Raw genomic sequence first — 57,671 nt, 5'->3', positions numbered from 1 at the left:
TGAAGGGAGATGACACTTACGTATTACCAGGCGGCTTGTCTCGTGTTGCATTAAAAGAAGGATCCCTCGTCGTCAACTCTTCACAAGGTGGAGGCGCAAAAGATACATGGATACTAAAGGAGGAATCGCAGCATGCTAAGCAGAGTAGCGGATGGACTGTACTGGATGGCACGGTATAGTGAACGAACAGAAAACAATGCACATATATTACAAGTACAGCTTTTAAATATGCTAGAACAATCAGGCAAAGATAATGAGTATATTGATCACTGGGAGGCAGTTTTAGATATTTGTGCTTCCAAGGAAGAATATGCTTCGTATAATGATCATATTCGGGTAAATCCGTTAATTGATTACTTATTATTCTCTGAAACAAATAGCAATGCATTACTCACTACTCTATATGCCGTTCGTGAAAATGCACGTATTTCAAGAGATAGCATCCCTATTGAGTTATGGGAACTACAAAATGCCTTTTATTTATATTTACAGCAGGAAATCACAGATCGAGAAAAACCGTTTCCGCTAATGTCTCTGAATTATTTTTTACAAAATGTACGAAAAACTTCAATGACCGTTACAGGATTAATAGAAGGCTCGATGGACCGAGATTTACCCTTTTATTTAATTCAAGTTGGGAAATGGCTAGAGCGTGCGGAAAAAACGATTCGAATTGCGCTCATTACGCTAGAGCATCAACAGCAATTGAATGTTTCTTTACAGGAAGCGGACGGGGCATTTTTACTTGACTTGTCGAGAGCAACTGAATCGTACCTACGGAAACATCGACAAACAAACTTGACTGGTGTTACTCATTATTTATTGCATGATGAACACTTCCCTCGTTCTGTTGCCTTTTGCTTAAAAAAAATAGAGGAGGCTTTAATGAATATCGAAAAAGATCACTTATCCATTCGTTTTCTAGAACTAAATAATCCCTTAAAAGCTTTATTATTTGCTATCATGAAATTTGATTTATTGACGATAACAATAGAAGAAGCTATTTTGTCAATGGAGGAAAGATTGTTCCAATGCGTTGATCTCAGTCGTGCATTTGAAACAATTTATCATTTATATGAACCTATCGAACAGCACTGAAAGGAACAATGAACAGGTCCCTTTCAACACGCTAGTCAATAGCCGGAAGGAAGCGGACACGATGAAATTCGAGATTCAACATACGAATATTTTCAACTATGAATCTGAAGTCGATCAAAGTTTAAATACAATTCGTTTAAAGCCTCGTGGAGATGAACGTCAGCGATTATTATCATATCGTATTGCGATTACGCCTTCCTCACTCACTCGTGAACATCTAGATATTTGGGGCAATACAGTCGGAACTTTTTACATCCCAGAGCAGCACAAGGAGCTTGAAATTCAATCGACATCCATTGTTAGTATTCAGAGGGCGCCATTCATTCATCGCATTCATTATTCCCCTGAAATGCAGACAATTTTCCACTCGCAATTATTTTATGAGCACTATTTACCATATATAAAGAAAACAAGCTTTACGTATGTGACAGATAACCAGTTAAATGAGATCTACCATGCTATTGGCCATGCAGAAAATCCAGTGCTTTTTTCGCTTAATTTAATGCAGTATTTATATTCGTCTTTTGAGTATGATCCAGGAGCAACGGACATTTCAACGACAGCAACCCAGGCCTTTGCATTGAAACGAGGAGTCTGCCAGGATTTCTCTCATGTCATGATTGCTGTATTACGAGCTAAGGGTATCCCGGCTCGCTATGTAAGTGGCTATTTATACGTCGATGAAAACTCATCCTTAATTGGAGATATTGCAACACACGCTTGGGTAGAAGTTATGATTCCTGGTATCGGTTGGGTTGGGTTGGATCCAACGAATAATGTTGAAGTACTAGAGAACCACATTATTTTATGCATTGGCCGTGATTTTGCAGATGTTAGTCCCGTCGAGGGTGTTTACACAGGTGGAAAACATGATTTAACAGTCAAAGTAAGTGTCAAAGCATTAAATTATCTGTAATAAAAAAGTGCAGGCATAGGCGTAATAAAGGCCAATACTGCACTTTTTTCATTCGAAACGCTTTCCTCTTTCTGTAAGTACCCATTTTCGTACATAACCCATTTGCTGCTGGATATTTTCGAGTGCATTCTCGCTTTGTAACGCCTTTTGCATTACTGTGTAGCGTATATCCGTCGCACGTACAGTCTCTCCAACTTCTTTTGAAATCGTTTGGAAAATACGTTCTACTGTTTTTGTCGTAATTGGTTTCACTTGGCTTGCCTCACTCACCCAAAGCCACTCCCCAATAGGTTCTTGATGTATTTCCTCTGTTGCTTCCCGATAATAAAGTAGCATTTCCAATAAAATAGTTGATATCTTCAACGCACGTCTTCCATTATGATTCGATAGTCTAATTTGACTCACCGGTTCGTCGATATGCGCCCATTTCATATGAACAAGCTCAGCTGGTTTGCACCCGGTTTCCAATAACATCTGTACAATACAGCCGTTACGTCTTGCCAGCCATAAATGATCCTCAGTTTTCGCATATTGAAAATATGTTGGCCACACATCAGAAATCTTTACTAATTGTTCCTTCGTCAGTACTTTTAAGGGTGCTTTCACTCTTTTTTTAGGTTGTAAAATTGCCTCATAATCAAACGGTTCCACCCACTCGCGTAATAACAAAAAGTCCACAAAACTTCGAATTGTGGCAACTTTATGATTGTATGTATTAACATTTTCATACGTCTCTTGCAAGTATTTAGTATATAAAAATATCAATTCTTTAAATTGCTCATCTAACTGGAAGATGTTTTTATTATGAGCAAACTCCAAAAACTGCTGTCCAACTAAATAATATTGCTTTTTTGTAGCAGCACTCTTTTTCAATGATGTTAGCAATAACAAATAACTATCCAATGCATTTTGTATCGATACCATTAATATACCCTCCTTATTTACTGTGCGTGGTTTATTATTATTTTATATTAAACTGGATGCGTGTATAGTCTATATTTTTATTAAGTTTAATGTCGGTTAATCTGTAATTAATCTACATCAACCGCTTCTTGCATCAAAATGCCCTTATGACATCCGAAGAACAAAAGTTCCGTATGTAGTTTCTCACACATTTCCCTTTAGTACAATAGTAATTTGCCGAGTATCTTTCGTATTACAATTTCTTAAAACAACCATTTTTTCCGTAAACCACGCCGGATTTACATGAAGATTCGCTTAATTTAATGTTTATTTACTTTTGTATTATATAATATGTTTATCAATTTAATGTGGGAGGTATATCAATTATGCAAGTAAGAACGACAAGACTTGAAGCGGAAGATGCAAAGATTATTTATCAAGAAACAGCTGGGCTTGCCATTATAACGATTCACCGTCCGCAAGCAAAAAACGCTTTAACAGCGAATATGTGGGATCAATTAGCACAAATTGCGCTGCAAGTTCTAGAAAACCCTAAGAATAAAGTGTTGATTTTACGAGGCTCTGGTGAAAACTTTTCAGCTGGTTCAGACATTAAAGAGTTCAACTCGATATCGTTGGAAAAAGCTGAAGAAGCTTTTGTACATATGGAAAAAACGATTTCGACGATTGAACGCTTACCAATTCCAACTATCGGTGTAATAAATGGTCCAGCGATGGGTGCTGGCTTAGAACTCGCGTTAGCATGTGATATCCGTATCGGCTCTGAAAAGACGAAATTAGGTATACCAGTTGGTAAATTAGGCATTACGTTAAATAACAAGTTTGCTCAGCGCTTAGTTCAGCTCGTTGGCCCTTCTACAACTAAGGATTTGGTGTTTACAGGCCGTATGTTTAAAGCAGAAGAAGCATTTAAACTAGGCATGCTCAACTATTTAGTCGCTGAAAAAGACTTAAATAAATACATGATTCGTATGGGGAAGCTTGTTGCTGGCATGTCACCAGACTCTTTACTAGCAGTAAAACAATCCGTACAAGAATGTGTCGATAGCGTGCCGAAGCTTTGGGAAGGCTCTTCACCATTCGTTGGTAGCGATTTTACAGAAGGATGCCAAGCCTTTGTTGAAAAGCGTCAACCTATTTTCAAGCGTCAACCATAATAAAAAACATGTGCTCTATTCGTTTCTTAGCGAGCAGAGTACATGTTTTTTATTATTTTCGTTTCTTTTCAACTGATTTTATCTGAATATTAATGGCATCTAACTCAAAACCAAAATGCTGATAAAATGATTGTTGCACCGCTTCTTGCATACTTTTTAGTCGATCTACTAGTATATAGTCTATCGGCATTTTTAGCTGCACGATAATGTTGGTCTGCACATGTTCCTCCATTAAAAACTGTACATGCTCTACCTTATTAACGATCGCTTCTTGTGCACAACAATATGTAATCAGCTGAACATATACTTGCTTTTCAATATCTATATATTCTTGTTGAAAATCCGGACGAACAATTGTCGTTTCTCCAATTTTCTCGCGTTTTGGTGAGAAAATCTCTTTCCCTCTCTGAATAAGTCTTTTAAAAAAGTTTTGTTCCACTTGTCGGTACGGTATCGGCATGACATGTTTCCCTTGTGTCCCTCGCACAAACCGAGCCTTTTGTATTTCTTTCTGTGAACGTATATCCTCTACATAATAAAACGTATCGATTGGACCGAGATCTAATCGTTGTGCAATATTTTTTGTCATTTTATCAGATGTACCAATAAGTAATATAGATTGTACCTTATATGTATCAAGTGCCTTTTTGACTTCCTCACAATGCTTATTATCTGAAAAAATAGCACGACGAACTGCGGTAATAGTGTTTTTTTCAAATTTCGCTGAAATACCAGCGACTTTGACGCCATTTACAATAAGTAAACCATCGTCAATAATCGCATCAAGCTCTACCTTATGTGCAAACACCAAAGCGCTCGTACTTTTCCCTGTCCCACTTGCACCACTTAATGAACATACTTTCATTTGTCACCTCTCCTTCCCTTAACTTTATGATAGCAGAATTTCTTACTATTTTTCCGTCACATTTTCGGTAATTTACAGGCTTTCGTTAATTCTTAGCTGTATTTCCTCACATTTTAAAATATTTACACTGTTTTTCCTATTAAAAATTGTATATTCTTTTTTTATTATTACTTTCCCTTTCTTTGCTTTAGTATGATAGAATATTTACTATTATTCTGTTATGTACTAGTAAGGAGTGTACTATTTTGAAAATCGTACCATCGAAAAAAATGTCTTTATTTACACCAGCAATTTTTGGGGATTTAAAAAATTCTGCCAAACAACAACAAGCTAAAGGTATGTCTATGATTGATTTAAGCTTAGGTAGCCCTGATCTTCCACCTCATGACAAAATTCGCGAGCATCTATCACAAAGAGCTAATCTTGCTGAGTCATATGGCTACACATTAACAGGCACACAGCGTTTTTATGATGCCGTTAGCCGTTATTACAAACGTCGTAGTAATGTCGATTTAGACCCCGCTTCAGAAATTATTCAAACAATGGGCTCTCAAGAAGGCTTAGTGCATTTACCAATGGCTTTTTGTGACCCCGGTGATATCGTTCTTTCGACAAACCCAGCCTACGTTGCCTATGATGCAGGTATCCATTTAGCTGGCGCAACACCCTACTATATGCCACAGACAGCTGCTAACGACTTCTTACCAGATTTAGACGCTGTCCCTGAGGAAATTGCACATAAAGCAAAACTACTTATTTTGAACTTGCCAGGGAATCCTGTACCGGCTATGCCTTCTTTAGACTATTTTGCAAAAGTAATTGCCTTTGCAAAAAAATATAATGTGATCGTTTTACATGATGCGGCGTACTCTGAGTTTTACTTTACAGGTGAAGGTCCAATTAGTTTCTTAGCTGTACCAGGTGCAAAAGAAGTCGGTATGGAAATTAACTCATTATCGAAAAGCTTTAGCTTAGCTGGCACACGTATCGCCTATATTGCAGGGAATGCAGAAATGATTGCTATCTTAAAGCAATTAAAATCAAATTTAGACTTTGGTATATTTGAACCAATTCAAGACGCCGCTGTTATGGCTTTAGACAACGCGGAAGAAATTACTGCTAGCTTACGCACAACGTTCTCAGAGCGCCATAAAACACTTATGAGCGGCTTAAGTGACATCGGTTGGGAAGTAGCGCCATCTGATGGTGGGATGTTTGTGTGGGCAAAGTACCCGTATGATGTAGACTGCACAGATTTCGCTTTCAAGCTCATCGAACAAGTTGGTATTGTAACCGTACCAGGAACAGCCTTTGGTACCGCTGGACAAGGTTATCTTCGTCTAGCACTTGTACAACCAAAAGATGTATTACAAGAAGCTGTAGATCGCTTAAAAAACGTTACGCTCTAATATATAAAGAAAACAGCTACTGCTTTGCGCGGTAGCTGTTTTCTTTTACTTAATATCGTACTTTTGTACCTCTGCGTCCTCATAGCGGTTGTAACGCTGTTTAAAGAGCTTAAATAGATGTGTAACCAGTACCTTCAATATCGCATAGCCCGGTATCCCTAGAATTACACCCGGAACACCGAATAGCGAACCTGACGTTAGAAGTACAAAGATAATTGAAATCGGGTGAATACTCAGTGATTTCCCCATAATTTGTGGCGAAATGAACTTTCCTTCAATCAGTTGCACAACTGTCCAGACTATCGCTAATTTAATCAACATGAACGGGGATGTTACAAGTGCAATAATAGCAGCAGGTGTAATCGCAATAACTGGTCCTAAGTACGGCACAACGCTTGTAATCATCGCAAGAAACCCTAATAATAGCGCATATTTCATACCGATAATTAAGAAACCAATCGTAACCATTGCTCCAATACACATGGATACTAAAATCTGTCCTTGAATATATGAACTAATTTGCTTATCCATATCGTGCATTACTTCTTGTAAGCCTGAACGCATACGTGGCGGGCAAATTTTCAATACAAACTTCGGTAATTTTTCCCCGTCTTTTAATAAATAGAATAAAATAAACGGCACAGTAATAAGTGATAGCACAATACCTGTTAACGTTGACACAAGACCTGTAACTCCAGTAGCGACACCTTGCGCTAAATTCGCCACAGTATCTTTTACGGTATCCACCATACCATTTGTAAAATCTTCGATTACACGATCATAATCGCTTCCATATTTATCTAAATACTCCGTGATACGAGAGTTGTTAATGAAGTTGACAATGTTTTGCGTTAAATCCTTAAAGTACACTGGGAACTCTTGCACTAAGTTCATAAATTGATCGCGTAAAAATGGATAAACGAGTAACACTAATAATGTCACTAAACCAATAACAGCAATATACAAAATGAGAATGCCCCAAATTCGCGGTATTCGCCATTTTTCTAACACTCCTAGTAATGGCCGTAGCAAGTAGTACGCTATAGTAGCCAGTACCCCTGGTAAAATAACAACTTCAAATAATACTTTAAGCGGGGTGAATATGAATGACACCTTATCATACATGTAAATAACACATGCAAGTAGTACTAAAACAATAAGTGTAAATAATAAATTTTTCCCGCCTAAAAAACGAATAAATTTAGTAGAGAAAAGCTTCGTCTCTTCTCTAGGTCTTTTTTCTTGCTCCATACTCTCACCCCAATACAATTGCTCTAAACAACACTACCTTTATATTACAGGATAAACTTGACTTTTGCGAAGCATCAATCCAAGGAAATCCCTAAAAATTCACGCAAGAAAGTTTTATTCTCCTCTATATCAATCACAATGGCAGAACCAGCGTGGCTAAAGTTTTGGAAATTATAGCTACCCTCTATCGGCACAGTTGCTTTTTCAATCGTTATTTTCCCTTTCGACAACATCTTTAACACTTGTAGAATTTCGCCTGCAGATGAATAATCGGTTGTTACATAACCTTGTGCAGCACCGACGAATTTTGGTAAATGCAAGATGTTTTGAGGGGCTAATATTTCATCCTTTAACGCTTCAATCACTTTTTGCTGACGAGCTACTCGTCCGAAATCACCTTCAGCATCTTGACGGAAACGTGCATAGCCAAGTAATTCCTGACCGTTTAATCTGTGCACACCTTGTGTCAACGTCACACCGATTTTCTCAGACATATCCTTTTCGACCTCAATCTCTACACCATTTGGCGCCAAAATATCAACGAGGGACTCAAAGTTTTGAAAATCAATAAGTGCGTAATGATGAATCGGTAAACCGAACATATTACCAAGCGTATCCTTTAGTAATTGGACGCCTCCTAAATAGTAGGCTGTATTAAGCTTATACGATTGATAGCCAGGTATGTCTGCATAAATATCACGCATAAATGAGACAAGTTTTATATCATTCGTATCCTTATTCCATGATAGTAGCATCATCGTATCCGTTCGCGATTGCTCTTCCCCACGTGTATCGATACCAAGTAATAAATAGTTTTCAATACTGCCTTCAATTGCATCTCCGGTAAAGTCCTCTTGTGCTACCTTCGTGCCACTAGCCAGTTCAAAGCCGTTTCTATATTGTACCACCGAATATACAGCTACTGTAATGACGCACAGTAATAAAAATATGAAAAATGTACGTCCTTTTCGCAATCGACGTTTTTTGGGACGTTCTGAGCGTCTTGTATATTCTTGCTCTTCCATAGCTACAAACACCTCTATTTTTTTATAGTTATATAACGCTTCATAGCAAGTTAAGTTTCAAGTTCGCTGACAAAATGAGTCTTTATGAAATTCTACTACAACGTAATATATACCTATCTGATATTTTACACCCAAATGCCATAAATTTAGTGAAAAAAGTGCTATAATATTTTCACGATAGAGAGGATGAATCGAATGATTGAAAAAGCTGCGTTTGCAGGTGGTTGTTTTTGGTGTATGGTGAAGCCGTTTGTTGAATGGGACGGTATACATAAGGTAACATCCGGCTATATGGGCGGCCATATAATAAACCCTACATATGAGGATGTCAAAAAAGGTACTTCTGGACATTTAGAAGTTGTAGAAATTGAATTTGATTCAGCAATTTTCAGCTATGAAAAATTGCTTGATATTTACTGGATGCAAATAGACCCGACCGATGCATTTGGCCAATTCCAAGATCGAGGTGATTCCTATACAACTGCGATTTTCACTTATACAGAGGAGCAAAAACGCATTGCTGAGGCATCGAAAGAAAAACTCGCTGAAAGTGGCCGCTTCGATAAGCCTATTGTAACCATAATTCGCGATGCTCAAAACTTTTACCCTGCGGAAAATTATCATCAAGACTACTATAAAAAAGAGCCTGATCATTATAAAGAAGACCGTGCGACTTCCGGTCGTGACGAGTTTATTACAACACACTGGGAAAAATAAAATTAAAAAAACCTTCGTAAAATGTTATCCATACTTTACGAAGGTTTAATTTTTATTCTTTTTACTGAAAAATCGAGATAAACATTAACTTACAATACAACGCCTTGGCTGTGAAAAGTAATCTTTAAGTAGCTTATTCCGTAAAAGCATGTATCGCTTCAAAGAAACGTTTTCCATATTTTTCGAACTTCACTTCCCCAATACCACTAATTAAACGCATACCTTCTAGTTCTGCTGGTTTTTTTTCACATAATTCTCGTAGCGTCTTATCCGAGAAAATAACAAATGGAGGCACTCGTTCTTCGTCAGCAATTTCTTTACGTAGCAATCGTAAATGCTCAAACAACGGATCATTTTCTGCCAGCTTTCGTACGGTTACAGCTTGTTTTCTTAGTACCGTCCGTTCGCCCATTAGCACAGTTTTTCCTTCCTCAGACACATAAATTGTTGGGAACGTACCATGCTTAACGGCAAGCAAGCCTTCTGCAATTAAAAATTCAATAAAATTCGATACATCTTTTACTGATTGGCCCTTTAAAATGCCGTATGTCGATAGCTTAGTAAAGCCAAAATCAAGCACCTTTTGATTTTTCGAGCCGACTAACACTTGTGCAATCATCGTTTTCCCAAATTTTTGGCCCATTCGAACGACACACGCTAAAACCTTTTGTGCATCAGTTGTTACATCATTTACCTCACGTCCGTCATTACAATTACTACAACGACCACATGGCTCCTCAGGAACTTCACCGAAATACGTTAAAATGGCATTTTGAAGACACCCTTCTGTATGACAGTAATCTACCATCGTTTGTAATTTAGCTAATTCTTGTGAAATCCGTGTTTCATCCTGCGTTTGCTCGATTAAAAAACGCTGTGTCTGCACATCTCCAGATGCATACAGCAACAGACACGCGCTTGGTAAGCCATCTCGCCCAGCACGGCCCGCTTCCTGATAGTAACTCTCCATATTACGTGGCATTTGATAATGAATAATGAAGCGTACGTTACTCGCATCTATACCCATTCCAAACGCATTTGTTGCTACCATAATTCGTGCTTCGTTCTTCAAAAAGCGGTCTTGCTCAGACATACGCATTTCTTCCGATAATCCAGCATGATATTTAGCAACAGACACGCCAAAACGAGTTAGTAGTTCATATAGCGCGTCCACCGCTTTTCGAGTTGCAGCGTAAATGATACCGACCTCATTTTTGTTCTTTTCCACATAATTTTTAATAAAACGCTCTTTATTTTCTCCTATTAGTACTGAAAATGCTAAATTTTCACGTGCAAATCCAGTTATAACTGCTGAATCCTCGGCAATACTTAACAATTGACGAATGTCATCACAGACGGCTGGCGTCGCTGTTGCGGTCAATGCGAGAACAGTTGGTTTTTGCGGCCATAATGTAAAGAGCTTTTGAATCGAACGATAGCTCGGTCGAAAATCATGCCCCCACTGCGAAATACAATGGGCCTCGTCCACGGCAATAAGTGGCACATGTAAATAAGAGAGCGCCTGTAAAAATTGCGTGCTCTCCAGCCGTTCTGGCGCAATATATAAGAGCTTCAAATAACCAGCACTTGCTAGCTGCATCGTTTCATTCACTTCTTGTGCCGTCAATGTACTATTAATGTAGGCTGCCGGTATATTAGCCGCACGTAATGACTCTACCTGATCCTGCATAAGTGAAATCAGCGGCGAGACGACGATCGTTAAACCATCTAACATTAATGCAGGAATTTGATAGCAAATAGATTTCCCACCACCAGTCGGCATAACACAAAGACTAGACTGACCCGTTAGCGTCTGCTCGATTATTTGCGCTTGCCCCGTACGGAATTCATCGTAACCGAAGTGATGCTGTAGCATTTGTCTTGCTTGTTCCATCATTTTTCTCACTCCTCAGTCGTTAAACGAATCATTTTGTATTCACCTTCAGCATTTTTGAAGATTTCATAAATAATCGTCGAATTGGCCAGTGCTTCTTGGCCAGCTGCATTCGTTAAAACATACTCAGTCTTTGCTCGAACTGCAATGTTTTGTCCTACAATATCAATGCTCTTCACCTTTGTATTCGAAAATTGGATTTTTGCATTTTTAGACGCATAATAAGCCACCATGGCATCCAATGTATGTTGTAAATCTTCTGCTCCCGTGATACTCTCCATAACAGTCGCATCATTTTCAATCACCGCACCCCTTAGATGCTCTTGGAACAAGTCAATAAATATTTTCACTTCATCTGCGTTATAAGCAAAAACATCCTTACCGAATTTTTCGACTGCTTGCTTCACTGCCTCCTTGTCCCCTTTTTCAATATATGGATACAAGTTTTTCGATTGTGCTAGACGTTCCTTAGCATTCATACCCTCAGTAATCCATTCATCAAGTAACGTCACAATATCCTTCAATGGTAATATGTATGGCTCTGCTACACCTTGCTGCTGACGATTAAAATAAACCCCAACGATTTCTCCGCTTGATTCCTCCATCACTGGGCTGCCAAGTGGTAACACTTCTTCCGCATCAACATAGTATGCTGCCACTTTATCTGCATACTTTTCAACCGTATATGGTAGTCCGTCTACATATACAGCTAAATTTTGTAGGTCCCCATTGTAAACAGTCGGCACTTTAACCACAGACTTATATTTCACCTGCAAAACCGCAATGTTATGTGCGGTCGACATAAAATGTACATCTGCCTGTACTAACTTATCATTGCTAAATTGTATAAGCGCTGTCGGTTTAGAAGCAACTAGAGCACCATTTGTGACGATATAGAGCGTTGAATCGTCTTTTTTTACGATAATCCCAGCCCCTACACCATTTTCCCCGATGATCTTCACTTCAGGTACAATTGTTTCTTCCTGCTTGCTGACCTGTTCTGTTTTTACTTCTTTTTTTTGATTTTTTAGCATCTCAGCGACTGTTTGATCGCCACAACCTGCTAAAAAGACTGCTGTAGCGCCAATCATTAAAACTTTCTTTCGCATACGTTCACCAAAACTTTCTTTTAAACTTCTTTTCTTACTCCTTATAATATACAAGGACTTCATCTGTTTCAAGTTTACATAATATTATTATTTGTAATTAAATATTCCCATTCATTCACTACGAATCTTTCCACCCATAAATTCATTCAATATCTCATCCTTTTACATGACAAAATACTCAAATTAATAATGTTTTGCATATTTTTTACGTCAAAAAAAACATGCTACTATTTTGTAGCATGCTTCACATTTTTATTTTTTCTTAGGAGTAGTGTAATGCCAATGATACCTATCATGAAGATGATAAAAATGGCGTACGTAATATTATGATTTGCTGTTTTATCATACAAGACGCCAATAAGCAGTGGAAGTATAGCACTTATCATAAAGCCACCTGACAGCACCATCGATGACCAGCTATTCGCTTCCATATTATTCGTCGCTTCATCAAGCGGTAATAACAAGCCAATTGGAAACAAGCCACTAAGTACTATGCCAATAATGAATACTGCAAACCACACCATATAACCAGTGCCTATCCATAATAATACAAAGCCAACAATGCCGAGTGCACTTAAAGACAGAAGCCAAGCAATTCGATTTGACCATTTTTCCATCAACATAGTAATGGTGATATTACCGACCAATTGCACAATAGACATAAACGTTAGCACCGCACTTGCTACTACCAGTGTAAATCCTTTGTCTTGTAGCATTGCTGGTAACCATGACATCAACGCAAAAAACAATGCCGTCTGTAACCCGAAAAATATAAGCATCATCCATGCATGCCCGTTCTTCCACGGATTTCGTACTTTGTCATGTTTGGTTATTGTCGCTTCTTTCTTCCCTACTTGCTCTTTTGGTACCCATAGTAGCCAAATAACTAATGCCATTATGGCTAGTACGACCCAACCACCAAGTGCAATCGTCCAACTTTTATCAAATGCATTATAGATTGAGACGGTCAAACCGGCGCTTAATGTTGCCCCTGCACCAATACCAAATGAATAGACACCAACAACAGTCGTAAATCGACTAGGAAATTTATCCTTAATATAAGCATTTAAAATAGGGCCAATAATCGCTATTGCAAAGCCAGCCGCAAAGCTTGTCACGACCAGTAAAGAATAGCTTTCTTCAACAAAACGTAATCCGTTTGCAATTGCAATAATGATAAGTAGAAGTTCAATCGACCCTTTTGTACCTAGCCTTTTTTGCAACGGTACTGCTAACGGAGCAAATAGCCCCATACAAAACACTGGAATCGATGTGAGTAAACTTATATGCGTATTGGATACTTGAAGTGACTCCATTAATACATTGAAAAGTGGCCCAATAGCTGTTACAGCTGGTCGCGTATTTAGGGCGACAAAGAAAATACTTACGACAATCAGTATCATTGAAACTGTCCATTGTTTGTTTCTCATAGGATCTAAAACCTTTCCAAGCCCAAATTTCCTTATTAAACTAAATCACATTTTGCTAACGTAAACAATCGACAGACCTCTGATTTTCATAAAACCGCTTCCACATCATTATCTGCTCTAACTACTATTCTTAATCCCTGTGCACAAAATTCCCCGTTTATTGCTTTCTCAGCTATTTCAAGTTTACATATTTTATTCTTGTGAAGATTCAATTTTGCTTGCATTAACTCCCTTCAACTAGTATGACCTTACTCTGCTATACTAATCATTTAATAAAAATGAAAAATCCCCCTTTAACGTTGAGTTTTAAAAAGGTTGGATCAATATATTCGAGATAGTCTATTTGGTTAAAAGTAGTAGTGTACTCTAAGTAGATACTAGTTTATGGACATTAATAATGTCAAAGACTAAAAACCTTGATGTAGTAATGTTAATAGACTATGCAACGTAATTCATGCTATACTAGAAGCATTGTGAAAAAAAGGAGGAACTTACATGATCCAAGTAAGTAATGTAGGTCTTCGCTATGGCGACCGTAAATTATTTGACGACGTAAATATTAAATTCACACCAGGAAACTGTTACGGCCTGATCGGGGCAAACGGTGCTGGTAAATCGACATTCTTAAAAATTTTAGCTGGTGATATCGAGGCACAAGAAGGCCATGTATCAATGGGCAAAGATGAACGCCTTTCTGTCTTAAGACAGAATCACTTCGAATACGATGAATTCAACGTATTAGATACAGTAGTTATGGGGAATAAACGTCTTTGGGAAGTAAAAGCTGAAAAAGACGCTATCTACGCTAAAGAAGATTTTTCTGACGAAGACGGCATGCGTGCTGCTGAATTAGAAGGTGAATTCGCTGACCTAAATGGTTGGGAAGCTGAATCAGAAGCAGCAACATTATTAAGTGGTTTAGGGATTGGCGACGAGCTTCACTACATGCTAATGGCTGACCTAGAAGGTTCTGACAAAGTCAAAGTCTTATTAGCACAAGCTCTATTTGGTAAGCCGGACGTTCTATTACTGGATGAGCCTACCAACCACCTTGACTTAAAAGCAATTCAATGGTTAGAAGAATTCTTAATTAACTTTGAAAATACAGTTATTGTCGTATCCCATGACCGTCACTTCTTAAACAAAGTATGTACGCATATCGCGGACCTTGATTTCGGTAAAATCCAACTATACGTTGGTAACTATGACTTCTGGTATGAGTCTAGCCAATTAGCACAAAAAATGATGGCAGACCAAAACAAGAAGAAAGAAGAGAAAATTAAAGAGCTACAAGCATTCGTTGCTCGTTTCTCTGCGAACGCTTCTAAATCAAGCCAAGCTACATCTCGTAAAAAAATGTTGGATAAAATCGAACTTGATGACATTAAACCATCTAGCCGTAAATATCCATTCATCAACTTCCAAACTGGTCGTGAAATCGGTAATGACGTGTTAACAGTTGAAGATTTAACAGCAACTAACGAAGGCGAAACACTATTTAAAGATATTCGCTTCTCGATGAACAAAGATGATAAAATCATTTTACTTGGTAACCCAATGGCAAAAACGGCTCTTCTTGATATCCTAATGGAAAAAAGAACACCAGATGCTGGTACATTCAAATGGGGCGTGACAACAACTCAAAGTTACTTTGAAAATGATCACGATAAATACTTCCAAGGTTCAGAGAAATCATTAGTAGAATGGTTACGCCAATATTCACCTGATGATGAAACTGAAAGCTTCTTACGTGGTTTCTTAGGACGTATGCTATTCTCAGGTGAAGAAGTGAAAAAATCACCTTCTGTATTATCAGGGGGCGAAAAAGTTCGTTGTATGCTTTCAAAAATGATGCTTGCTACTGCAAACGTTATTTTACTAGATGAGCCTACGAACCACCTTGACCTAGAGTCAATTCAAGCACTAAACGAAGGCTTAATCCGCTTCAAGGGCGCTATGATCTTCACATCTCATGACCATCAGTTCATCCAAACAATTGCAAACCGTGTCATCGAAATCCGTGAAGACGGTTCAATTTTAGATAAACAATTGACTTACGATGAGTTCCTTGATTGGAAAGATAAACAAGGTTTAAAATAAGTCGTTCTTTCAATAAAACGTAATTTAAAAATTGATAAATCAACATTTAAAGAAGCTACTCATCTCGAGTAGCTTCTTATTTTTAGTTTATTAAATTCTCAACTACTGGAATTTTTCGTTTTCTTAAACCTCACAATAATATACATCCCTTCACTGAAGCAATTGATACATATAATGCCTTTCATCATTGAGTAACTTTTTAAAATTGTAAAGGCTGTTTACTAAAAGATTAAATAGATATCTCGCAAATCGAATATATAACAAAAGCTATCCGTAAGTTAAATAGAATCATACATTCTTATATATAAAAAAATTATTCTTCTGTAAAAAATTTCGGATCTATTTTATCAATAACTGAAGTAGTAGTAAAAAAGGATCCCATTTTTATTTTGTCTTCATATGTTAGTTCCGTTTGACTATTTTTAATAAAAATTACCCAATCATTTTCGATTTCACTAACATTTTTTTCGTATACTCCCTCAATTTTTTTAGCCAAGTCCTCTTCGTTGTATATCTGTTCAAACTTTTCTAATCCATAAGTGTCAATTAAATAAGTAATAAAAGAAGCTGAATGAATATAGCTCATCCATTGAAGGGTGTACTCTTCTTGGTTTGTAAGTGCTGGGCGAAAATAGGCATCGTCTTGATTTAAATCAATCAGCTTGCTAATTGGTATTAATTTGTTTGAATCGATAAAATACTTCATAAGCTTATGGGTATTTGATTTTGATTTTTCATACTTTTCTCCCATATACGTAGCAAAACCCTCTTGCGTTAAATAGCCACTGCTTGAATCAAAATTATTGCCATAACCAAGTAAAGAATGTGTAAGCTCATGGACAAGTGGATATTGATTTTCCTTAATGCCATAAAGAATGATTTTTGATTTCAATCCCCATGATACTTGATTTCCTTCATTGAGAAATACATTTATTGTCTCAGATGGAACATATGCCGTATGAATTGAATGTTGAATTTCATCATAGGCATCAAGAAGTTCTTCTTTTATTGATTCTACTTTTTCTTGTGGAACCTTTATTGAATTAATAATCTTAAAGGTCATTTTCCCATCTGCTGTAACCACAATGCTATCATCAAGTTTTTCTTTTTGTACTTTTTCTTTTGGAACAACTGTATCCTGCGTACAGGATGTTAATAAGAATAATAATATAAGGAAGAAGCCTCTAAACTTAAACATATTACCTCCTGAAAAATAAGTATTTTCCAATTAATACGAACTTTAAATCCAAAAGTTTTATTTTTAGATATTAAAATATAAATAACAATTATTTAATCATACAAATAAAAGCAGAGGTTGGTTTGTATACCAATTCTCCTACTTGTTTATTATTGTACTTTAATCAATCTAATGTTGTTTTACTCGATTAAAACAACAAATTAACTATTTATATTATTTTGCTGTAACGTATTTATTCACGCAATCGAGTTTTATCTAGAATTAAGAACTATTATATGTATTAAGTAGTGTATAAAATGGAGTTCTACCAATTTAATACAGATAGCGGGAAAAAATATCAAAATTCAATTCAGATTTTGTCTTGTCCCGAATAATGCAAACAGATAAAACTGTTAACATAGGTGAGTGTTATAGAACTAAAAGGAACTCCTGATAATTTGGAGTTCCCTTATTTATGATACTGCTTGTATTTGATTTATCTTTATTGGATAATCAACATATCATTTTGATCAAAGTTCCAGTCCGCTGAGTATGCGACTTCCCAATAGTAACCGTCTGGATCAGAAAAATATCCGCTGTACCCTCCCCAGAAAACTTTTTCTGGTGCTTTAACAATTGTGCCTCCAGCTTTTTCAGCCTTCATCATGATCTCATCAACTTCTTCTGCTGACTTAGCATTGTACGCTAAAGTAATACCTGAAAATCCTTGTTTGCTTGGCGATTCTTTTTCATTAATATCTTTTGTTAACGCCTCTAAAGGATACAAGGAGAGTTTTGTACCTGCATTATTAAAGAAAACAATACCTGGGCTTTCCTCGGTCATTGATGTTTGAAAACCTAAGCCATCTCTATAAAAAGTTAAAGATAAGTTAATATCTCTTACACCTAGCGTAATAAGATTTATTCTATTCATTTTTATACCACCTTTCTATTATTATTGTAATAATTCTGTATTTTTCAAGAATTACCTCTTACTATAATATAACTTAAATTACTAATATCCAGAGAGAAAAAGTCAACTTCCTCTATTCATCAGTTATGTTATTATATAATTCCTAACTTTTTTACTAATATCATTGGAATTTTACGCTTCGAGAAGGAAGAAAAGCTTTAGTTTTTGGGCAACAGAAAGTAAATCGACATGAGGTAGGAAAAGAGTTTGAACTGAATGCTGCAAATGCAACGTCAGGAAGTGCTGTTTTGTGTTTGATTACTGAGGATGTATTATCAGATGTAGTAGAATATTTTAATCAATTAGGTGTTTCAATTGAAGAAGGACCGATTTAAAGATCAGACACAATGGGTCCAATTATGTCAGTTTACATTCGAGATTCGGATGTAAACTTGATTGAGATTTCGAATTAATAATGTGCTGTAATATTAATATTACATAACATCTCTTTCTTTACTGACGATTGGAGATATGGCTAGAACATTATCGATAATAAAAGTACGTTTGGCACGTCTTGTAAAGCAGTACGCTTGAAAAGAATCACAAGCAATCTTGATAATTTTCACACACCTTTTTGATATTGTTCCCTCCTTAGACAGGTATATCATGTTTATCGGCTGATTACGTTGTATTGCTTTTATTAACTGTTCTTTCAACAACTGTCCCCCTTTTCGAACAATTATAGAACAAACGTTCTTGTCCGTGCAATAGAAAAGACATTCCTTCGCCATTAAATTATCAAGGCTCAAAAAACAACGGGGGCGACGATAAATCCATCAGTCACTTGACAGCCATTACGTACATATTTATTTGTAATATTAAAAGTCCTGACTTTTCTAAACGATAAGTCAGGACTTTCTCATTTAAATGGCTCTCTGCACTAAATAGTAGCTCATGTTGTTTTAGGATCTACTAAAGAATATATATTCGTGTCATAGGCTACACCATCCTGATACATATATTTTTTTAATACGCCCTCTTTTTCAAAGCCTATTTTTTCTAACAATTTAATAGATGATTCATTTTCAGTAAAAACCATTGCGCCAATACGAGTTAAGTTAAGCTCTTGAAAGCCATATGAGATTACTTTATTGACCGCTTCAATTGCATACCCCTTCCCCCACATTTCAGGGATAAGTGCATAGCTAATATCAGCTCTTTTATGCTCTTGGGACCACTCTTGAAAACCAATTGTTCCAATAATACCTGCTTCTCCTTTTACTGCAATTCCCCATTTAATACCTCGTTTTTCTTCATAGTTCATAGAAAAGTTTCTTATAATTTGTTTCACTTGATTTTGATTAGCTAATGGACTTTGCCCGTAAAATCGCAAAACATCTGGATTAGAGAAACAAATTAAAATATCTAAAGCATCATTTTCTGTAAGTTCTCTTAACATCAAGCGATCTGTATTTAAAGTTGGAAACATACTTCCCACTCCCCTGTATATAAATTGTATTCACTTTTCAAAGGTACTGTATCATCACTAGTTTCATTTACTATACCTACAGCCCAATCATATGACAGTAAGGTTATAATATGTAACAAAAATTTGATGCAAAAAGAATTATCTCGACTTAGTACCTCAACACACTGCTATTTAAAGATGCTTAAAGCCAAGATGTAAAAAAGCGACAGATACGTAATGTATCCACCGCTTTTTTGATAATTATTGCATTTCTTTTGTAGGTCCCATGATACCTGGCACAGTTAAGCCTGCTTGACGTAGTAATACAGTCATTTGGCCACGATGATGTGTCTGATGATCAATAAGTGTACGTAATAATTCACCTCTAGGAATTGGACCAGTAAAGCCTTTTACTTCCTCTACAAGATCTTCATCAGAAAGCTTAGCTGCTTCCTCTTTCACACTTTTAACTATGTTCTCATATGCAGCAACAATTTCAGCAACATTTGAAGGGATTGGTGCATCCTGAGCGATCATTGGTACTTGTAGGCCTGCTAAATAACTAAAATAGCCTGTAGAACCTACTAAATGCCAGCTTAACCAACCTAGTGAACTATGTCCCTCCACAATGCTTTGGTCTAGCTTTTCATCTGTCATTGCTTGCATTACTTGAGCTGTGCCCATTGCTGCAGCAGACCAATCTTTTAGAAAGTCATTTACTTGACGATACATTTAATTGCCTCCTTGTTTGCTACTTCGCTCCTATCATATAAAATTCCAGTTCATCTATCAAGTTATCACTCTTAGTTTACATAATACAATTATTAACAATACAACTTCTTCTGTTAATTTAAACATCTATTCGATAAACGCCATGTATTGGAACATATCACTTTTAAATCAGGTATAATAGCATCAACTTACACGAATAGAAAGAGGTATTCTATGTTCTCCCCATTAAAAAAAGGCGATATAATCGGTATTTATTCACCATCTAAACCTGCTTCCGTCACCGCTAAAGCACGTTATGAAAGAGGAAAAGCTCGTCTAGAAAAACTTGGCTTCGTTATAAAAGAAGGAATTTTAACAGGAAAGGCAGATTTTTACCGCTCAGGTACACCGAAAGAACGGGCAGAAGAGCTGAACCTACTGTTACGTGATTCTGAGGTGAAAATGATCCTACCTACAATGGGCGGTACAAATTCCAATAGTATGCTACCTTATCTTGACTATGCTGCATTTAAAGAAAATCCTAAAATACTCATGGGGCTTTCCGATGTTACGGCGATTTTACTTGCCATGTATGCGAAAACGGGTATCCCTGTTTTTCACGGTCCATCTGTAGCCTCGACATTCGGTGAATTCCCTCCGTTTGTTGACTTTACCGAGCACTATTTCAAGCAACTTTTCATGCAACAGCTTAAACTGCCTTACAAGATGCCAATTCCCCCTATTTGGACAGATGACCGCATAAATTGGCTTGAAAAATCCTCTGAGAAGACACAACACAAAAATGCTTGGATCACTGTCCAAGATGGTGTTGCAGAAGGTCGATTAATAGGAGGTAATATCAATACGATGTGCGGTTTTATCGGCACACCCTACTTTCCTACAATCAAAATGGGTGATGTCTTACTATTAGAAGACACCTCGAAAACTATTGAAGTAGTTGAGAAAAATTTTGCTATGTTAAAGCTGCATGGCTTTTTTGATAAAGCTTCAGCCATTATTTTAGGCAAGCACGAACAATACGATGATTTAGGTACTGGTCGCAAGCCATATGATGTGTTAATTGAACAATTAGAAGGTCGTCAAATTCCAATTATAGCTGATGTAGATTGTAGCCATACACATCCATTACACGCAATGCCACTAGGCTTACGTGTATATGTTGATGCTTCACATAAAGAAATACACTTCATTGAACACTGGCTGTCGTAATATTCGTCTATTAAGAAAAATTTCCGTATAATGAAAGCAACTTCTAAAAGTAGTATTTTCCATTTTTCTTATAGAAAACCACTGATTAGCTAGCTACATTCTATGTACGACCGTTACTCTCTTATATATCCTGATATAGTACCTACTCTTTCATAAGCAAACAAACCTATATCCGTTCAGATGATTTAGTGATAGTGCCATTTATTTTCTCGGCTACACTAAAAAAAGAAAAAGTATTTTACAAAGGCAATCTTTGCCATTATAGTTATGGGCGCCTTTGTTTAGTAATTAGTAAGGAGGCCAATATGACTGATATACATAAGCCAACAATTGAAGAAGATTTAACGGAGGAAGAGTTTATTGAGCTAGTTCTTGCAGAGCAGCAAAAGGCATTAGCAGAAGATCGTCAACAGCGAATACAGGGTAAAAAGCCAAAGAAGCAACGGCCAATAGTAAAATGGATTATTTGGAGTATGGCATTCGTATTGTTTTTCAATACATTTGCATTACTGTTCCAAATCTATACCATACCAGCTATTGAATTTTTAAAGGTGTCCACGAGGCTTTCTGCACAAGAAGATATTCAACTATATAAAAAAGCTGTAGTCGAAGTTTCTACTGGATCTAGTAAAGGCACTGGTTTTGCAATTTCACATGATGGACTTGTGGTAACAAATGACCATGTAGTGGATAATGCACAAACCTTATCTGTTGTGTTCCCTGAGAAAGGCATATTTGAAGCAGAGCTAGTTGAAAGCTATCCGGAGGTAGATTTAGCAGTTCTGCAAGTACAAGGTGATGACTTTCCGGCTCTTGAACTTGCCCAGAATCCTAGCTTCACAAAAAATGAGCGTGTATATTTTATTGGGAATCCACTTGCCTTCACTGGTATAGCTAATGAAGGCATTTTACTCGAAACGACACTTCTTGAGGATTGGCCGGAAACAGTAATGATGATGCAAGCCCCCGTTTATAAAGGAAACAGTGGTAGCCCCGTTCTTGATGAAAAAGGTCAAGTAATCGGAATTATTTTTGCTACAATGAAGAAAGAGCCATATGGTCGTGTCGGTTTATTTGTACCAATTCAAGTGCTTCATAATTTACGACAATAGTATAATAGTCGAGAATAAAATGTAATGTAAAGAACGCCAACTTCAAATTGAAGTGGCGTTCACCATTTTAGTTAACATAATAATATTACTTCACTTTATTTTCTCTCATAATGACATTTGCAAAGGCTGATTTAACCGGAATTTTGCTAACCATTTGATCACTTGTTTCAGAGACTTTTTGCAGTACATTAAGAAGCTGTTCATCACCAGACCAATACTTTTCAAGTACTTCAGGTCCAAGTTTATTGATTAGTGTATTAATGATAATTGTCGCAATAACAATATCATCCATAAAGCCTCCAAAACCAATTAACCCTTCAGGCATAAAATCTACTGGCAACATGAAATAAGCAATTCCCCCGCCTATTAATGCTTTACTTTTCGCATCAACACTTGAATCCATCATCGTTTTCACCAATAAGTGAAAAAGATCTGGAGCAAACAATAAATATTTAGTGAATTTATTGCGTTTACCTTTTTTCGATTCAAGAAAATGTACTAATTTTGCACGTAACTTATTATAAAAATCGAGTTGCTCTTGTTCATTCGGTAAGTTGTGTAATTCACTCAAGCTACATTTCCTCCTCAAATATTTAATCCCTATACCTATTACCATCATCGACAATAGTTAATCCTCTTATTCATCCATCTCTTTTATGATAATTGATGATGAAAGGAAAAGCGTAACTATCCCCTTTGTTACGACAACATTTTTCTAATCCAGATCGCTACGATTGATTTAAAAATGAGCCTTAGGGTGTTGGATACTAAACACAATCTTATGAATACCAAAAGGCATCCTATAAATAGGATGCCTTAAGTTTAACAAATGTGGTTTTAAATACTGAGAATTAAAGTTTAGTTACGTTAGCAGCTTGTGGTCCACGGTTGCCATCAACAACCTCGAATTCCACTTTTTGACCTTCGTCAAGTGTTTTGAAACCTTCACCTTGGATAGCTGAAAAGTGTACGAATACGTCGTTTTCGCCTTCAACTTCGATGAATCCAAAACCTTTTTCTGAGTTAAACCATTTTACTGTACCTTGTTTCATTTAAGAAAACCTCCAAAAAATAAAAGTGAACAATATGTAATTTCTTCAGCGAATGAAAAATTCACATATTACAAAAAATACCGAACAAACGCGATCACTTTTTGTAATATGTGAATACATGTTGTTTCCGGTGAAGCAATTTAATTGTTACATAAAGTATAACCATTATCCAAAAAAATGTCAAATAAAGAAAATGTTTTAATCAACGTAAGAAAAAACCTATTTGTTATATACCTAGAATCAAGCCTCACATCCACGATGTCAACTCGAAATATCAAATACAGACTCAAAAATCATCATCATATCAATTTTGCAAGTACCCTTTAACTATTACTAAGTACTTTTATTATTTTTTTGCAATTCTTTTTCTAATACATGCGTTTCAATTGCTATAATTCCATGATACAGTTGCGCATCATCATCACAAGCCTCACAATAAAAACTCTCTTCCTCTGACCAAAATGCCCAATACTTGCCTTCCTTACTTTCTTCATGTTCATACACTGGCCGAAATTCATTCAACTTCTTTTGCAATGCTTGTTCGAATTGAATTTTCGTTTCATATGATTCTTTTGTCACGATAAATGTATGCCAACCATCAAATTTCCACCAAGGCTCATAATCTGCTTTCATGTAAAGTATCGTATAGATAATTTGCCACTTCCCTGCTGTAATAGACTACTTCCCATTTTAGCAAACACACGTGAAATGTCTATTAAAACACTCAGGAATATGCTACTATACATTTAGTATGTAATAATTACATTGGGAGGTATTTTTTATGTTTTCCAGCCTTCGACCTAAGGCAGAACTTGATGAATTATTAAAGCGTGGAACAGATTTGACTGCAACAGGCCGTTTCAAAACAACATTAGCGTTTAATAATTTTAATGCCAAAGATGAACAAAATTTAACAAAACTTTACGACAAATTACAAAACACTACTCCTTCTATGGCGGGTATTTTTAAAAGCTATTTGAGTGAAATCTCAACCTCATCTCAACAAACAATCAGTGATGAAAATATAAATCGATATATGACTCAATTTTTCCTTGCAACGCGAGATGATCAATATGTAGATGAAACACTGAAATTTTTCAATCTATTTAGAAAAAATCAATTTGAACCTGGAAAACTAATTGTCGTATTCAATCAATTCGCCTTCTATATTACGACGAATATTTTACATAACTTTGGACTTAAGCCCTATAAAGCTTTTGAATATATGAAATCCTTCCAATCAGCTGTCAATGTCGACCAAGAATTGCTAGTAGAAGTGCTAACAGAGCGTATTATTGAAAATGTCGTGTCTGAAATTTCTTCACTTATGGACGTCAATGCGAAAATTATGTATATGAAAGATTTAGTATTTAGTTTAGATCAACAAAGTGAGGAAATCCATTCCTCGACAGCAGCAACGGAACAAATTGCCGCTTCTATTAATGACGTGGCACATATGTCTTCTCGCATATCTGAAAAAACAGCTGAGTCTGTTGACCATGCTGTGAATGGGAAAAATGCAATAGAGCTTGCATTAGCAGAAATTTTCAAAACTGAAGAAACATTTACGACAATTGTTCATTCATTTGCAGAATTACAAAAACGCGTTGATGACATAGAAAACGTTGTTACGCTTATTAATCAGATTGCCGACCAAACAAACTTACTTGCCTTAAATGCTTCTATCGAGGCTGCACGCGCTGGTGAGCATGGTAAAGGCTTTGCCGTTGTAGCGCAAGAAGTACGGAAACTTGCCGAGGGAACCGTTTCCGCCTTAAGTGAGGTTTCTTCAAATGTGTATCATTTAAAGAGCTATTCAAATGATGTTTCAAAATCAATTACAGATACAACTGCTATTATTAAGGAAGCTACAGTTGAAGCAAAAGATTCATTACCCTTACTAAGTGCTATTGTCAGTGCTATTGAAGAGATTAACCTAGATGTAACAAATACTGCTGCAATCTCGCAGGAACAAGCTGCTGCCATTGATGAAGTATCGGTTCGAATGATTAAGATTTCAAGCCTGCAGGATGAGATTCGCGAATATAGTCAAAATACATCAAGTGATATTCACTTACTGGGGCAAGAAATCAATCGTTTCCGCAATGATATTATTTCAAATAATAACGTACAGCTTTCATCTATTGCATTATTGCAATTATCTAAGGCAGACCATATTTTATGGAAATGGCGTGTCTATAATATGTTCCTAGGATTAGAAAATGTTAGGCCAAGTGATGTTTCATCCCATAAAGATTGTCGACTTGGAAAATGGTATACAGCTAAGCGAACAACAGAACGCTTTGGGCATTTACAAGATTATCGCGATTTAGAGCAACACCATGCCCGTGTTCATGAATCAGCCAAATTGGCTGCGGAAGCATATGCTGTCGGGAATATTCACCAAGCAGACCTACATTTAAAAGAAGTAGATCAAGCATCCGAACGTGTACTATCCTTTATTAATAACCTAATTGTCTATTTAGAAAAAGAACGTGTGATGCAGTAATTATAGAGGGGTTCCCCTCTTCTTATAGTAGGAGGTTTTAGCGTGAATAAACGTGCATATATCAAATTCTTTGGAGATGTTTATGGAACAGGCTACCGCTTTTTTATTAAACAAAAGGCGATGGAACTTGGCTTAAAAGGTTATTGTCTATTAAATGATAAGGAACAAATTGAGGTCGAAGTAGAAGGATCAAAAAAAGCACTCGATGAATTCCTGCTATTTGTCCAAAAAGGAGTAAGCCCGCAAGCAGATTCAAATTCATTCACTTTAGAACTGTTCGATGATTTAAAAGGTTATGTGCGCATGGAGTCGGATATTGTCTAATCCGACTTCTTTTTTTTATAATATGGTTTATCATTGAGAAACTTGTTAATAAGCAGTAAAATTTAATTAATGACGATTTGATATATTGAAACCTTTTATCGCTCATTTCGTACAAGTAGATAGACATATTTTTATAGCAAGGAGGAAGAAACTATGCTTAGCGTCGGACAATTTTTCTCTCGACATACTATTAGCTTTTTCATATCACTCTCCAGTGTTTCAATAGCAGCCATAGTGGCAAATCCAGGATACGTCCTTGGTGGTTTACTGTTCGCCGGAACTTATACCGCAAGTACTATGTTGCAGAAAATTAATCAAAAAAAGAAAGTGATGAAATTAGCAGGCATTTCAAAAGAAGAATATCAACATATTGAATCACAGCTATCATCAGCACAAAAACATATTCATACTTTAAGTCAAAACTATTTACGTGTGCGCTCTGTTAGCACATTTAAGCAGTTACTAGAAATGACACGTATTTCAAAAAATATCGTCAAAATCGTCAAGACTAATCCACAAAAGTTTTATAATGTGGAACAGTTTTTCTATGCACACTTACCTTCAGCTGTGCAATTAACCGAAACATATACGATGTTAACAAAACAACCCGTAAAAGATAAAGAAATTCAATTAACATTGGCTCAAACACGGGAAACTTTAACAGGTTTAAATGATACCATTCAAATTGACTTAAAAGATGCGCTTTCGAACGATATTGACCATTTACAAATGGAGATAGAGTTTGCAAACCGCTCGAATACACGAAAAAAAGAACAGCTAGGATGGCGAGGAGATAACAAGTGACAGTGAATAGAGAACCGGCAATTAATCTAGAAGCATTAAATGGTGTGTCCCCTCTTGTCCAAGCTTATTTAGCCGCACCTTCTACACAAGAGGCGATGAAAACGTATGAAACGCTTTCGCCTCCTGCTCAAAGTCGGGCCCTGTTACTCGCCAGTCAACTTGATTTGTCGAATTTTGAATCCGTCCTTTCCTTAGGTCAAGGTTCTCAACGTGCACTTTCTCAGTTTGCCGATCAAATGTTGTCACAAATGAAACGAAAAGATGTAACGAAAATCGGGCAAATGCTGGACACATTAATGCAAACACTCGATCGTGTAGACCCAGCAGAATTAGAGCCCAAAAAACCGTCTTTTTTCAACAAGTTATTTGGAAAAAGTAGCCCAACATTAAAACAAAAGCTAACAGATTTTGAACGTATTAGTATACAGGTTGAACGTATCGGCATACAGCTAGAACGAGCTCAATTCCAACTACTAAATGATGTCGAGATGCTAGAACAGCTATATATGCATAATAATGACTTTTTCGAGGGACTAGCAACCTCTATAGCTGCTGGACAGATGAAGAAACAACAATCGATTGAAACGGAATTACCTGCTAAAGTCGAAATTGTACAAATGAATAACCAACCACTCGCTATCCAACAGCTTAATGACTTTGTCGCGCAAATCGAGCGACTCGATCAGCGCATTTATGATTTACAAGTATCACAGCAAGTGGTTTTACAAACAGCACCACAAATCCGAATGATTCAACAAGCCAACCAAACACTCGCTGAAAAAATCGAATTTGCAATTGTTACCCTTATTCCCCTATGGAAAAATCAATTAGCTATGATGTTGTCGATGAATATGGATCAGCAATATTCACAGCTAGAAGATAGACTTGCGCGTGCAAATGACCGCTTTACAGAGAGTCCTTCTTTTGAAGTGCAGTTATCTAAATTTAAAGAAACACAGCATGAACTTAAAACAGCTCTTCAAGATTTATTTTCGCTACATACTAAGACTGAAAAAGATAAAGAACATTTACAAGAAGTAGCCGAAATGAAGAGTACTAAAATGATTTAGGTGAATGTCCTAGTATTGTCTAAATAACGTAAAAGAGCATGCATAGGAGTTTATCCTGTACATGCTCTTTCTTTAGCTCACTCAAAGTATTCTTTATAGTAGCCGCCAACATTACCTGTGTTGTCGATGATGAAAATGAACTCATCCGTTTCATTTTTCACTTCGTATTCTTTACCTACTGTTAACACGTTTGACACCAAATATTTCGATGCATTCGTATGTTTACAAGTAACTGTACGTAATGTTGGTGCATCTTTCCATTTTAAATGTAACATAATTTCTCTACCTCTCTTTACTAGCACTAAGCTAACCGCTTATTGTCTATTTTATACGATTTCTGTGCTTTTGTGGAGAAAAAAACCATACTATTTCATATTTCACATAAGAAAGTGGTATTCAAGCCTTTATCCACTTGAAATCTATTCGATTCAACTGATTTATTGGGTGTCTAGACACCACAGTGTCTAGCTATAATGTTACAATACTATTAAGAGGTGTTCAAATGAGTTTTGGTGGTGTTCCGCAATGGTTTTTCATAATCGCCGTCGCGTTTGCAGTTTGCTTCGTTTTATATGCAGAATGGAATTCTAGAAAATAAGTGAGTCCGGTTTAGCGGGCTCACTTTTTCCTTTCTATTCTATTTCCAGGCAATCCCTTGATTATTTCAATGTCCGTTTTAAAAACTCTTTCGTACGATCGTGCTCTGGATTTACTAATACCTTTGAAGGTACTCCCTCTTCTACGATAACGCCTTTATCCATGAAGACTACGCGGTCTGCTACTTCTTTCGCAAACTCCATTTCATGCGTTACGATAAGCATTGTATTCCCTTCATCTGCAAGCTTACGCATAACTTTTAACACTTCCCCCACCATTTCAGGGTCAAGAGCTGATGTTGGTTCGTCAAACAACATTACTTCTGGATTCATAGACAGTGCACGTGCAATTGCAACTCGCTGCTTTTGTCCTCCTGATAACTGACGAGGCTTTGCATTGACATACTCCGACATACCTACGACATCTAAATATTTCATGGCCACTTTTTCAGCTTCTTCTTTCGAACGTTTCAATACTTTCACTTGTCCGACTGTACAATTTTTTAATACATCATGGTTATTGAATAAGTTAAACTGCTGAAACACCATACCTAAATGTGTTCGATATTCCTGAATATTATGCTTTTCATCTAAAATATTTTCGCCTTTATAGATGATTTGACCACCGCTCGGTATTTCGAGTAAGTTAATGCAACGTAGAAGTGTCGATTTACCAGATCCTGAAGAGCCGATTAAACAAACAACCTCCCCTTTTTGCACTTGAAAATTTACATCTTTTAACACTTGGTTACGTCCAAATGATTTACTTAAATGCTCTATTTGAATGACTGCCATTTGTTCGTCCCCCTACATTGTTTCTTTCTGTTCTTTTTTATATGCATCTGGCCCATCAAGTCGTTTTTCTACATAAAGTAAAATGCGAGATGCTGTAAATGTCATAACGAAGTACAGTACACATGCTACAAAGAATGATTCGAAGTAGCGGAAGTTATTACCCGCAATCGATTTTGATTGGAAGAATAACTCCGTTACGCCGATTACACTTAACACCGCTGTATCTTTAATGTTCATGATTAACTGGTTACCTGCAGCCGGTAAGATGTTACGTGCAACTTGTGGTAATACTACGTGAATCATAATTTGAAAATGACTCATCCCTATCGCAGAAGCCGCTTCATATTGTCCCTTATCAATGGAAACAATACCACCACGCACAATCTCTGCCATATACGCTCCTGTATTAAGTGAAACTACTAAAATACCTGCTGTAATAAAGTGCATATCAATACCAAAAGCTATGTCTAATCCGTAATAAACTACCATTGCTTGTACAATCATTGGTGTACCACGGAAAAATTCAACGTAGCATGTCAGAATAAAGTTAAAAAGTTTTAAAATATAATGCTTTACGTTCTTTTTACGCGTTGGAATGGTATGCATAATCCCGATAAAAAATCCGATAAATGCACCAATAATTGTACTAATAGTAGAAATTAGTAGCGTATAATATGCCCCTCGTAAAAACATTTGCCAGTTGTTTTCTATAATTGAAACGATCCATTCAAAACTCATGCTGTTCCTCCTAACAACGACTGTTGTTCGTCTTATGTATAAAACTACACGGACCACCACTGTAGCCCGTGCATCCTCACATTACTGTGCTGCTGGTTGTTGTAAAATTGCGTCTTCCATAATTTGTTGACGATCATCTTCAGAAATACCTTTTAATATTTCATTGATTTTTTCAATATTTGCATCACCTTTGCGAGCACCAACTGCTATAGATGTATTTGAAATATCAGTGTCAAAACCTTTTTCACCTTCAAATGATACGAATGTGAATTTTTCGTTAGCAGCTTGTGCTGAGATTCCTTCTGGTCGTTCTGCAACGTAACCATCAATCTTCCCTGCTTCTAATGCTACGCGCATTGCTGGGAAGCTTTCCATAGCTGTTTGTTTTTCGACACCATTGATTTGATCGATTACATCGTAGTTTGATGTGTTTAACTGTGATGTAACTTTAGCACCTGAGAAATCTTGAATAGATTTAGCATTTTCATACTTACTTCCTTTTTTTATAACCATTACGAAATCCGAAGTGTAATAGTTTTCAGTGAAATCGATAGTTTTTTTACGCTCCTCAGTCGGAGACATCCCTGCAATAATTGCATCAATTTTTTCTGATTGAAGTGCAGGTACTAAGCCATCCCACTCCATCTTTACTACAACTAATTCTTTGCCTAAACCTTCAGCGATTTTTTTCGCCATCTGAATATCATAGCCACCTGCATATTCAGCATTGTCTGCAATTTTCACTGCACCATTTGCATCACCTTGTTGTGTCCAGTTGAATGGAGGATAACCAGCTTCCATCCCAATGCGGAACTCGCCGCCTTCTTCAGATGCAGCACCACCACCTGTTGTTTCCTCTTTTTTGTCGCCAGTGCCACACGCTGCTAGCATGATTGCAGTCATTACTGTCAACATGAATAATAACGATTTTTTCTTCATGAAATCTTCCCCTTTTCTGTAAAAAAATAAAGCAACAGTATGAAAAAACGACCTAAGTTTAGAACTTAGGTCGTACGTTATCAGCAGTTGCCCAAATCCTCACTATAGCTTCCATGTTTCCGAGATAGCACAACCTAGTAAACTGGAATTATATTTACTAGGACAGTCCTGCAACTATTGATTGCAGACCCAGCATAAAAGTACGAGCTCCTTTTATGCTTCGGCGACATTTCCTTCTTCATTGCGTCTTCGCTTGCTTTTACTCAACAATGAACTAATAAATATCGCGCCTCTACCTCACATAGATCGTGAGGTTAAATATTTAATTGATACATAGATACTACTATAATATAGTACTTTAAGTCAAGAAAATTTCTTCATTTTTCAGACTATTGATAAATTAACTAAGATTTAAAAAATTAAGTTATGTAAAAAAGAGCTCTATACCCAAATCAGTACTAGACAGCACATTCTACTAAAGGCGGACGCTTTCCAGGTGGCGAGCCTTGATGTCGCCACCTTCCGTTCCATGGGTTTATTTATAGTGGGGTTTATTATAAGTCAAGTATATGTTTTGGGAATAACTCAAAAAAGGGAATAAAATTTTAATTCTAATTATTTGTTTCCTTCTCTATAGGCAATTGATTGACTGCACTTTGAAATGAGATAAGCAAAATACCTTACCAACTACCAATCTAATTAGATAAAACGATTCATTGCATCTTTTAAATACAAGAAAAAGCCTTGCAAAACAAACTCGTTTTGCAGGGCTTTTTGGTAACTACTAATTATGAATTTAACAATAAGTCTTCTGGATTTTCAAGAAGCTCTTTAATTGTTTTTAAGAACCCTACAGAATCTTTACCATCAATAATACGGTGATCGTAAGATAATGCTAAGTACATCATTGGACGGATTGCTACTTCACCGTCTACTTCAACAGGGCGTTTTTTAATTGAGTGCATACCAAGGATAGCTGCTTGTGTACCATTCATTATTGGTGTTGACATTAATGAACCGAATACACCACCATTAGTGATTGTGAATGAACCACCAGATAAGTCACTAAGACCTAATTTTTTGTCGCGTGCTTTTTTCGCTAATTCCGCAATTGAATCTTCAATTTCAGAGAAGTTTTTACGGTCAGCATCGCGTACAACTGGCACAACTAGCCCTTCTTCAGTTGATACTGCTACACCGATATCAAAGAAGTTATTTAAGTGAATTTCGTCTCCATTAATTTGAGCGTTCACGTATGGATATTTTTTAAGAGCTGCAACTACTGCTTTTGTGAAGAATGACATGAAGCCAAGTTTAGAGCCTGTTGACTCAAAGAATTGGTCTTTTTTACGTGAACGAAGTGCCATCACATTTGTCATATCTACTTCATTGAACGTAGTTAACATCGCTGTTGATTGTTTAACTTCAAGCAAACGTTTTGCAATTGTTTGACGACGACGGCTCATTTTTTCAACTGTTACACGTGATTCGTCAATTGCCACCACTGCTTTAGGTGCTGCCGCCGCTACAGGGGCTACAGCCACTGGTGCCGTGCCGTGAGCTGCTACGTCTTGTACACGTACGCGACCTTGTGGATCTACTGGAGATACAGCTGCAAGGTCAATCCCTTTTTCGCGAGCAAGCTTACGTGCTGCTGGAGAAGCGATAACGCGTTCGCCGGAAGATTCTTCAACAACTGGAGCAGTTGCCACTGGTGCAGGTGCTGCTTGTGGAGTTGGTGCCGTCGCTTCTACTGGAGCAGTTGCCACTGGTGCAGATGCTGCGCCTTCGCCAGCTTCTACAACTGCGATGACTTGTCCTACAAGAACAGTATCACCTTCTCCAGCAATAATTTGTGTTAATACGCCAGCTTCTTCAGAAATGATTTCTGCATTTACTTTATCAGTTTCAAGTTCAACGATGAACTCACCTTTTTCTACACGGTCGCCCACTTTTTTAACCCATTGAGCGATACTACCTTCTGTAATTGATTCTGCTAATTCAGGGACTTTAATTTCAGCCACTTTCATTTCCTCCTTTGATGTTTACAAACATCTCATTTCACATGTAAGGCTACCATAGTTGTAGCCCCACATGCCATAGTTATATCAAATTCTCCTGGCGTTTCACGGCCAATGAAACCAGTAAATTATTTAGTTAAAGCTTCTGCTAGTAATTTTGCTTGTGCAGCTTTGTGAGAGTCAGCGTCACCTTCAGCTGTAGAAGACATTGCTGGACGACCAACATATGTTAACTTTTTACCGTTTTCGTTTGCAATATCAATCATGTATTGCGTTGCAAATAAGTATGAACCTTGGTTTTTCGGTTCTTCTTGTACCCATACAAGTTCTTTTGCATTTGGATAACGTTTCACGATATCTGCAATTTTCTCTTCTGGGAATGGGTAAAGTTGTTCTACACGTACAATGTGTAGGTGGTCAAATTCCGAACCATCACCAATCTGATCTGCTAAGTCAATTGTTACTTTACCAGAACCGAATAAGATACGTTCTACTTTAGCTGGATTGCCTCCAAGACCTTCTTGTTCTAGCACTGTTTGGAAACTTCCTTTAGAAAGTTGTTCCGCAGTTGCACCAGCAAGTGGGTGACGAAGTAAGTATTTAGGTGTTACAACAACTAATGGACGAATTGCTTCTGTGCCTAGCATTGCCGCTTGACGACGTAATAAGTGGTAGTAGTTTGCTGCGTTTGAGCAGTACGCTACTGTCCAGTTATTTTCAGCAGAAAGTTGTAAGTAACGTTCCATACGGCTTGAAGAGTGCTCTGGACCTTGACCTTCGTAACCGTGTGGTAATAGCATTACTAAGCCCGTTTTTTGGCCCCATTTAGCACGACTTGAAGAGATAAAGTTATCGAACATTACTTGAGCCATATTCGCGAAGTCGCCAAATTGAGCTTCCCAAACAGACAAGTTGTTTGGATTTTCCATGTTATAACCATATTCGAATCCTACAACACCTGTTTCAGTTAGTGGTGAATTGTAAACTGCAAATGAAGCTTTAGCACCCGAAACATTGTGAAGCGGTGTAAACTCGCTATTGTTATTTTTGTCATGTAACACTAAGTGACGTTGAGAGAACGTACCACGTTGTGCATCTTGACCTGTAAAGCGTACTGAACGACCATCTTGAATGATCGTTGCATAGGCTAAAGTTTCTGCATGACCCCAGTCGATTTTACCAGTTTCAAATGCTTCTTCGCGCTTTTTCAAAATTTTAGAAAGTTTATTTTGTGGTTCGAAACTTTCAGGCCAAGCAAGTAATTCTTCGTTTATTTTTTTTAGACGGTCTTTATCTACACCTGTCTCTACAACTGGGAAACCATCTTTTACTGCATCTGGCATTTCAGTTGTAATATGTTCTGCAGTTTCCCCTACTTCTTTAACATGATCGTAAGAAGCTTGCATTTCAGCATAAATAGATGTGTCTAATGTTGCTACTTCTTCGTTCGTAACAACACCTTCAGTTGCTAATTGCTCTCCGTAAAGAACACGAACTGTTGGGTGTTTCGGCACGATTGCATATGTTTGTGGGTTAGTTACTGTTGGGTCATCAGTTTCGTTATGACCGTAACGACGGTAACCTATTAAATCCACTAAAATATCTTTACCAAATTTTTGACGGTATTCAAATGCAAAACGTGCTACTTGCACGACTGCTTCCGGTGCATCCGCATTCACGTGTACAATTGGCACTTCAAATCCCTTAGCTGGGTCAGAAGAATACACAGAAGAACGAGAATCAAAATGTTCCGTAGTGAAACCAATCATATTATTTGAGATAATATGGATTGAACCACCTGTTGAGAATCCATTTGTTTTTGCAAAGTTTAATGTTTCCGTTACAATCCCTTGACCCGGGAATGCAGCATCACCATGCACTAAAATCGCTAATGATTTAGATGCATCTTGTGTTGGTGCACCCGCATGTGTTGTATCATCTTGTGCAGCACGTGTTTGACCAACAACAATAGGTGCTACAACTTCAAGATGTGATGGGTTGTAAGCTAGTTTAATTTTCATGCCTGATGGGCTTGTATATGTAGCACCCATATGGTATTTCACGTCATTAGTCCAACCTTTTGTAATTTCTAATGAACCATCTTTTGGTAAGAAGTGTTCATTTGAAACGTGTGCAAAGTCGGCGAACATCATATCGTACGGCTTACGTACAATATGAGTTAATACGTTTAAGCGACCACGGTGAGCCATACCAATTTGGATATTTTTCATGTTAATTGCACTTGATTGATTTGCGATTTCGTCCATTAAAACAACTAATGTATCTAAACCTTCAATTGAGAATCGTTTTTGCCCTACAAAAGTTTTATGGATAAATTTTTCAAAGCCTTCAACGCGAGTCAAACGATCTAAAATCGCTTTTTTCTCTTCAATAGAAAGTTTAGCTTTTAAAGAACCAGATTCGATTTTACCTTGAATCCAAGCACGTTCTTCAGATTGCGCAACATGTGCAAATTCAAAAGCAATTTTGTCGGTATATAAAGATTTAAGGTAATTAATAGCATCTCTACCATTATTAACGCTTACAGGAACGTCGTTAAAGAAAAGCGTTGCAGGCATTTCAACTAGGTCACCCTCAGTTAAGCCATATGTGCTTAACTCAATACGTGATGTGTCTAAATGACGATCCTTTAAAGGGTAGATATCAGCGGCTAAATGCCCTTGGTTACGAATAGTATCTGCAAGTTGTACTGCAGCTAAAACTTTTTTGAAATTACCCGGTTCAACATTTACTGCTTCACTTACTTCTCCAGTAGCTAGTGCAGGTGCACCAAACTGTTGGAATAGAGTAACTAATTCAGCTTCTACTTCATCAGGAGCCTGTAAGAATAAGTCGTATTGCTCCATCACATATCCTAAGTTAGGACCAGAGAAAGCTGACCATGGAGAACTTACAGTTGTAACGTTGTTCGACATGAAAAATAACCTCCAAATTTTGCCAATAGGCAGTTCCATTAATTAAATTACAATTAATTATATAATATTTCCACGTTCATTAATAGGCTGTTCGACACAATTTATCCACAATTTAAAGAACGTTTTTTCCATCTCAATCTTACTACTCTTCACAGAAAATACAACACTTTTTAGAAAATTAAGCATTTTTTTTCATGAAGGCTAGAATAATTAAATAAAGCGCGTACATTTCTTACTATTTTAGCGGAATTTTCACAAAGAAAACGGTTCCAACATTCACTTTGCTCTTGACTTCTATTGTTGCATTATATTTCCCAATTAACATTTTCGTAATGCTGAGTCCTAAGCCCGTTCCACCGATTTGACGATTTCTCGCCTCATCTACTCGGTAAAAACGATCAAAAATATATGGTAGGTTTTCTTCCGCAATACCGATACCGTTATCGGCAATTTGAATCAATATAAAATTTCCATTTTCTTCAATCGAAACTTTTACTTCTGGCGTTTTTTCACAATAACGTATGGCATTCTCTATTATATTGCGGACGATTTGACTTAGTGCATTTTCCGTCATATATATTGGTCGAATTTCTCCAGATTTCGACACCATGATTCGCGCCTCCGGATAAAGTTGTTCCATCTCGGCAACAACACCTTCTACTACAGCTTCAACATTAGCTTGGCTATCTTCACTTTTTTCCTCACGACGTGCTAGTTCAAGTAGTTCCTCTATCATCTTACGCATGCGCACAATTTCTGTAAGTGATGTATCGATAGACTCCTCTAAAATTTCAGGATCATCTTTGCCCCACCTTTTTAGTAAAGAAAGGTGGCCCTCAATTGCTTGAATCGGAGTGCGTAGTTCATGCGAGGCATCTGCGATAAACTGCTGTTGTTGCGTAAAAGAAATTTGCAGTTCATTCATCATCGCATTATACATTTTTAGCAAATCCCCTATTTCATCTTGTGAAGTATACGATAATTGAATCGGTTCGTTGAAGCCTTTATCCATTACTGTTTTCATTGAACTACGTAATTCGTGTAGTGGCTTCATTAAATAATTTGCTAAGTAATAGCCGATCGAACCCGACAGCAGGAGTGCTCCAAGACCTGCAATAAGCATTGCTATTAATAAATAGTTCATTAGTGACTGATATTGCGTTAGTGGATGAATGACTTGTAAATAACCATGAAATAACCCAAGTCGAATCCGCTCATTCGCAATAAAGGCACTTGTATTATCTATCTTCAATCGAATAATTTCCATATCATTCGTTAATGGAGCGGCCTTAGAAGCATCATTAATACGTAAAATTTCAATACCATCAACATTAAAAATACGTACAGTTTGATTACGGTCGACAATAGAGTTCAACAGACCTGTATTTTGTTGTAATTGTTGAATGTCCACGCGGGCTCCTTGCTCCTCAAAAAATGAAGTTAAATCATCTCTCGTACGTTTAACCTTACTTTCTTCCTCATTCAAAAGCCAGGTATGGAGCGACACATAAACAACTACACAAATAATAGCATAACTAATAAAAATAACTGCACTTGATGTCAGCATCCATTTTCGTTGCAATGACTGATGAAGTAAACGCTCTTTTAACATCTTCATTCGCGCATCACGTATCCTACGCCACGTACGGTCTCAATATAGTCATTCATCCCTCCAGGAAGCTTCATTCGCAAGTGACGAATATATACATCAACTACATTGGTCTCAATATCCGTCTCATAGCCCCACACAGAAGATAAAATTAGCTCCCGTGTACACACACGGTTTTTATGCTCAACTAATAACTTAAGTAGGTCATATTCCGTTTTCGTTAAATCTAGCTTTTTCCCTTGTACTGACACATCATAAGCAGCAACATCGATTTCTATATCACGACAAGTTAGTATTACATTACCCTTTTTTTCAGGAGTTACACGTCGTAAAATCGTGCGAATTCTAGCAAGCAGTTCTTCAATTGCAAACGGCTTAACTATATAATCATCAGCCCCGGCATCTAGACCTGCAACTCTATCCATTACCGCATCACGAGCCGTTAATAATAGAATAGGCACTTGTGACTGTGCACGAACACGACGGCAAATTTCTATACCATTTAGGCTCGGTATCATAACATCTAACAAAAGCACATCGAAATCTTCAGTCAGAGCAAACTCCAAACCATCTCGTCCATCGAAAGCAACTGTGACTGCATAACCCTCGTGCATTAGTTCTAGCTCGACAAAACGTGCAATATTTTTTTCATCTTCAACTAATAATATTTTTTTAGACATGAAATCACCTTTTATTTCTTTTAAGTCTGTTCTTTTATAGCATAACATCAAATAAAAGGCCTGTACCACAAGTAGATACTCGTTTGTACAGACCTTCCTATTCTTTTATGATCCGATAATGTACAAGTTATTTTTACCTAATTCTTTTGCCTTATAGAGTGCTTGGTCTGCTAAATCTAATAGCTCATCCAACGTTTTCCCATGATCTGGATAATAAGCAATCCCCATGGAAGCGGTCGGCGAGAAATGATGTTGTTCAATTGTCCATCCGGCCTGTAATTCTTTTCGAATACGGCTAATAATTTGCATCATTTGTGCTTGTCTAGCCTCATAATCTCGTGTTAAGCCTGTTAAAACCACTATGAATTCATCGCCACCGATGCGGATAACCAAATCATGACTGCGAATAGATGTCATGATGACACTGCCGAATTTCCGGATAAAGGCATCCCCTGTTTCATGACCAAATTGATCATTGACTTCTTTAAAATTATCACCATCAATGTAAATCATGGCAAAACTCGTATGATCAATATTCGCATTTGCTAAAACTGTAGGGAATTCTTTTAGTAAATATCGACGATTTGGTAACTGTGTCAAACTGTCATGATAGGCTAAATACAGCAAATTGTTTTCTCGTTCTTTACGATGCGTAATTTCACGGGAAACCATCATAATTTGTGAAACCGTTTCACGATCTGGATCATTGACAACGGTTACATTCCCCTCTGTCCAAATGGGTAAGCCAGTTTTTGTTTCTAATAATAGTTCAAATTGTGTATCCGATTGGCACTCAAAATTATTTAAATAATTTTGCCATGCATTTTTGCTTTCATCGGCAACGATTGAACTATAAAATTGGCCTTGTAACTCGCTTGATTCATAGCCTAGATAGTGGGTATAAGACGGTGATGTATACATAATAATACCGTCTTCATTTGTAATAACGATTAAATCATTTGTGTTTTCTGTAATAAGTCGAAAAGTGCGCTCAATATTTTTTAATTCCGTTAACATTCTCTTCTTATCTGTAATATCATAGTTAATGGATAAAATTTGTTCAGTTATACCCGCTTCATTTTTCAAAGGTATAATCGTTACATCCATCCAGTAAAAAGCATGATATTTTGTGCGATAACACAATTCTCCACGCCAAATCTCACCTGCATGAAGCGTTTTTTTCATATTAGTTAAGTAGTCCTCAGGATGGTTTCGGGTTTCTATAAAATCAAATGGTGTTCCAACCAAATTTTCTTTCGAATAACCCATTATATTTAATAACATTTCATTAATATCTATAATACGACCATCTACATCTAAAATTGCAATACCTGCTGCGGAATTTAGTGCTGCTTTAAACACTTCAAAACCATGCGTTTTTAATCGAAGTTCCACTTTTTGCTCAGTAAACTCGGTAATGTCCTGCAGTATTATGAATACTGCAAAAGAATCGTCCCCCTGCATTACAGGTGAGAACGTAGCTAAGTAATAACGCTCATACTTCTCCACCGTATGGAATGTAAGTATTTCCCTTGCGATATTTTCCCCCATTGAAGCCCGTTTTATATAGTCAGTTATTGCACTTATCTCAGCTTTTGGGATTATAGGTAAATGTATAAAAGGTTGTTGTTTAATTTGTTCATTACACAACCCAAACTCATTCATAAAATTAGCATTCACTTCCAAAATCTCTCCCGTATTTGAGAGGATTACCGTAGAAAAAGAAGCATGGTCGAACATCGAGCGCATAAAAAGAAACTTGTCTTCAATATTTCGATCATACAAGATCTCTTTTGTAATGGCTAAAATATATTGTTCATGGTTCATGGTAATCGGACGAACGGACGTTTCATACTTTCTAACTTCCGCATTATAGTATGCATAATCACCATAATCTATTTGTTCATTTGTCAACGTTGCTTTATTGTAATTATCTATAATAATTTCTGCATTTCGATTAGACATAACCGCCGAAATAGTTTGTCCAATCACATCATAGGAATATAATGATTTTGCAGCATCATTCAATCGAATGTATCGATAATCGTTGCCGCATTTTCTTAATAGGAAGGCAAAATCTTTGCCCATAAATACTTGCTTAAATTGTTCTTCTGTAAAAAGGTGCTCCACTTCATCACCCCTCACCTATAAAATAATTGTTAATATACATTAAGGTTATGGAAATCAATTTGCATTACTTATACTTTTTAAGAACTTCTATTAAGATATACAAAATCAGCAATCTTAATTATAGCATATATTCGTATGCTTAAATTTCTAGAAAGCGAAGGATTATTCTCTTTTTTGAATACAATTTAATCACTTCTCTTTTTTTGAGTACATTAACATGGCTGGCTTGCCATTTCCAATTTACCACCTAATTTTTTCTATTCTAGACTAAAAACTTCACTCTTAACATAAACTGAAAAAATAGAAGTAAAGTTACTTTATCAGAATAAACTGATAATTTAACATATTTTTTGTATTATCGAGTAAATATGTTGCATTAAGTAGTAAACTCGTTATAATATATTAAAAAAATAACCATTTTTCGGTATGGTGGCAAAATCGGTAAGACAACGGGATATTATGGATTTCATAGTTTTAACGTCTAGTTCTTTGGGTTTTTAATTCCAGTACGAAATTGAGTTTACTTCTTTATATCATCATTATTGATGGTATCGGAATTGCTTTAACTACCCTAGTAAAGGAGGCGTTTCGTATGCTCAAACATCGAGACCTACATGAATGTACAGAGCTTTTTGAGCTATTGTCACACCCTACTGTTTTTCCATTCGTTCGTCAAAAAGCCACTTCAGCAGATGAATACTGGTTTATGACAAAACAACTAATTGAAGAAGAAGCGAGAGGACTCGCTATTTCTAGGACGATTACCGATGATTGGGGGCAACCAATCGGCACCATCAGTATTCATGATGTGCAGGACGGTGCAGGCTTCCTCGGAACGTGGATTGGCCTCCCTTATCAAGGTAAAGGGTATAATCAAAAGGCAAAGTCGCTTTTTTTGAATGAACTCTTTTTTGATTACAACTTTCATACGGTTTTTTTGCGTATTCGAAATGAAAATGCTAAATCAGAACGAGCTGCACTAAAATTACCTTATGTTGTATGTGCTAACGAAAGTCATCCAACATTATTAGAACAAGTAAACGATGGTGAAGCTCAGTTTAATTTATATAAAATTACACGTGATTTATTCTATTTGACTACTGCCAACCACATGGAAGATGGCGAAGAGCAGGCCATGTAAAAAAATGAAGTTGACAAAGAAAAAGCTAGCTACGAAGTCGATTATGACTTTGTAGCTAGCTTTTTTGTCATTTCTTATATTGTAAAATCAATTTCGCCATTTCTTCTGACGTCTTCGGTGTTTGTGTTTTTTCCATAGTTGCAACCATTTCCGATTTCCGTGACACTAACGTATGAATGGATTTAATAAATGTTTCCTTCGTTAGTGCCTCTTCCTCCAACACTTCAGCATAGCCTTGCTTTTTAAATAAATTAGCATTTAAAATTTGATCACCACGGCTTTTTTGTGCAGATAGTGGAATAAGCAACATCGGTTTATGCAATGCTAAAAATTCAAAAATTGAATTTGAACCTGCCCGAGAAACAATAAAATCTGCTGCATGCAATAAATTCGGTAGCTCCGTCGTTACATATTCGAATTGCTTATAGCCTGGCATTTCATCAAGTGCTTTATCAGAATTGCCTTTCCCGCATAGATGGATAATTTGAAAAGTCTGTAGAAGTTCAGGTAAATTATGACGCAGTGCCTCATTTATCACAACTGAACCTAGACTTCCCCCCATTACAAGAAGAACAGGCTTTTCTGGAGTAAATCCACATGCTGCAAGTCCTTTCGCTTTATCTCCACTAAACAACTCCTGACGAATAATCGAGCCCGTACAAGTCGCTTTTTCTTGTGGTAAATGCTGCAATGTTTCTTCAAAAATTGTGAAAACATGTGAGGAAAATGGAAGTGCTATTTTATTGGCTAAGCCTGGTGTCACATCTGATTCATGGATGACAACGGGGATACCCGACATTTTCGCTGCCATAACAACCGGTACCGACACAAAGCCGCCTTTAGAAAAGATTACCTGTGGCTTTACTTTTTTGATGATGCGGAATGCTTGCATCACACCAGCCAGTACACGAAATGGATCGGTAAAATTCTTCATCGAGAAATAACGACGCAGTTTTCCACTTGAAATCCCGTAAAACGGCACTTGCGGAAACGCCTCGCCGATTAATTCCTTTTCAATTCCTTGCTCTGAACCAATATAATGGACATCATAACCTAGTTTAAGTAAAGACGGGATAATCGCTTGGTTGAGCGATACATGGCCAGCAGTCCCACCACCGGTTAAAATGATTGTTTGTTGTTTCACGTAAATTCTCCTATTCTAAAAAAGCTTTTGGCATAGCCCGTAACTTTACATAAAGTAAGTATTACTATGCCCTTTTTGGTGTTGTTTTATTGTCGCACAGAAATTAATTGTCTCAAAAATATGTTCAAAACAACTAGTTTTGTTTACAGTCTTTTATTTTACTATATGCCTTGTAAAAGAGATAGATGAAACCACCGACAATTTTTTCCGTAAAACAAAACAATTATGGTATACTATTGATTTATTATGCAAAAAAGGAAGAAGTCATCATGTATGAAACAACCACGTTAAAAGAGAAATATGTATTAATGTTAAAAATGATTGTGCCGATTTTAGTAACACAAGTTGCCATTTATTTAATTTCGTTTTTCGATATTTTAATGTCGAGTCGCTATGGAACGACTGATTTAGCAGGCGTCTCTATTGGTGCCTCGATTTGGATGCCGGTCTACACTGGACTTTCTGGTATTTTACTAGCGATTACACCGATTGTTGCACAACTTGTCGGGGCAAAAAAACAAATGGATGCGAAAAAAGCCGTACAACAAGGGATATATGTAGCGTTACTGCTAGCTGCCATCATTTTTATCCTTCTGTTATTGAGTATTGACTGGATGCTCGGTAATATGCAACTCGAAGCCTCCGTACATAAGATTGCCGAAGCTTATATTTATGCAATGTGTGCAGGTCTTGTACCACTCTTTTTATTTTTTGTATTACGTTGCTTTATCGATGCACTTGGAAAAACTCGTGTGACGATGATTATTACATTGCTCACAACGCCAATTAATATCTTTTTGAACTATATTTTCATTTTCGGCAAATTCGGTGCACCCGAACTTGGCGGAATCGGGGCTGGTGTTGCGACTGCCATTTCATACTGGTTAATTTTCTTTTTTACAGTATGGATTGTTGCAAAGCGCGTACCTTTTGATAGTTTTCGTATTTTCAAAGATTGGCCGAAGCTGGAGTGGTTACGTTGGAAAGAAATTCTACTCATCGGTGTACCGATTGGGCTATCACTCTTTGCAGAAACAAGTATTTTCTCTGCTGTTACGATGATGATGAGTAGCTTTAGTACCGAAATTATTGCAGCACATCAGATTGCTATGAATTTCACCTCATTGTTATATATGGTGCCACTGAGCATCTCCATGGGCGTGACAATTTTAGTTGGATTTGAAGTTGGTGCAGGACGCATGCATGGCGCAAAAGTGTACAGTTACTTGTGCGTTGGGACTGCAGTAATATTCAGCTTTCTTTCAGCACTTATTTTATTCATGTTAAGAGAACCGATTGCAAATATATATTCATCTGATGTTGTAGTCCTTGAATATGCCGTTCAATTCTTAGTGTTTGCAGCAATCTTCCAATTGTCTGATGCTATTCAAGCGCCAGTTCAAGGAGCACTCCGCGGCTATAAAGATGTTACGATCACGTTTATAATGGCAATTATCTCTTACTGGGTTATTGGATTACCTGTTGGCTATATGCTTGCAACCTATACAGATTTCGGTCCATTTGGCTATTGGATTGGTCTTGTTACTGGATTGTCTGCTGGCGCGATAACCTTATCAATCAGATTATTGCTTGTACAAAGAAAATACAAAATAGCATAGAAAAAGGGAGAGGCAGTCTAGCTTCTCCCTTTTTCTATTTCTAGACATAAAAAAATCACCCTGCAACTTACGACAGAGTGATTTCTATTGTTATTTTTTAATGAATTGTTGTGTCCAATGGTAACCCGTTTCTACAAAACCAACACCGATATGTGTAAAGTCTGCATTTAAAATATTTGCACGGTGCCCTGGTGAATCCATCCAAGCTTGTACGACCTCTTGAGGTGTACGTTGACCCTTAGCAATATTTTCACCTGCTGATTTATACGAGATCCCAAGAGCTTTCATACGATCGAAAGGTGAACCAAATGTCGGGCTCGTATGCGAGAAATAGTTTTTCGATTGCATATCTTGTGATTTTTCACGCGCGGCTGCCATTAATTTTTCATCCGTTTGGAACGGTGCTAAACCAGCCTTTGTACGCTCTGCATTCGTTAATTTTACTACCTCTTGTTCAAAAGCATTGACATCAGTCGCGTTAGTTGACGGCTGCGTTGTTGTTGTTGTTGTTGGAGCAGTCGTATTTGAATTATTTTTTTGCGAATTGTTTGTAGACGGTTGTGATGTTGGCTTTTTTGAAGACCATTTATATTGATAGATTTTATATTTTGTCGTCTGTTTGACTGTTGTCCCCTCAGTTGTAGTTGAAGTTGCAGCAGAAGCCAATTGAATTGGAGCTGCTAATAAAAGTGTGACACAAATTGCAATGAGTGTTTTTTTCATTTTGCAATTCCTCCTCTCTGCAACCTATCTTAAAGGACGATTTTATAAAAAATCCTACCAACAACTGCTAGATTCACCACTTGGGAAGTAGATTCCTTGAAACAAGCGTTTTATAGCTATGGTTTTTAGGAAATTTGTCCAGTCTATGAAATACTTACGTTTCAAATAGGGTTGACACTATTTGAATCTTGTTATAAATAACGCTAGTCTTTGTCATATTGGACGCCAAAATAGATGCTCGCTACCACCGTAAATCCATGTTCAATTTCATCAGCATCTTCATGATTAATACCAAAGCTAAAATATTCTTCTGGACCTTGTGCAAATTGACCAAGGGCTATTTCTTGCTCATTTTCACTTAGTAACTGAATGTTTGGCATCGGTAATTCACCTGTATAATTCGCTAAATTTTGAGTTATAAAATAGCCACTTTTTCTTGATAACTTATTTTCTACTGTAAATGTGAAATAGACATCATTTACTTCTTCGCGTACCCATATTTCAGTAAGCACAATTTGAGAATTTCCGACCCGTGTCACGACCTCATGCATATTTTGACGCTTATTTGTGTCCAACTCAAACCAATCTGGCTTTATAAAGAATTTAACAGCCCTATATTCCTCACCAATAGTAGATCGATAACCATCTCCAATCAATACGCTTTCTTTGATAGTTTGTGAATCATAATTATATTGATGAATCAACCATCCACATATAATTATGAGGATGCCTAACACTATGTATAAAACCTTTTTCAAGAAAATAAACCTACCCTTCAATTTAAAAAGCTAGAAATCAATGATTCGATTTCTAGCTACAATTTTTAGTCGACACCAATCACTTGGACATTGCCAACATTTTCTCCGATGATGACTAATTTAGCTGGCATTTTCACAAACTCTGGTAGCCATTGGACCATACCATATGCATATTGAAAGAGCATCGGATTTTTCACACCTTCAATTGGCACAAAGCCCTTCATTCGATAAACAGAATCCGGCAGTTGACGTACCCAATCTTCAAACTGCTCTTGTGTAAACGAGCCTTGCTCAAACTCCACTAAGCGAGATCCTAATTGCATAGAAGATACCGAAGCCTTCACTACATTCGATTTATCTATTGGTGTTGTTGCAGCTAAACCTTCTAACAAATGCAGTGGCACACGACCATTTGTTGTTTGCAAAATAAATGCTTGTGGATTAAAGCCTTGTAGCTCATAAACTACTTTCGCCTGCTCTTCTTCTGTCAGTAAATCAGTTTTATTGGCAAGAAGTAAATGTGCATGACGAATTTGCTCCATAAATAAGGAACGTAACTGTGGTGTTAACACATCACGATTCAGCCATAGTTTACTATCTGCTACAGTCACAATTCCTTTAATATTTAATTTTTCCGCAAATAGAGGTGAATACACAGCATCTAGAGCCTCCACAGGATGTGCTGCTCCTGTTGTTTCAATTATCAGTACATCAAATTCATTATCTAAAAGAAGCGACTGAATTTGCGCTTCCGTTTTCTCAGCTCCTGAGCAGCAAATACAGCCCTCTAGCATTTCTTTTAGGGGGACATCCTCCTCCACTGCTTGCGAGTCAAAAGGTAGCTTGCCCAGTTCATTCATAATCACAGCAGGCTTTAAGCCCTTTTCCTTTAGTTGCCGAATTACATCAGTTAGCATCGATGTTTTCCCACTGCCTAAAAAGCCACTAAATAAATATACATCTTTCATATAAAAAATCCTCCTACGTAAAAAGCTGTCGCAAGCTTGCCGTACGAGACGACTGCTGCGACAGCTAATGTGTTAGTTTGTTGTTTCCTCAGTTTTCACTTCGTTGTTAGTAGTTGTTAGAAGTTCTTTAGCTTTCAGTACTTGAGGATCGTCTTTTTTCAGTTTCGCACGTAACGCATCCATTAAAGCATACGTAGTATCGCCTGTTAGCACGCCTGTTTCTTCTAAATCATTTGCTGCTTGTAGCTTTTTCACCGCACGAGTAGTATAGGCATCAAAAATACCGTCCGCTTTTCCTGGTTCGAAATCCAGAACTTCAAGCATTTCCTCTGCAGCTTTAACAGCATCCGATTCCAAGCCCTCTTTCATTTCAATAGAAGCATCTAAGTATGGAAGAGAGGCATACGAAGGGTATGCTACTTCAACATCTGGTTTAATACCTTTTTCATTAATCCAGTTGCCGTTAGGTGTTAGCCATTTACCTGTAGTGAATTTTAAGATAGAGCCATCTGTCATAGGTTTCGTCGCAGCTTGAACTGTTCCTTTACCGAAAGATGTTTCACCAACGATTTTAACACCTACCGATTCACTTAGCGCAGCTGCTAAAATTTCAGATGCTGATGCACTGCCATTATCAATCAGCACAGTCATAGGTAAATCGTATTTTTTACCGCTAGTTGCGTTTGTAACAACAGGGTCTTCATCTTTATTTTGAACTTGCACAATCGCTTTACCCTCAGGGACAAATAAATTTGAAATTTCAACTGCTGCATCTAAATAGCCGCCAGGATTTTGACGGAGATCTAATACTATTCCCTTCATTCCTTTAGCTTCGTATTCAGCTAAAATAGTCGTTAACTCTTTTGCTGTACTTTCATTAAAAGAAGTGATTTGAATGTGAGCAATGTCACCCTCTAGCATTTCACCATAAACCGTTTCTACAGGAATATCATCCCGTACAATCGTCATGGAAATAGGCTCTGCAGTTTCCCCACGTTTTACAGTTAACTTTACAGAAGTACCCTTTTCTCCACGAATCAATGCAACGGCTTCAGTTGCACTAAATCCTTGAATGCTTTTACCATCAACTGTTAAAATAATATCTTTTGGTAATAACCCTGCTTTTTCTGCAGGTGAATTTTTTATTGGTGACACGACTGTAATAAAGCCGTTGCGTTCTTGAATTTCTGCACCGATTCCTTGGAAACTAGACGATAGACCAGAGCTAAATTGGTCCGCTTCATCCTTCACCATATAATCTGAGTACGGATCTTCTAATGCGTCAAACATACCGTTAATGGCACCATCAATCACTTGTTCATCATCAATATCCTTGTAGTATTCGTTTTTAAGTGCATCAAATGCTTCATATAATTTCGCAAATTCTGTTCGTTCAATTGGTACTTTTACTTCTACTACTTTCTTTTCACCGAAAGTTAACGCAAAAATCGTTAAGCCCGCAGTAATTAAGATTGTTAAGAACATGAGCATAATAAATTTAAACGGTTTAATCTGTATAAATTTACCCGCTGGTTTTACTTCTTCTTTCGGTGTTTGCTCTGGTTGTTCTAATCCATCTTTTTTCTGTTCATCCATCTTGATTGTCACCACTCTCATATACACTAACTTGTTGTCACACTAGTACCATCTTAACAGGTTATAGAGTAGACGAAAAGAAAAAGACTGTCAAAATTTCATGACCGTCTTTCCCTTTCACCAAACTTTGAAAAACTAGTCATGAAACACTATTTCTAAACCGACAGTATCAGCGTCTTTACTACTATATAAATACCTTTTTAAGTCTTACGTTTACGCATGTTACCTTTCTATTGTACGCATTTAATAGTATCAGTCAAATAATTTTGGTTAATGTTCAATAAATTTCTTAGTCTAAATCAATTATGCCACTAAAATATAAGTAACTTGTGCTAATTTTGCTACTTTAATTTTATTTTCGGCACTTTGCGCATCAGCTTCACTTGCAAACGTACCTGTTTTCACTCGAAACTTGTCTCCATCTTGCACGACGTATGCTATCCAACCAAAACGTATTTTCATAACTTCTACAACACTTTCTGCTCCTTTGCGATTGCTAAATGTACCTGTTAAAATACGATATTTTCTAGACGCAGTGCCAGTCTTCCTCCGCTGTACAGGCTCCGCATTCGCAACCATCTGCAAGAATTGCGACCAAGACACTCTACCATTACGTATATTGCGCGGACAATTCTTCCCACTAAAATAATTATGCTGTACAACATTACGAATTGGGATGTTTTCATCTTTCATAATTTTAGCAACAAGACTAGAGGCATTTTTCAATGCACTGTTGTAATTACCATCACTGTTCACACAAATTTCAACGTGAATCCCCTGATCATTACCAACTAAAGTTCCAGCTGCCCAACAAGCCCAATAGTGTTCGAATGATTGTACTGCTTCATTTGCATCCACTTGCCAGTGCCAACTAGCCGCCCTAATATTTCCATTAAATTGTAAACGTGCATGTGCATCAGCATCAGCACCAGCATTTGTATTATCTGTTTCATGTATAACGATATATTTTTTCGCATTATTTTTACCACTTGTAACTTTAGCTGCTTGCAAAGTTGATACCAATTTTTGGCGGATCGTTACCAATTACCCTCCTCCTTTCAAAAAGTTATTTTAAACCCCTGGCTAGTTAGCTGTTGTAAATACTGTAAAATAATAAAATAAAACCGAATACGAAAGCTGTAGTCGGGATGTAACGGCTTCTATTTACTTTTTTAAAATAACCCTCGTCTCAGCCGTAACCTTAACAACAATCATTTTCACAACTATAAAAATTGTTGTTGATTCTATATTATGCATCTCCCTAATCTCTTACTGTGCTTTTATAAGTAGTTAATTATTGATAGGAAGGTATCTATTTATGTCGTCACACGCTAATAAAATATCCAAGTTTTTATGTAATCCCCCAATTTCATATAGTGTTCATGATTGTTTACACGCTAATATGACAATCGTCGTAGAAATAGCAAATAACATAATTGCTGTATTAAATGTTCCTGACACTCCGTTCCCATCTCAGAGCATCATTACTATTAGGTTTTGAATTGTTAAAAAGCCTTAACTAACATACAATAGTTTTTATTACTCTAAATTAATGTAGAAGGTAAAAGGTGATAGTATGACAAAAAGTTTCAAAATTGAACTTCCAAAAGTTCCTGGTAATTTACAAAGCGGAGATTTTCAAGATATATATCAAGAAGATGAATATTATCTATCGAATTGTATTATTTCTAATGCTGAAGTTGAAAATGTGGAGATTGATAAAGCAGTTCTTTCTACAGTCCTTTTTAAAAATACAACACTCATTAATAGCCGTTTTGAAAAAGTAGACATGGTAGATATTATTTTTGAAAACTGCGATCTATCTAATGCATGTTTTAGAGAAGGTATCATTCACAGAGTTACGTTTAAAAATTGCAAATTAATGGGCGTAGATTTTTCACTAGCCACTCTTGCCAATGTTACATTTGAAAACTGCATGGCAAATTTCACTAATTTTGTAGAAGCGCGTTTAAAACAAGTTTTCTTCAATCAAACAGCGTTGCAAAGCTCTAACTATTACAATTGTGAATTCAAAAAGATAAAATTGGACAATTGCGAACTTAACAAAGCTGATTTTTATCAAACATCTCTTAAAGGTATAGATATTAGTACATGTACATATGAAGTACTTAATGTGACGCCAGAGAGTTTGGACGGTTGTGTAGTTTCTGCTGATCAAGCAATTGGCTTCTCGAAGTTACTTGGTTTGCAAGTGAAAGAATAGATGCGTTAAAGTAATTGAAGCAGGTTATACTAGCAATGCGCTTCTATTACTATTGAAGCTGATTTTTATGTAGTTCAACCTAAAATAGACGTAGACATAATTAATAAAATCGTTTTATCGAAAACAGAAATAAGGTGATGACCTAATGAGATGTATTATAGCTTGTAATAGGCAGTTACCGATTCGCTATTACCCATTACATCAATTATATTTCACAAGAGGCATTCACTGTCCAAAGGAAATTTCACTGCCCTTCTTTGTGAACGTTGAGTTAGATGGAAGCAATTATTCATTACTTCTTGAGTATCTCAAAGAAATAAATGGACAATATATCCAGTGTGATTTTCAAGTATATAGCGATGATTCTTACATCATCTCTTTCTTACAACAACATATCCCTAAAGTACACGTACAAGGAAAAGTACTGATGATTGAATTTTAAAATAGAAATTAAATGAATGCTAAAAATAGAGTTGGCTCTAAAAACCAACTCTATTTTTCATGTAGTATTGCAAGAGCCCCTTGTTTTTTATAGCCAATTAGAGTCATCCTACTGTTAATTTGACGTTCGAAATCAGTCCTTCTATAACCCATTTTTTCGTATAAATAGCACGTTCCTTTTCCTGTAATATCGTTTGGAGCTCCCATGTTTTGACCTCAGAGAATAAGTCTTCTGCTAATTTCATGGCTTTTTGTGTAATCCCCTTGCCTTGGTATCTTGGGAGAATAAAAATTGAGCTAATCCAGTTCCTATTATTTCGTTCTCATTTGATGTTAATTTCCCAATTAACTACCAAATGACGATTTACTATGTTACAATTTTTGTAAAGATTTATTTTTTAGTTAATTAAGAAAGAGAGGGGAAATTTGAATGGCCTATCTGAACGATTTACAGAATTTCTTAGACAGTAGTTCAATTGGGATTTTATTTGAACTCATATTGGTTACTACATGTATCTCAACGATAATTTTCTTTACAACTAAAAACCAATATATTTCTTATTTATCATCAGCACCGATATTTTATTTCATATCTAAAATGTTTTATCACAACACACATTTAATATTCATCATAATTACGATGACTGTCCAAGCTCTTGTTATTTTATTAATCCAAAAACAGAATAATTTAAATGAAGTAGCTTTAAAGAGCCAAACTCAAAAATTTTGATAAAGTCACTTTCATTATTAACAAGACTTGTGTGTATGATTGAATACCATATATGCAAGTCCTTTCGTTATTTTTTCACTCACTTGCAGGAACACTTCTATAGCTTCATACGAGGCTATGTACCCCTTCCATTAGACAACCTGTGTTTATTGAATCACTAGAATTTGAATCAACTCTAAAAATCTCTATAGTTGCTCTAAACGTTTCCACAAGATTGCATGATTCTCATTTTCCTAACAACCAATATGCTGCTTTGTTATCATTCCATTGTAGGAATAATTTCCAATCAGTTAAGTGAGAGGTAATTTAAATGGCTTTGTACAATACTTTAAAACAAGATATCAAAGAAAAATATAAAAAACATAACTTAGATAGACCTCTTATCGTCGCAATTGACGGATTAGGTGGTGCAGGAAAAACTACGCTAGTTAATCACCTTAAAAATGTAATAGATAATGTAGTGATTATTCATATTGACGACCATATTGTTGGAAGAGAAATGAGATATAATACAGGGTACGATGAATGGTTTGAATATTATCAGTTACAATGGGATACTACTTACCTAAAAGAGAGTTTATACGAAAAACTACATCAGAATGAAAAGCAATTACGTTTGCCCTTTTACAACAGAGAGGAAGATACCTCGACAAGCAAAACAGTTAACATACCAACTAATAGCATCGTTGTAATTGAAGGTATTTTTCTTTTGAGAGAAGAATGGAAAGCATTTTACGATTACATAATATTTATAGAATGCCCTAGAGAAGTAAGATATGAGCGTGTACTTCATCGTGACACATATATAGGCGACTTAGAAGAACGATTAAGAAAATACCAAAATAGATATTGGTTAGCAGAGGAATTTTATTTAGAAAAGGAAATGCCTTTAAAATTCGCTCATAGTATTCTACGAGTATAATGTTAATTTATACAATCCAATACCCTAGATCACATCTTACTCATGTTCATTCATATTTTTATTTTATTGACAATAGCAAATTTTTTCGAGTCTTCTGCTTTTCTATCCCTGTCATACCCTCCCTTGGCTTGTATTTTCCATCGACATTATAATCAGCAGGATTATCGCTAGGAGCATTTTCAGGGACATATTCATCGTTTGAACTATAATCATTCGGATCCTTAGACGGACTAAAGGGTCATTAATTAATTCCTCTTCCCTGTTAGGTGAACTCGTTTTGCCAGGTGCTTCTTTTAGATTTTCTAGTTCTATCGAAAGCAGTCTATAGTATTATACTTCTGCATTCTCTACAAGTGCTAAATTTTCTCCATTTATGTATATTGGATTATCAATTTAATACTTTTCAGTTTAGATAAGTATGTAATTTCAATTTACTTGATGTTCTCAAAGGATAACCTTTTTCTAAATCATACTAACCGTATGAGTACTAATGGCATAAACATCAAAGTCATTCAGGAGCAATTAGTACATGCTACGATTCGTGAAACGCCCAAAACTTATTATAAAAAAATACCCAACAAGCTCCGTTTTGTACGGTCACTCATTGGGTACTTCTCTAACCTAACTTTTCAGTTTGTGAACTTTAAAATTTATTCCAACTCACAAACCCTCGATACTTCTAGTCTTGGATCGCAGCTTCAAGTGCAATTACCATCATGTCATTGAACGTAGTTTGACGTTCTTCTGAAGTAGTCACTTCACCAGTAAGGATGTGATCGCTTACAGTTAAAACAGAAAGTGCTTTACGACCATATTTCGCTGCTAATGTGTAAAGTGCTGCTGATTCCATTTCAATCGCTAGCACTCCATATTTTGCTAATTTTTCATTTTGATTTTCGTCAGAGTAGAACGAATCTGCAGTGAAGATATTCCCAACTTTCAAGTTAAGATTTGCTTCTTTACCAGCATTATACGCTTTTAGAAGTAAATCAAAATCTGCTGTTGGTGCGAAGTCTATACCACCACCCCAGATGACTTGGTTCATACGAGTATCAGATGATGCTGATTGCGCTAAAATAACGTCACGTACTTTTACGTCTTTTTGAATTGCACCGCAAGTACCTACGCGGATTAACTTCTGTACGCCATATTCTTGCATAAGCTCAGTTGCATAAATCGAAATCGATGGAACACCCATACCAGTACCTTGTACAGAAACTCGTTTCCCTTTATACGTACCTGTATAGCCGAACATATTACGTACTTCGTTGTAGCAAGTAACATCTTCTAAAAACGTTTCAGCAATGTATTTCGCACGTAATGGATCTCCTGGAAGTAGAATCGCTTCAGCAATTTCTCCTTTTTTTGCATTAATATGAATACTCATACTGTAATCCCTCTTTTCTGTAATTTATCACTGTACATGATACTTTGTTTCAAACTTTTTCGCAACGATAGACGTCTAGCATCTAAAAAGAACATTATTAATTTTCAAGCTCTTTTTACATACTCTTCATATAAATCCCATAGTTTATCAAATGTTTCTGTCGTTAAATTTTCAGTAGCATACATTTCGATATAGGATGAAAGCTCGTTAAAATCCATGCATTGCTTAGGGAAATTATGCTCGTAGAACACTTCCTCTGCAAATCTTACTTTGGGATCTGACCAATCTCCTCCACGAAATGTTAATACAAATAAATAAAAGCTCTTTTTCATAAACGAAAAGTGCCACCCTTCATTTCTCAATATACTTTTCGTAAGTTTATCAGAAAAGAGGATGTTCGTCACAAAAAAATGAATTTCACTAAGAGGACATACGATGTGAAAACCTCTCACTATGTAATTATTACTTTTTTGCCCACCATTATACCCCTAAATGTCCACTTCAAATGGAAAAATGAAAATCAAATGGATTAATTTAGCATAATGAGATAAAATTAAACTTGACTAATCAAACATTAGGAAGGTGATGACAGTGCAAACCTTAAATAACAAACATAACGCAAAGAAGAAAAGCTCGTCTTTCTTTGGATCAAAAATACTTAGAAAAAAGACACCAAATGATCAAGAAACGACTAGACACAATCCCCCTCCTATGAAAAAGAAGCAACAACGCTTTTATCATTTAATTCGAGGAAAAGTACTCATTATATTTACACTTCTTATTTTTATTAATGCTGCAATGGGTACATTATCTTACGTAAATATTACGAATCTCCAACAGCAGATGGAGGAATTTACAGATAAAAACGTCCATGAACAGCTAACCGTCAACATGCTTGCGTACGAAATTTCGAGATTAACCAACTTAGAGCAGGCATATTTAATTACTGGAAGTGGTAGCTATTCAACTTCCTATAATATGAAAATTGATTCAATCAATAAGAAGATTCATTCTTTGCAAGAGAACTTTGCAGACCGTGATCTTGAACTAACTCATATGCAAGCAATCGATCAGTATTATAAAAACTACTTAGATTACTCCCAGAGGGTCATGAAAATGCGCGATGAACTTGGCCTTGAGCAAGCGCGTAAACTAATGATTGGCGGTAGTGGCGAATCTTCTAAAATCCATATCGATAATAACATCGAAGCAATTAATGCTATCATGGAAGATTCAAATAAAGCTAAATTAAGCACACTTCAAACACAAATTAATATTTCAATTACATCATTTTTTGTATTATCGATGATTGCCCTTATTACAACAATCGCATTTGGCTATATATTATTCAATTCACTAAAAAATAATACCCGTGCCATTAACCGTTCAATCCTTGATATTGCACAAGCAGGTGGCGATTTAACACGCCGTGTACCTGTTCATAACAATGATGAATTCTCGACCATCGCTATGTCAACGAATACTTTAATTGTTTCTATTTCAAACTTAATCAAACGAGTAAGCGAACTTGCGAATCATGTTTCCGGTAGTAGCCAAGAATTAATGGCACTTGCGGATGATAACGCTCGAACGATTCAAAACATTGCCGATGCAACGGCCGATATAGCAAGTGATAGTGAAAATACGATATTTAGCATGAATAGTGCCCAGCAAAAAATGTCTGATTTAGAGCACTCTATGCATACCCTAAACAAAAATGCCTTTGATGTACAGCAAGCTTCACTAGCAATGCAACAAGCTGCGGATGATGGTAGTCGCTCGATTCAGCAATCTACTGCAGTAATGCAATCTATTGAAGCAACGATGGCTTCTACATCGTCTACTGTCGAAGCACTTGGTCGTAAATCAGCTGATATTACATCTATTATTGGTACGATTACTGCCATTTCCGAACAAACTAATTTATTGGCGTTAAATGCTGCAATCGAAGCAGCTCGCGCTGGTGAACATGGTCGAGGCTTCGCTGTCGTTGCTGATGAAGTGCGTAAGCTTGCTGAGCAGTCACAAAAAGCAGCTCTGGAAGTTACGAATATCGTTACATCCATTCAAGATGAAGTTGTATCAATTATTGAACAAAACCAAACAGGTGTAACGTCCGTTATAAGAGGTGTTGATGTAACAAATGAAACAAATCAATCATTGTCAAACATCTTAGAGCAAACAAATCAAACGACAAAAATTATTGCCGCAATGGTAAAACAAATTGCAATGACACTTGAATATAGTAATGCTGTTTCAAGTGATTTCGTAAAGGTCAATGCTTTCGCGGAGCAAACAGCGGCAAATACAGTAACATCTGCAGCTGCTGCAACTCAGGGCTCTGCATCAATGCAGGAAATAAATGCTGCTGCAACCGAACTAGCTCACCAAGCCGATAGTTTACACAGTGTCGTTAGTGAGTTTAAAGTATAGTAATATTAAATGTCCCCTTTGTGGGGGCATTTTTTTGTTGAACTAAAGCCGTTTCCGGCGTGAAATCGAGCGTTCCAAAGGTACACCTGAGTATTTTACATATAAATAAAGAAAACGCCCAGGACAAAATGCTCTGGACGTTCAGTATTATTTAAACAAAGCTACGTATTCACCATAGCCTTCTTTTTCTAAGTCTTCTTTTGCGATAAAACGTAGTGATGCCGAGTTAATACAGTAGCGTAAACCACCAAGTTCTCTCGGTCCGTCTGGGAAGACATGTCCTAAATGAGAATCTGCCTCTTTGCTACGCACTTCTACACGGCGCATACCGTGGGACGTATCAAAATGTTCCACAACTTCTTCTTTGGCAATCGGTTTTGCGAAAGCTGGCCATCCGCAACCTGCATCGAATTTATCTCGAGAGCTAAAAAGAGGTTTCCCAGATACTATGTCTACATAGATCCCATCAGCAAATTGTTGATCGAACTCATTTTGAAATGGGGGTTCTGTTCCATTTTCCTGTGTAACATAATATTGCATATCGGTTAATTCTTTTAAACGTTTTTCTTTATTCATTTTCTATGCCCCCAGTGCTGTTCTTGAAACGCCTTACGACCCGAACCAACAGAATACCGCTCATAATGCGTCGGATTTTTCTTGTAATAGTGTTGATGATACGTTTCTGCCGGATAGAAGGTACTCGCTGGTAAAATTTTCACTGCAATCGGCTTGTCAAACTTGCCTGAAGCAGCTAAATCCGCTTTCGATTGCTCTGCCAGTTGTCGCTGTTCTTCATCATGATAGAAAATCGCAGTTGTATACGATTCCCCACGATCATAAAATTGCCCACCTGCATCCGTTGGGTCAATCAATGTC

Annotated in this window: 55 protein-coding genes and 1 riboswitch (2 of these 56 only partly in view); of the genes, 19 read left to right on the top strand and 36 right to left on the bottom strand. The window is 36.7% G+C overall.

What is annotated here, in order from left to right; translation table 11 throughout:
• From AEA09_RS07835 to AEA09_RS07825, 3 genes are all read left to right on the top strand, one after another.
• Nucleotides 1-179: the 3' end of a circularly permuted type 2 ATP-grasp protein gene (locus AEA09_RS07835; protein WP_053583301.1), read on the top strand. Its footprint begins 1,312 nt before the window's first position; 179 of the gene's 1,491 nt are visible here — the last part of the coding sequence; its start codon lies beyond the left edge, outside the window; it ends in the stop codon at nucleotides 177-179.
• The gene (locus AEA09_RS07830; protein WP_082332593.1) at nucleotides 133-1,098 is read left to right on the top strand and encodes an alpha-E domain-containing protein; all 966 of its coding nucleotides are present in this window, start codon (nucleotides 133-135) and stop codon (nucleotides 1,096-1,098) included. The genes AEA09_RS07835 and AEA09_RS07830 overlap by 47 nt, the downstream gene beginning before the upstream one ends.
• Before the next feature lie 61 nt (nucleotides 1,099-1,159).
• Complete coding sequence (locus AEA09_RS07825; RefSeq protein WP_053583300.1) at nucleotides 1,160-2,014, top strand: transglutaminase family protein; 855 nt, start codon at nucleotides 1,160-1,162, stop codon at nucleotides 2,012-2,014.
• Between the two features lie 48 nt (nucleotides 2,015-2,062).
• Here the strand turns inward: AEA09_RS07825 and AEA09_RS07820 are convergent, their stop codons facing one another.
• Nucleotides 2,063-2,938, bottom strand: a complete 876-nt coding sequence (locus tag AEA09_RS07820) for a tyrosine-type recombinase/integrase (protein WP_053583299.1) — start codon at nucleotides 2,936-2,938, stop codon at nucleotides 2,063-2,065.
• A gap of 365 nt (nucleotides 2,939-3,303) precedes the next feature.
• Between AEA09_RS07820 and AEA09_RS07815 the strand changes: the two genes are divergently transcribed.
• On the top strand, nucleotides 3,304-4,095 hold the full coding sequence (locus AEA09_RS07815; protein ID WP_053583298.1) for an enoyl-CoA hydratase/isomerase family protein: 792 nt from the start codon (nucleotides 3,304-3,306) through the stop codon (nucleotides 4,093-4,095).
• Between the two features lie 52 nt (nucleotides 4,096-4,147).
• Here the strand turns inward: AEA09_RS07815 and AEA09_RS07810 are convergent, their stop codons facing one another.
• Nucleotides 4,148-4,960 (bottom strand): hypothetical protein, encoded by an 813-nt coding sequence (locus AEA09_RS07810; protein WP_053583297.1) that lies wholly within the window; start codon nucleotides 4,958-4,960, stop codon nucleotides 4,148-4,150.
• A gap of 245 nt (nucleotides 4,961-5,205) precedes the next feature.
• Between AEA09_RS07810 and AEA09_RS07805 the strand changes: the two genes are divergently transcribed.
• The gene (locus AEA09_RS07805) at nucleotides 5,206-6,369 is read left to right on the top strand and encodes an aminotransferase class I/II-fold pyridoxal phosphate-dependent enzyme (protein ID WP_053583296.1); all 1,164 of its coding nucleotides are present in this window, start codon (nucleotides 5,206-5,208) and stop codon (nucleotides 6,367-6,369) included.
• A 45-nt stretch (nucleotides 6,370-6,414) separates the two neighbouring features.
• Here the strand turns inward: AEA09_RS07805 and AEA09_RS07800 are convergent, their stop codons facing one another.
• Together AEA09_RS07800 and AEA09_RS07795 are read right to left on the bottom strand one after the other, a co-directional pair.
• Nucleotides 6,415-7,620, bottom strand: coding sequence for an AI-2E family transporter (locus AEA09_RS07800; protein WP_053583295.1), 1,206 nt, complete (start codon nucleotides 7,618-7,620; stop codon nucleotides 6,415-6,417).
• 74 nt (nucleotides 7,621-7,694) lie between these two features.
• Nucleotides 7,695-8,645, bottom strand: a complete 951-nt coding sequence (locus tag AEA09_RS07795; RefSeq protein ID WP_053583294.1) for an LCP family protein — start codon at nucleotides 8,643-8,645, stop codon at nucleotides 7,695-7,697.
• A gap of 195 nt (nucleotides 8,646-8,840) precedes the next feature.
• Here AEA09_RS07795 and msrA (AEA09_RS07790) point away from each other — a divergent pair, with 195 nt between their 5' ends.
• Nucleotides 8,841-9,362, top strand: a complete 522-nt coding sequence (msrA, locus tag AEA09_RS07790) for a peptide-methionine (S)-S-oxide reductase MsrA (protein WP_082332592.1) — start codon at nucleotides 8,841-8,843, stop codon at nucleotides 9,360-9,362.
• Between the two features lie 133 nt (nucleotides 9,363-9,495).
• Here msrA (AEA09_RS07790) and recQ read toward each other — a convergent pair whose 3' ends face one another.
• The 4 genes from recQ to AEA09_RS19885 all read right to left on the bottom strand — a co-directional run bounded on the left by recQ (nucleotide 9,496) and on the right by AEA09_RS19885 (nucleotide 14,019).
• Nucleotides 9,496-11,256, bottom strand: a complete 1,761-nt coding sequence (gene recQ, locus AEA09_RS07785; RefSeq protein ID WP_053584654.1) for a DNA helicase RecQ — start codon at nucleotides 11,254-11,256, stop codon at nucleotides 9,496-9,498.
• A gap of 8 nt (nucleotides 11,257-11,264) precedes the next feature.
• Nucleotides 11,265-12,365: a serine protease gene (locus AEA09_RS07780; RefSeq protein WP_053583293.1), complete on the bottom strand. Its 1,101-nt coding sequence runs from the start codon at nucleotides 12,363-12,365 to the stop codon at nucleotides 11,265-11,267.
• Nucleotides 12,366-12,592: 227 nt separating this feature from the next.
• On the bottom strand, nucleotides 12,593-13,795 hold the full coding sequence (locus tag AEA09_RS07775; RefSeq protein ID WP_053583292.1) for an MFS transporter: 1,203 nt from the start codon (nucleotides 13,793-13,795) through the stop codon (nucleotides 12,593-12,595).
• 86 nt (nucleotides 13,796-13,881) lie between these two features.
• Entirely contained in the window at nucleotides 13,882-14,019 is a 138-nt protein-coding gene (locus AEA09_RS19885) for a hypothetical protein (RefSeq protein WP_156312090.1), read from the bottom strand.
• Between the two features lie 271 nt (nucleotides 14,020-14,290).
• Between AEA09_RS19885 and AEA09_RS07770 the strand changes: the two genes are divergently transcribed.
• Nucleotides 14,291-15,895, top strand: coding sequence for an ABC-F family ATP-binding cassette domain-containing protein (locus AEA09_RS07770; protein WP_053583291.1), 1,605 nt, complete (start codon nucleotides 14,291-14,293; stop codon nucleotides 15,893-15,895).
• Nucleotides 15,896-16,208: 313 nt separating this feature from the next.
• On the opposite strand, the gene AEA09_RS07765 is transcribed toward AEA09_RS07770, so the two are convergent.
• The 5 genes from AEA09_RS07765 to AEA09_RS07745 form a co-directional block, all read right to left on the bottom strand.
• Entirely contained in the window at nucleotides 16,209-17,093 is an 885-nt protein-coding gene (locus AEA09_RS07765; protein WP_053583290.1) for a gluzincin family metallopeptidase, read from the bottom strand.
• 481 nt (nucleotides 17,094-17,574) lie between these two features.
• Nucleotides 17,575-18,006 carry a VOC family protein gene (locus AEA09_RS07760; protein ID WP_053583289.1) on the bottom strand — a complete coding sequence of 144 codons (432 nt, stop codon included), beginning with the start codon at nucleotides 18,004-18,006 and terminating at the stop codon, nucleotides 17,575-17,577.
• Nucleotides 18,007-18,479: 473 nt separating this feature from the next.
• Complete coding sequence (locus tag AEA09_RS07755; RefSeq protein WP_053583288.1) at nucleotides 18,480-18,701, bottom strand: transcriptional regulator; 222 nt, start codon at nucleotides 18,699-18,701, stop codon at nucleotides 18,480-18,482.
• A gap of 236 nt (nucleotides 18,702-18,937) precedes the next feature.
• Nucleotides 18,938-19,474, bottom strand: coding sequence for a GNAT family N-acetyltransferase (locus tag AEA09_RS07750; protein ID WP_053583287.1), 537 nt, complete (start codon nucleotides 19,472-19,474; stop codon nucleotides 18,938-18,940).
• A 240-nt stretch (nucleotides 19,475-19,714) separates the two neighbouring features.
• Entirely contained in the window at nucleotides 19,715-20,185 is a 471-nt protein-coding gene (locus AEA09_RS07745; protein ID WP_053583286.1) for a DinB family protein, read from the bottom strand.
• Nucleotides 20,186-20,398: 213 nt separating this feature from the next.
• On the opposite strand from AEA09_RS07745, the gene AEA09_RS07740 reads away from it, so the two are divergent.
• Both AEA09_RS07740 and AEA09_RS07735 read left to right on the top strand, forming a co-directional pair.
• Entirely contained in the window at nucleotides 20,399-21,394 is a 996-nt protein-coding gene (locus AEA09_RS07740; protein WP_053583285.1) for a S66 family peptidase, read from the top strand.
• A gap of 305 nt (nucleotides 21,395-21,699) precedes the next feature.
• Complete coding sequence (locus tag AEA09_RS07735) at nucleotides 21,700-22,506, top strand: S1C family serine protease (protein ID WP_082332591.1); 807 nt, start codon at nucleotides 21,700-21,702, stop codon at nucleotides 22,504-22,506.
• A gap of 85 nt (nucleotides 22,507-22,591) precedes the next feature.
• Here the strand turns inward: AEA09_RS07735 and AEA09_RS07730 are convergent, their stop codons facing one another.
• The 3 genes from AEA09_RS07730 to AEA09_RS07720 form a co-directional block, all read right to left on the bottom strand.
• Nucleotides 22,592-23,077: a YkvA family protein gene (locus tag AEA09_RS07730; RefSeq protein ID WP_245622813.1), complete on the bottom strand. Its 486-nt coding sequence runs from the start codon at nucleotides 23,075-23,077 to the stop codon at nucleotides 22,592-22,594.
• 280 nt (nucleotides 23,078-23,357) lie between these two features.
• Complete coding sequence (locus tag AEA09_RS07725) at nucleotides 23,358-23,558, bottom strand: cold-shock protein (RefSeq protein WP_004230088.1); 201 nt, start codon at nucleotides 23,556-23,558, stop codon at nucleotides 23,358-23,360.
• A gap of 333 nt (nucleotides 23,559-23,891) precedes the next feature.
• Nucleotides 23,892-24,209, bottom strand: a complete 318-nt coding sequence (locus tag AEA09_RS07720; protein WP_053583284.1) for a DUF1033 family protein — start codon at nucleotides 24,207-24,209, stop codon at nucleotides 23,892-23,894.
• 130 nt (nucleotides 24,210-24,339) lie between these two features.
• On the opposite strand from AEA09_RS07720, the gene AEA09_RS07715 reads away from it, so the two are divergent.
• The 4 genes from AEA09_RS07715 (at nucleotide 24,340) to AEA09_RS07700 (ending at nucleotide 28,265) form a co-directional block, all read left to right on the top strand.
• On the top strand, nucleotides 24,340-26,067 hold the full coding sequence (locus AEA09_RS07715; protein WP_053583283.1) for a globin-coupled sensor protein: 1,728 nt from the start codon (nucleotides 24,340-24,342) through the stop codon (nucleotides 26,065-26,067).
• Between the two features lie 42 nt (nucleotides 26,068-26,109).
• Entirely contained in the window at nucleotides 26,110-26,391 is a 282-nt protein-coding gene (locus AEA09_RS07710; protein WP_053583282.1) for an acylphosphatase, read from the top strand.
• A gap of 153 nt (nucleotides 26,392-26,544) precedes the next feature.
• Nucleotides 26,545-27,195: a 5-bromo-4-chloroindolyl phosphate hydrolysis family protein gene (locus AEA09_RS07705; protein ID WP_053583281.1), complete on the top strand. Its 651-nt coding sequence runs from the start codon at nucleotides 26,545-26,547 to the stop codon at nucleotides 27,193-27,195.
• Complete coding sequence (locus AEA09_RS07700; protein ID WP_053583280.1) at nucleotides 27,192-28,265, top strand: toxic anion resistance protein; 1,074 nt, start codon at nucleotides 27,192-27,194, stop codon at nucleotides 28,263-28,265. The genes AEA09_RS07705 and AEA09_RS07700 overlap by 4 nt, the downstream gene beginning before the upstream one ends.
• A gap of 77 nt (nucleotides 28,266-28,342) precedes the next feature.
• Here the strand turns inward: AEA09_RS07700 and AEA09_RS07695 are convergent, their stop codons facing one another.
• The 9 genes from AEA09_RS07695 to AEA09_RS07655 all read right to left on the bottom strand — a co-directional run bounded on the left by AEA09_RS07695 (nucleotide 28,343) and on the right by AEA09_RS07655 (nucleotide 40,709).
• A complete protein-coding gene (locus AEA09_RS07695) occupies nucleotides 28,343-28,540 on the bottom strand; it encodes a DUF6501 family protein (protein ID WP_053583279.1) in 198 nt (65 codons plus the stop codon).
• A gap of 384 nt (nucleotides 28,541-28,924) precedes the next feature.
• Nucleotides 28,925-29,656, bottom strand: coding sequence for an amino acid ABC transporter ATP-binding protein (locus AEA09_RS07690; RefSeq protein WP_053583278.1), 732 nt, complete (start codon nucleotides 29,654-29,656; stop codon nucleotides 28,925-28,927).
• 12 nt (nucleotides 29,657-29,668) lie between these two features.
• Nucleotides 29,669-30,394, bottom strand: a complete 726-nt coding sequence (locus AEA09_RS07685) for an amino acid ABC transporter permease (protein WP_053583277.1) — start codon at nucleotides 30,392-30,394, stop codon at nucleotides 29,669-29,671.
• An 81-nt stretch (nucleotides 30,395-30,475) separates the two neighbouring features.
• Nucleotides 30,476-31,333, bottom strand: a complete 858-nt coding sequence (locus AEA09_RS07680) for a transporter substrate-binding domain-containing protein (protein ID WP_053583276.1) — start codon at nucleotides 31,331-31,333, stop codon at nucleotides 30,476-30,478.
• 117 nt (nucleotides 31,334-31,450) lie between these two features.
• Nucleotides 31,451-31,636: riboswitch (Lysine riboswitch) on the bottom strand.
• A gap of 485 nt (nucleotides 31,637-32,121) precedes the next feature.
• A complete protein-coding gene (odhB, locus tag AEA09_RS07675; RefSeq protein WP_053583275.1) occupies nucleotides 32,122-33,357 on the bottom strand; it encodes a 2-oxoglutarate dehydrogenase complex dihydrolipoyllysine-residue succinyltransferase in 1,236 nt (411 codons plus the stop codon).
• 125 nt (nucleotides 33,358-33,482) lie between these two features.
• Nucleotides 33,483-36,290, bottom strand: coding sequence for a 2-oxoglutarate dehydrogenase E1 component (locus AEA09_RS07670; protein WP_053583274.1), 2,808 nt, complete (start codon nucleotides 36,288-36,290; stop codon nucleotides 33,483-33,485).
• A 235-nt stretch (nucleotides 36,291-36,525) separates the two neighbouring features.
• Nucleotides 36,526-37,908, bottom strand: coding sequence for a sensor histidine kinase (locus AEA09_RS07665; protein ID WP_053583273.1), 1,383 nt, complete (start codon nucleotides 37,906-37,908; stop codon nucleotides 36,526-36,528).
• The gene (locus AEA09_RS07660; protein ID WP_053584651.1) at nucleotides 37,905-38,579 is read right to left on the bottom strand and encodes a response regulator transcription factor; all 675 of its coding nucleotides are present in this window, start codon (nucleotides 38,577-38,579) and stop codon (nucleotides 37,905-37,907) included. Before AEA09_RS07660 ends, AEA09_RS07665 begins: the two co-directional genes overlap by 4 nt.
• Before the next feature lie 105 nt (nucleotides 38,580-38,684).
• Entirely contained in the window at nucleotides 38,685-40,709 is a 2,025-nt protein-coding gene (locus AEA09_RS07655) for a diguanylate cyclase domain-containing protein (RefSeq protein WP_053583272.1), read from the bottom strand.
• A gap of 592 nt (nucleotides 40,710-41,301) precedes the next feature.
• Between AEA09_RS07655 and AEA09_RS07650 the strand changes: the two genes are divergently transcribed.
• Entirely contained in the window at nucleotides 41,302-41,850 is a 549-nt protein-coding gene (locus AEA09_RS07650; RefSeq protein ID WP_053583271.1) for a GNAT family N-acetyltransferase, read from the top strand.
• A gap of 67 nt (nucleotides 41,851-41,917) precedes the next feature.
• Here the strand turns inward: AEA09_RS07650 and AEA09_RS07645 are convergent, their stop codons facing one another.
• Nucleotides 41,918-42,994, bottom strand: coding sequence for an undecaprenyldiphospho-muramoylpentapeptide beta-N-acetylglucosaminyltransferase (locus AEA09_RS07645; protein WP_053583270.1), 1,077 nt, complete (start codon nucleotides 42,992-42,994; stop codon nucleotides 41,918-41,920).
• 269 nt (nucleotides 42,995-43,263) lie between these two features.
• Here AEA09_RS07645 and AEA09_RS07640 point away from each other — a divergent pair, with 269 nt between their 5' ends.
• Nucleotides 43,264-44,613 (top strand): MATE family efflux transporter, encoded by a 1,350-nt coding sequence (locus AEA09_RS07640; RefSeq protein ID WP_053584650.1) that lies wholly within the window; start codon nucleotides 43,264-43,266, stop codon nucleotides 44,611-44,613.
• 90 nt (nucleotides 44,614-44,703) lie between these two features.
• Here the strand turns inward: AEA09_RS07640 and AEA09_RS07635 are convergent, their stop codons facing one another.
• The 5 genes from AEA09_RS07635 to AEA09_RS07615 all read right to left on the bottom strand — a co-directional run bounded on the left by AEA09_RS07635 (nucleotide 44,704) and on the right by AEA09_RS07615 (nucleotide 49,702).
• Nucleotides 44,704-45,336 (bottom strand): CAP domain-containing protein, encoded by a 633-nt coding sequence (locus tag AEA09_RS07635; protein WP_053583269.1) that lies wholly within the window; start codon nucleotides 45,334-45,336, stop codon nucleotides 44,704-44,706.
• A 203-nt stretch (nucleotides 45,337-45,539) separates the two neighbouring features.
• Nucleotides 45,540-46,094: a hypothetical protein gene (locus tag AEA09_RS07630; RefSeq protein ID WP_156312088.1), complete on the bottom strand. Its 555-nt coding sequence runs from the start codon at nucleotides 46,092-46,094 to the stop codon at nucleotides 45,540-45,542.
• A gap of 65 nt (nucleotides 46,095-46,159) precedes the next feature.
• Nucleotides 46,160-47,062, bottom strand: coding sequence for a CobW family GTP-binding protein (locus AEA09_RS07625; protein WP_053583267.1), 903 nt, complete (start codon nucleotides 47,060-47,062; stop codon nucleotides 46,160-46,162).
• Nucleotides 47,063-47,134: 72 nt separating this feature from the next.
• Complete coding sequence (locus AEA09_RS07620) at nucleotides 47,135-48,658, bottom strand: lmo1851 family serine protease (protein WP_053583266.1); 1,524 nt, start codon at nucleotides 48,656-48,658, stop codon at nucleotides 47,135-47,137.
• Between the two features lie 303 nt (nucleotides 48,659-48,961).
• Nucleotides 48,962-49,702, bottom strand: coding sequence for an N-acetylmuramoyl-L-alanine amidase (locus AEA09_RS07615; RefSeq protein ID WP_053583265.1), 741 nt, complete (start codon nucleotides 49,700-49,702; stop codon nucleotides 48,962-48,964).
• Nucleotides 49,703-50,234: 532 nt separating this feature from the next.
• Between AEA09_RS07615 and AEA09_RS07610 the strand changes: the two genes are divergently transcribed.
• Complete coding sequence (locus tag AEA09_RS07610; protein ID WP_053583264.1) at nucleotides 50,235-50,882, top strand: pentapeptide repeat-containing protein; 648 nt, start codon at nucleotides 50,235-50,237, stop codon at nucleotides 50,880-50,882.
• Nucleotides 50,883-51,027: 145 nt separating this feature from the next.
• Nucleotides 51,028-51,324 carry a hypothetical protein gene (locus tag AEA09_RS07605; protein WP_053583263.1) on the top strand — a complete coding sequence of 99 codons (297 nt, stop codon included), beginning with the start codon at nucleotides 51,028-51,030 and terminating at the stop codon, nucleotides 51,322-51,324.
• 103 nt (nucleotides 51,325-51,427) lie between these two features.
• Here the strand turns inward: AEA09_RS07605 and AEA09_RS19555 are convergent, their stop codons facing one another.
• Nucleotides 51,428-51,568 (bottom strand): hypothetical protein, encoded by a 141-nt coding sequence (locus AEA09_RS19555; protein ID WP_245622812.1) that lies wholly within the window; start codon nucleotides 51,566-51,568, stop codon nucleotides 51,428-51,430.
• Between the two features lie 795 nt (nucleotides 51,569-52,363).
• Between AEA09_RS19555 and AEA09_RS07595 the strand changes: the two genes are divergently transcribed.
• Complete coding sequence (locus tag AEA09_RS07595; RefSeq protein WP_053583261.1) at nucleotides 52,364-52,975, top strand: kinase; 612 nt, start codon at nucleotides 52,364-52,366, stop codon at nucleotides 52,973-52,975.
• Between the two features lie 679 nt (nucleotides 52,976-53,654).
• On the opposite strand, the gene deoD is transcribed toward AEA09_RS07595, so the two are convergent.
• Together deoD and AEA09_RS07585 are read right to left on the bottom strand one after the other, a co-directional pair.
• Nucleotides 53,655-54,362: a purine-nucleoside phosphorylase gene (gene deoD / locus AEA09_RS07590; RefSeq protein WP_053583260.1), complete on the bottom strand. Its 708-nt coding sequence runs from the start codon at nucleotides 54,360-54,362 to the stop codon at nucleotides 53,655-53,657.
• Between the two features lie 104 nt (nucleotides 54,363-54,466).
• Nucleotides 54,467-54,694, bottom strand: a complete 228-nt coding sequence (locus tag AEA09_RS07585; RefSeq protein WP_053583259.1) for a YozE family protein — start codon at nucleotides 54,692-54,694, stop codon at nucleotides 54,467-54,469.
• Between the two features lie 259 nt (nucleotides 54,695-54,953).
• On the opposite strand from AEA09_RS07585, the gene AEA09_RS07580 reads away from it, so the two are divergent.
• Nucleotides 54,954-56,795, top strand: a complete 1,842-nt coding sequence (locus AEA09_RS07580) for a methyl-accepting chemotaxis protein (protein WP_245622811.1) — start codon at nucleotides 54,954-54,956, stop codon at nucleotides 56,793-56,795.
• Between the two features lie 147 nt (nucleotides 56,796-56,942).
• On the opposite strand, the gene msrB is transcribed toward AEA09_RS07580, so the two are convergent.
• Both msrB and msrA (AEA09_RS07570) read right to left on the bottom strand, forming a co-directional pair.
• On the bottom strand, nucleotides 56,943-57,371 hold the full coding sequence (gene msrB / locus AEA09_RS07575) for a peptide-methionine (R)-S-oxide reductase MsrB (protein WP_053583258.1): 429 nt from the start codon (nucleotides 57,369-57,371) through the stop codon (nucleotides 56,943-56,945).
• A protein-coding gene (gene msrA / locus AEA09_RS07570; protein ID WP_053583257.1) for a peptide-methionine (S)-S-oxide reductase MsrA crosses the window boundary here: on the bottom strand, nucleotides 57,368-57,671 show its 3' portion. 227 nt of this gene lie beyond the right edge of the window; the window shows 304 of its 531 coding nt (coding positions 228-531); its start codon lies beyond the right edge, outside the window; the stop codon is at nucleotides 57,368-57,370. The genes msrB and msrA (AEA09_RS07570) overlap by 4 nt, the downstream gene beginning before the upstream one ends.

Source organism: Lysinibacillus contaminans (assembly GCF_001278945.1).
Classification (GTDB): domain Bacteria; phylum Bacillota; class Bacilli; order Bacillales_A; family Planococcaceae; genus Lysinibacillus; species Lysinibacillus contaminans.
Note: the sequence above shows the minus strand (reverse complement) of the source record. Positions and strands in the feature narration are given on the sequence as shown.

What these genes read in the sequence shown, in the direction of transcription:
- AEA09_RS07605 (WP_053583263.1), top strand. Translation starts at nt 51,028, where the DNA reads ATGAGATGTATTATAGCTTGTAATAGGCAGTTACCGATTCGCTATTAC.
- AEA09_RS07640 (WP_053584650.1), top strand. Translation starts at nt 43,264, where the DNA reads ATGTATGAAACAACCACGTTAAAAGAGAAATATGTATTAATGTTAAAA.
- AEA09_RS19885 (WP_156312090.1), bottom strand. Translation starts at nt 14,019, where the DNA reads ATGCAAGCAAAATTGAATCTTCACAAGAATAAAATATGTAAACTTGAA.
- msrB (WP_053583258.1), bottom strand. Translation starts at nt 57,371, where the DNA reads ATGAATAAAGAAAAACGTTTAAAAGAATTAACCGATATGCAATATTAT.
- AEA09_RS07830 (WP_082332593.1), top strand. Translation starts at nt 133, where the DNA reads ATGCTAAGCAGAGTAGCGGATGGACTGTACTGGATGGCACGGTATAGT.
- AEA09_RS07635 (WP_053583269.1), bottom strand. Translation starts at nt 45,336, where the DNA reads ATGAAAAAAACACTCATTGCAATTTGTGTCACACTTTTATTAGCAGCT.
- AEA09_RS07825 (WP_053583300.1), top strand. Translation starts at nt 1,160, where the DNA reads ATGAAATTCGAGATTCAACATACGAATATTTTCAACTATGAATCTGAA.
- AEA09_RS07765 (WP_053583290.1), bottom strand. Translation starts at nt 17,093, where the DNA reads ATGTTTAAGTTTAGAGGCTTCTTCCTTATATTATTATTCTTATTAACA.
- AEA09_RS07725 (WP_004230088.1), bottom strand. Translation starts at nt 23,558, where the DNA reads ATGAAACAAGGTACAGTAAAATGGTTTAACTCAGAAAAAGGTTTTGGA.
- AEA09_RS19555 (WP_245622812.1), bottom strand. Translation starts at nt 51,568, where the DNA reads ATGAAATTAGCAGAAGACTTATTCTCTGAGGTCAAAACATGGGAGCTC.
- AEA09_RS07795 (WP_053583294.1), bottom strand. Translation starts at nt 8,645, where the DNA reads ATGGAAGAGCAAGAATATACAAGACGCTCAGAACGTCCCAAAAAACGT.
- AEA09_RS07820 (WP_053583299.1), bottom strand. Translation starts at nt 2,938, where the DNA reads ATGGTATCGATACAAAATGCATTGGATAGTTATTTGTTATTGCTAACA.
- AEA09_RS07610 (WP_053583264.1), top strand. Translation starts at nt 50,235, where the DNA reads ATGACAAAAAGTTTCAAAATTGAACTTCCAAAAGTTCCTGGTAATTTA.
- AEA09_RS07650 (WP_053583271.1), top strand. Translation starts at nt 41,302, where the DNA reads ATGCTCAAACATCGAGACCTACATGAATGTACAGAGCTTTTTGAGCTA.
- AEA09_RS07595 (WP_053583261.1), top strand. Translation starts at nt 52,364, where the DNA reads ATGGCTTTGTACAATACTTTAAAACAAGATATCAAAGAAAAATATAAA.
- AEA09_RS07800 (WP_053583295.1), bottom strand. Translation starts at nt 7,620, where the DNA reads ATGGAGCAAGAAAAAAGACCTAGAGAAGAGACGAAGCTTTTCTCTACT.
- AEA09_RS07695 (WP_053583279.1), bottom strand. Translation starts at nt 28,540, where the DNA reads ATGTTACATTTAAAATGGAAAGATGCACCAACATTACGTACAGTTACT.
- AEA09_RS07745 (WP_053583286.1), bottom strand. Translation starts at nt 20,185, where the DNA reads ATGTATCGTCAAGTAAATGACTTTCTAAAAGATTGGTCTGCTGCAGCA.
- deoD (WP_053583260.1), bottom strand. Translation starts at nt 54,362, where the DNA reads ATGAGTATTCATATTAATGCAAAAAAAGGAGAAATTGCTGAAGCGATT.
- AEA09_RS07770 (WP_053583291.1), top strand. Translation starts at nt 14,291, where the DNA reads ATGATCCAAGTAAGTAATGTAGGTCTTCGCTATGGCGACCGTAAATTA.
- AEA09_RS07815 (WP_053583298.1), top strand. Translation starts at nt 3,304, where the DNA reads ATGCAAGTAAGAACGACAAGACTTGAAGCGGAAGATGCAAAGATTATT.
- AEA09_RS07780 (WP_053583293.1), bottom strand. Translation starts at nt 12,365, where the DNA reads ATGCGAAAGAAAGTTTTAATGATTGGCGCTACAGCAGTCTTTTTAGCA.
- AEA09_RS07670 (WP_053583274.1), bottom strand. Translation starts at nt 36,290, where the DNA reads ATGTCGAACAACGTTACAACTGTAAGTTCTCCATGGTCAGCTTTCTCT.
- AEA09_RS07760 (WP_053583289.1), bottom strand. Translation starts at nt 18,006, where the DNA reads ATGAATAGAATAAATCTTATTACGCTAGGTGTAAGAGATATTAACTTA.
- AEA09_RS07735 (WP_082332591.1), top strand. Translation starts at nt 21,700, where the DNA reads ATGACTGATATACATAAGCCAACAATTGAAGAAGATTTAACGGAGGAA.
- AEA09_RS07750 (WP_053583287.1), bottom strand. Translation starts at nt 19,474, where the DNA reads ATGTTTCCAACTTTAAATACAGATCGCTTGATGTTAAGAGAACTTACA.
- AEA09_RS07715 (WP_053583283.1), top strand. Translation starts at nt 24,340, where the DNA reads ATGTTTTCCAGCCTTCGACCTAAGGCAGAACTTGATGAATTATTAAAG.
- AEA09_RS07625 (WP_053583267.1), bottom strand. Translation starts at nt 47,062, where the DNA reads ATGAAAGATGTATATTTATTTAGTGGCTTTTTAGGCAGTGGGAAAACA.
- AEA09_RS07775 (WP_053583292.1), bottom strand. Translation starts at nt 13,795, where the DNA reads ATGAGAAACAAACAATGGACAGTTTCAATGATACTGATTGTCGTAAGT.
- recQ (WP_053584654.1), bottom strand. Translation starts at nt 11,256, where the DNA reads ATGGAACAAGCAAGACAAATGCTACAGCATCACTTCGGTTACGATGAA.
- AEA09_RS07740 (WP_053583285.1), top strand. Translation starts at nt 20,399, where the DNA reads ATGTTCTCCCCATTAAAAAAAGGCGATATAATCGGTATTTATTCACCA.
- AEA09_RS07685 (WP_053583277.1), bottom strand. Translation starts at nt 30,394, where the DNA reads ATGAGTTTTGAATGGATCGTTTCAATTATAGAAAACAACTGGCAAATG.
- AEA09_RS07620 (WP_053583266.1), bottom strand. Translation starts at nt 48,658, where the DNA reads ATGGATGAACAGAAAAAAGATGGATTAGAACAACCAGAGCAAACACCG.
- AEA09_RS07660 (WP_053584651.1), bottom strand. Translation starts at nt 38,579, where the DNA reads ATGTCTAAAAAAATATTATTAGTTGAAGATGAAAAAAATATTGCACGT.
- AEA09_RS07585 (WP_053583259.1), bottom strand. Translation starts at nt 54,694, where the DNA reads ATGAAAAAGAGCTTTTATTTATTTGTATTAACATTTCGTGGAGGAGAT.
- AEA09_RS07680 (WP_053583276.1), bottom strand. Translation starts at nt 31,333, where the DNA reads ATGAAGAAAAAATCGTTATTATTCATGTTGACAGTAATGACTGCAATC.
- AEA09_RS07690 (WP_053583278.1), bottom strand. Translation starts at nt 29,656, where the DNA reads ATGGCAGTCATTCAAATAGAGCATTTAAGTAAATCATTTGGACGTAAC.
- AEA09_RS07810 (WP_053583297.1), bottom strand. Translation starts at nt 4,960, where the DNA reads ATGAAAGTATGTTCATTAAGTGGTGCAAGTGGGACAGGGAAAAGTACG.
- AEA09_RS07705 (WP_053583281.1), top strand. Translation starts at nt 26,545, where the DNA reads ATGCTTAGCGTCGGACAATTTTTCTCTCGACATACTATTAGCTTTTTC.
- AEA09_RS07665 (WP_053583273.1), bottom strand. Translation starts at nt 37,908, where the DNA reads ATGAAGATGTTAAAAGAGCGTTTACTTCATCAGTCATTGCAACGAAAA.
- msrA (WP_082332592.1), top strand. Translation starts at nt 8,841, where the DNA reads ATGATTGAAAAAGCTGCGTTTGCAGGTGGTTGTTTTTGGTGTATGGTG.